The sequence below is a fragment of the Bradyrhizobium sp. WYCCWR 12699 genome (genome assembly GCF_032144035.1).
Classification (GTDB): Bacteria; Pseudomonadota; Alphaproteobacteria; order Rhizobiales; family Xanthobacteraceae; genus Bradyrhizobium.
In genome coordinates, this window is sequence record NZ_JAVTJN010000004.1 from 173,014 (window position 1) to 230,071 (window position 57,058).

51 protein-coding genes and 7 pseudogenes (2 of these 58 running past the window's edge) are annotated in these 57,058 nt (G+C 58.8%); 39 read left to right on the top strand and 19 right to left on the bottom strand.

The genetic code is table 11. The features are described 5' to 3' along the window. The 3 genes from RPS27_RS04270 to RPS27_RS04280 form a co-directional block, all read right to left on the bottom strand. Positions 1–237: the 5' end (the start) of an SAM-dependent methyltransferase gene (locus RPS27_RS04270; RefSeq protein ID WP_194408521.1), read on the bottom strand. It extends 564 nt beyond the left edge of the window; 237 of the gene's 801 nt are visible here — the first part of the coding sequence; its start codon is at positions 235–237; the stop codon falls past the left edge of the window. Positions 238–348: 111 nt separating this feature from the next. Further along, on the bottom strand, positions 349–606 hold the full coding sequence (locus tag RPS27_RS04275) for a hypothetical protein (RefSeq protein WP_128929604.1): 258 nt from the start codon (positions 604–606) through the stop codon (positions 349–351). 240 nt (positions 607–846) lie between these two features. Then, complete coding sequence (locus tag RPS27_RS04280) at positions 847–1,038, bottom strand: hypothetical protein (RefSeq protein WP_128929603.1); 192 nt, start codon at positions 1,036–1,038, stop codon at positions 847–849. A 313-nt stretch (positions 1,039–1,351) separates the two neighbouring features. On the opposite strand from RPS27_RS04280, the pseudogene RPS27_RS04285 reads away from it, so the two are divergent. Further along, positions 1,352–2,074 (top strand): annotated as a pseudogene (locus RPS27_RS04285) (CBASS cGAMP synthase); the annotation flags it as partial. Between the two features lie 52 nt (positions 2,075–2,126). Here RPS27_RS04285 and RPS27_RS04290 read toward each other — a convergent pair. Then, positions 2,127–2,546 (bottom strand): GFA family protein, encoded by a 420-nt coding sequence (locus tag RPS27_RS04290; protein WP_128929601.1) that lies wholly within the window; start codon positions 2,544–2,546, stop codon positions 2,127–2,129. A gap of 56 nt (positions 2,547–2,602) precedes the next feature. Here RPS27_RS04290 and RPS27_RS04295 point away from each other — a divergent pair, with 56 nt between their 5' ends. The 7 genes and pseudogenes from RPS27_RS04295 to RPS27_RS04325 all read left to right on the top strand — a co-directional run bounded on the left by RPS27_RS04295 (position 2,603) and on the right by RPS27_RS04325 (position 8,602). Next, the gene (locus tag RPS27_RS04295; protein WP_128929600.1) at positions 2,603–3,427 is read left to right on the top strand and encodes a hypothetical protein; all 825 of its coding nucleotides are present in this window, start codon (positions 2,603–2,605) and stop codon (positions 3,425–3,427) included. Positions 3,428–3,832: 405 nt separating this feature from the next. Next, a complete protein-coding gene (locus RPS27_RS04300; protein WP_128929599.1) occupies positions 3,833–5,026 on the top strand; it encodes a Fic family protein in 1,194 nt (397 codons plus the stop codon). A gap of 58 nt (positions 5,027–5,084) precedes the next feature. Next, positions 5,085–5,501: a hypothetical protein gene (locus RPS27_RS04305; RefSeq protein WP_128929598.1), complete on the top strand. Its 417-nt coding sequence runs from the start codon at positions 5,085–5,087 to the stop codon at positions 5,499–5,501. Positions 5,502–5,680: 179 nt separating this feature from the next. Continuing rightward, positions 5,681–6,280: a DUF6088 family protein gene (locus RPS27_RS04310; RefSeq protein ID WP_128955174.1), complete on the top strand. Its 600-nt coding sequence runs from the start codon at positions 5,681–5,683 to the stop codon at positions 6,278–6,280. Next, a pseudogene (locus RPS27_RS04315) lies at positions 6,273–7,279 on the top strand (nucleotidyl transferase AbiEii/AbiGii toxin family protein). Before RPS27_RS04310 ends, RPS27_RS04315 begins: the two are co-directional and overlap by 8 nt. Positions 7,280–7,330: 51 nt before the next feature. Next, positions 7,331–8,077, top strand: a complete 747-nt coding sequence (locus RPS27_RS04320) for a restriction endonuclease (RefSeq protein ID WP_128929596.1) — start codon at positions 7,331–7,333, stop codon at positions 8,075–8,077. A gap of 129 nt (positions 8,078–8,206) precedes the next feature. Further along, positions 8,207–8,602, top strand: a complete 396-nt coding sequence (locus tag RPS27_RS04325; protein WP_164935606.1) for an AAA family ATPase — start codon at positions 8,207–8,209, stop codon at positions 8,600–8,602. Here the strand turns inward: RPS27_RS04325 and RPS27_RS04330 are convergent. Next, positions 8,512–8,854: pseudogene (locus RPS27_RS04330) on the bottom strand (transposase); the annotation flags it as partial. The gene RPS27_RS04325 and the pseudogene RPS27_RS04330 overlap by 91 nt on opposite strands. An 80-nt stretch (positions 8,855–8,934) precedes the next feature. Between RPS27_RS04330 and RPS27_RS04335 the strand changes: the two are divergent. Beyond that, a pseudogene (locus RPS27_RS04335) lies at positions 8,935–10,191 on the top strand (AAA family ATPase). 416 nt (positions 10,192–10,607) lie between these two features. On the opposite strand, the pseudogene RPS27_RS04340 reads toward RPS27_RS04335, so the two are convergent. Further along, positions 10,608–11,883, bottom strand: a pseudogene (locus RPS27_RS04340) (DUF2130 domain-containing protein). Between the two features lie 315 nt (positions 11,884–12,198). Between RPS27_RS04340 and RPS27_RS04345 the strand changes: the two are divergent. Continuing rightward, positions 12,199–12,996, top strand: coding sequence for a type IV toxin-antitoxin system AbiEi family antitoxin (locus RPS27_RS04345; RefSeq protein ID WP_128929593.1), 798 nt, complete (start codon positions 12,199–12,201; stop codon positions 12,994–12,996). Further along, a complete protein-coding gene (locus tag RPS27_RS04350) occupies positions 12,983–13,903 on the top strand; it encodes a nucleotidyl transferase AbiEii/AbiGii toxin family protein (RefSeq protein ID WP_128929592.1) in 921 nt (306 codons plus the stop codon). The genes RPS27_RS04345 and RPS27_RS04350 overlap by 14 nt, the downstream gene beginning before the upstream one ends. 1,796 nt (positions 13,904–15,699) lie before the next feature. On the opposite strand, the gene RPS27_RS04355 is transcribed toward RPS27_RS04350, so the two are convergent. Then, positions 15,700–16,764, bottom strand: coding sequence for an XRE family transcriptional regulator (locus RPS27_RS04355; RefSeq protein ID WP_128929591.1), 1,065 nt, complete (start codon positions 16,762–16,764; stop codon positions 15,700–15,702). Positions 16,765–16,976: 212 nt separating this feature from the next. Between RPS27_RS04355 and RPS27_RS04360 the strand changes: the two genes are divergently transcribed. The 10 genes from RPS27_RS04360 to RPS27_RS04405 all read left to right on the top strand — a co-directional run bounded on the left by RPS27_RS04360 (position 16,977) and on the right by RPS27_RS04405 (position 23,966). Beyond that, positions 16,977–17,246 (top strand): hypothetical protein, encoded by a 270-nt coding sequence (locus RPS27_RS04360; protein WP_232995582.1) that lies wholly within the window; start codon positions 16,977–16,979, stop codon positions 17,244–17,246. Next, entirely contained in the window at positions 17,161–17,916 is a 756-nt protein-coding gene (locus RPS27_RS04365; protein WP_276575777.1) for a CBASS oligonucleotide cyclase, read from the top strand. Before RPS27_RS04360 ends, RPS27_RS04365 begins: the two co-directional genes overlap by 86 nt. Positions 17,917–17,918: 2 nt before the next feature. Then, entirely contained in the window at positions 17,919–18,419 is a 501-nt protein-coding gene (locus tag RPS27_RS04370) for a hypothetical protein (RefSeq protein WP_128929590.1), read from the top strand. Next, a complete protein-coding gene (locus tag RPS27_RS04375; protein WP_128929589.1) occupies positions 18,416–19,312 on the top strand; it encodes an AAA family ATPase in 897 nt (298 codons plus the stop codon). Before RPS27_RS04370 ends, RPS27_RS04375 begins: the two co-directional genes overlap by 4 nt. Beyond that, complete coding sequence (locus RPS27_RS04380) at positions 19,312–20,478, top strand: hypothetical protein (protein ID WP_128929588.1); 1,167 nt, start codon at positions 19,312–19,314, stop codon at positions 20,476–20,478. Before RPS27_RS04375 ends, RPS27_RS04380 begins: the two co-directional genes overlap by 1 nt. After that, positions 20,475–21,029, top strand: a complete 555-nt coding sequence (locus RPS27_RS04385) for a 3'-5' exonuclease (protein ID WP_128929587.1) — start codon at positions 20,475–20,477, stop codon at positions 21,027–21,029. Before RPS27_RS04380 ends, RPS27_RS04385 begins: the two co-directional genes overlap by 4 nt. A 123-nt stretch (positions 21,030–21,152) precedes the next feature. After that, positions 21,153–21,827, top strand: coding sequence for a hypothetical protein (locus RPS27_RS04390; RefSeq protein WP_128929586.1), 675 nt, complete (start codon positions 21,153–21,155; stop codon positions 21,825–21,827). Between the two features lie 83 nt (positions 21,828–21,910). Further along, positions 21,911–22,276 (top strand): hypothetical protein, encoded by a 366-nt coding sequence (locus RPS27_RS04395; protein WP_128929585.1) that lies wholly within the window; start codon positions 21,911–21,913, stop codon positions 22,274–22,276. A gap of 35 nt (positions 22,277–22,311) precedes the next feature. After that, on the top strand, positions 22,312–22,737 hold the full coding sequence (locus RPS27_RS04400; RefSeq protein WP_371746380.1) for a WGR domain-containing protein: 426 nt from the start codon (positions 22,312–22,314) through the stop codon (positions 22,735–22,737). Between the two features lie 245 nt (positions 22,738–22,982). After that, complete coding sequence (locus RPS27_RS04405) at positions 22,983–23,966, top strand: hypothetical protein (RefSeq protein ID WP_128929584.1); 984 nt, start codon at positions 22,983–22,985, stop codon at positions 23,964–23,966. Positions 23,967–24,166: 200 nt separating this feature from the next. On the opposite strand, the pseudogene RPS27_RS04410 reads toward RPS27_RS04405, so the two are convergent. After that, positions 24,167–24,387, bottom strand: a pseudogene (locus RPS27_RS04410) (helix-turn-helix transcriptional regulator); the annotation flags it as partial. Between the two features lie 898 nt (positions 24,388–25,285). Between RPS27_RS04410 and RPS27_RS04415 the strand changes: the two are divergent. Then, positions 25,286–26,491: a sulfotransferase family protein gene (locus tag RPS27_RS04415; RefSeq protein WP_276575773.1), complete on the top strand. Its 1,206-nt coding sequence runs from the start codon at positions 25,286–25,288 to the stop codon at positions 26,489–26,491. A 113-nt stretch (positions 26,492–26,604) separates the two neighbouring features. Here RPS27_RS04415 and RPS27_RS04420 read toward each other — a convergent pair. Continuing rightward, positions 26,605–27,300 (bottom strand): annotated as a pseudogene (locus RPS27_RS04420) (transposase); the annotation flags it as partial. A gap of 334 nt (positions 27,301–27,634) precedes the next feature. Between RPS27_RS04420 and RPS27_RS04425 the strand changes: the two are divergent. The 6 genes from RPS27_RS04425 (at position 27,635) to RPS27_RS04450 (ending at position 34,403) form a co-directional block, all read left to right on the top strand. Beyond that, a complete protein-coding gene (locus RPS27_RS04425) occupies positions 27,635–27,796 on the top strand; it encodes a hypothetical protein (protein WP_232995580.1) in 162 nt (53 codons plus the stop codon). Between the two features lie 424 nt (positions 27,797–28,220). Next, complete coding sequence (locus RPS27_RS39620) at positions 28,221–28,739, top strand: plasmid mobilization protein (RefSeq protein ID WP_128929583.1); 519 nt, start codon at positions 28,221–28,223, stop codon at positions 28,737–28,739. Between the two features lie 143 nt (positions 28,740–28,882). Next, positions 28,883–29,812 carry a relaxase/mobilization nuclease domain-containing protein gene (locus RPS27_RS04435; protein WP_232995579.1) on the top strand — a complete coding sequence of 310 codons (930 nt, stop codon included), beginning with the start codon at positions 28,883–28,885 and terminating at the stop codon, positions 29,810–29,812. A gap of 276 nt (positions 29,813–30,088) precedes the next feature. Then, positions 30,089–30,910, top strand: a complete 822-nt coding sequence (locus RPS27_RS04440) for a hypothetical protein (RefSeq protein ID WP_232995578.1) — start codon at positions 30,089–30,091, stop codon at positions 30,908–30,910. 1,150 nt (positions 30,911–32,060) lie between these two features. Next, complete coding sequence (locus tag RPS27_RS04445) at positions 32,061–32,831, top strand: helix-turn-helix domain-containing protein (protein WP_128929582.1); 771 nt, start codon at positions 32,061–32,063, stop codon at positions 32,829–32,831. 15 nt (positions 32,832–32,846) lie between these two features. Continuing rightward, positions 32,847–34,403, top strand: a complete 1,557-nt coding sequence (locus RPS27_RS04450) for a hypothetical protein (protein ID WP_128929581.1) — start codon at positions 32,847–32,849, stop codon at positions 34,401–34,403. Positions 34,404–34,982: 579 nt separating this feature from the next. On the opposite strand, the gene RPS27_RS04455 is transcribed toward RPS27_RS04450, so the two are convergent. The 3 genes from RPS27_RS04455 to RPS27_RS04465 form a co-directional block, all read right to left on the bottom strand. Further along, complete coding sequence (locus RPS27_RS04455) at positions 34,983–37,076, bottom strand: ATP-binding protein (protein WP_128929580.1); 2,094 nt, start codon at positions 37,074–37,076, stop codon at positions 34,983–34,985. Next, positions 37,073–38,086: an SIR2 family protein gene (locus RPS27_RS04460; RefSeq protein ID WP_232995577.1), complete on the bottom strand. Its 1,014-nt coding sequence runs from the start codon at positions 38,084–38,086 to the stop codon at positions 37,073–37,075. The genes RPS27_RS04455 and RPS27_RS04460 overlap by 4 nt, the downstream gene beginning before the upstream one ends. A gap of 606 nt (positions 38,087–38,692) precedes the next feature. Next, complete coding sequence (locus RPS27_RS04465) at positions 38,693–40,006, bottom strand: DUF2130 domain-containing protein (RefSeq protein ID WP_128955173.1); 1,314 nt, start codon at positions 40,004–40,006, stop codon at positions 38,693–38,695. A 586-nt stretch (positions 40,007–40,592) separates the two neighbouring features. On the opposite strand from RPS27_RS04465, the gene RPS27_RS04470 reads away from it, so the two are divergent. The 4 genes from RPS27_RS04470 to RPS27_RS04485 all read left to right on the top strand — a co-directional run bounded on the left by RPS27_RS04470 (position 40,593) and on the right by RPS27_RS04485 (position 44,230). Beyond that, entirely contained in the window at positions 40,593–41,261 is a 669-nt protein-coding gene (locus tag RPS27_RS04470) for a DUF6088 family protein (RefSeq protein WP_128929578.1), read from the top strand. A gap of 9 nt (positions 41,262–41,270) precedes the next feature. After that, positions 41,271–42,302 carry a nucleotidyl transferase AbiEii/AbiGii toxin family protein gene (locus tag RPS27_RS04475; protein WP_232995576.1) on the top strand — a complete coding sequence of 344 codons (1,032 nt, stop codon included), beginning with the start codon at positions 41,271–41,273 and terminating at the stop codon, positions 42,300–42,302. A 294-nt stretch (positions 42,303–42,596) separates the two neighbouring features. Then, positions 42,597–42,803, top strand: coding sequence for a hypothetical protein (locus tag RPS27_RS04480; protein WP_050631493.1), 207 nt, complete (start codon positions 42,597–42,599; stop codon positions 42,801–42,803). A 245-nt stretch (positions 42,804–43,048) separates the two neighbouring features. Continuing rightward, positions 43,049–44,230 carry a radical SAM/SPASM domain-containing protein gene (locus RPS27_RS04485; RefSeq protein ID WP_128929577.1) on the top strand — a complete coding sequence of 394 codons (1,182 nt, stop codon included), beginning with the start codon at positions 43,049–43,051 and terminating at the stop codon, positions 44,228–44,230. On the opposite strand, the gene RPS27_RS04490 is transcribed toward RPS27_RS04485, so the two are convergent. From RPS27_RS04490 to RPS27_RS04500, 3 genes are read right to left on the bottom strand one after another with little or no spacing between them, the layout of a single operon-like run. Next, positions 44,205–45,923, bottom strand: coding sequence for a hypothetical protein (locus RPS27_RS04490; RefSeq protein ID WP_128958738.1), 1,719 nt, complete (start codon positions 45,921–45,923; stop codon positions 44,205–44,207). The genes RPS27_RS04485 and RPS27_RS04490 overlap by 26 nt on opposite strands. Beyond that, positions 45,920–46,408: a hypothetical protein gene (locus RPS27_RS04495; protein ID WP_128929575.1), complete on the bottom strand. Its 489-nt coding sequence runs from the start codon at positions 46,406–46,408 to the stop codon at positions 45,920–45,922. Before RPS27_RS04495 ends, RPS27_RS04490 begins: the two co-directional genes overlap by 4 nt. Continuing rightward, positions 46,402–47,400, bottom strand: coding sequence for a hypothetical protein (locus RPS27_RS04500; RefSeq protein WP_128929574.1), 999 nt, complete (start codon positions 47,398–47,400; stop codon positions 46,402–46,404). The genes RPS27_RS04495 and RPS27_RS04500 overlap by 7 nt, the downstream gene beginning before the upstream one ends. Positions 47,401–47,557: 157 nt before the next feature. Between RPS27_RS04500 and RPS27_RS04505 the strand changes: the two genes are divergently transcribed. Together RPS27_RS04505 and RPS27_RS04510 are read left to right on the top strand one after the other, a co-directional pair. Then, on the top strand, positions 47,558–48,139 hold the full coding sequence (locus RPS27_RS04505) for a hypothetical protein (protein WP_128929573.1): 582 nt from the start codon (positions 47,558–47,560) through the stop codon (positions 48,137–48,139). A 617-nt stretch (positions 48,140–48,756) separates the two neighbouring features. Next, on the top strand, positions 48,757–49,653 hold the full coding sequence (locus tag RPS27_RS04510; RefSeq protein ID WP_128929572.1) for a hypothetical protein: 897 nt from the start codon (positions 48,757–48,759) through the stop codon (positions 49,651–49,653). Between the two features lie 28 nt (positions 49,654–49,681). Here RPS27_RS04510 and RPS27_RS04515 read toward each other — a convergent pair whose 3' ends face one another. The 3 genes from RPS27_RS04515 to RPS27_RS04525 are packed head-to-tail and all read right to left on the bottom strand — an operon-like array spanning position 49,682 to position 52,960. After that, entirely contained in the window at positions 49,682–50,134 is a 453-nt protein-coding gene (locus tag RPS27_RS04515) for a Mov34/MPN/PAD-1 family protein (protein ID WP_128929571.1), read from the bottom strand. Further along, positions 50,131–51,819, bottom strand: a complete 1,689-nt coding sequence (locus RPS27_RS04520; RefSeq protein ID WP_164934235.1) for a ThiF family adenylyltransferase — start codon at positions 51,817–51,819, stop codon at positions 50,131–50,133. The genes RPS27_RS04515 and RPS27_RS04520 overlap by 4 nt, the downstream gene beginning before the upstream one ends. Then, positions 51,812–52,960, bottom strand: a complete 1,149-nt coding sequence (locus tag RPS27_RS04525) for a CBASS cGAMP synthase (RefSeq protein WP_128929569.1) — start codon at positions 52,958–52,960, stop codon at positions 51,812–51,814. The genes RPS27_RS04520 and RPS27_RS04525 overlap by 8 nt, the downstream gene beginning before the upstream one ends. A gap of 192 nt (positions 52,961–53,152) precedes the next feature. Between RPS27_RS04525 and RPS27_RS04530 the strand changes: the two genes are divergently transcribed. From RPS27_RS04530 to RPS27_RS04540, 4 genes are all read left to right on the top strand, one after another. Next, positions 53,153–54,136 carry a CBASS cGAMP-activated phospholipase gene (locus tag RPS27_RS04530; protein WP_164934236.1) on the top strand — a complete coding sequence of 328 codons (984 nt, stop codon included), beginning with the start codon at positions 53,153–53,155 and terminating at the stop codon, positions 54,134–54,136. Positions 54,137–54,300: 164 nt separating this feature from the next. Continuing rightward, positions 54,301–54,732: a hypothetical protein gene (locus RPS27_RS04535; protein WP_210214793.1), complete on the top strand. Its 432-nt coding sequence runs from the start codon at positions 54,301–54,303 to the stop codon at positions 54,730–54,732. Beyond that, a complete protein-coding gene (locus RPS27_RS39625; RefSeq protein WP_210214794.1) occupies positions 54,636–54,944 on the top strand; it encodes a hypothetical protein in 309 nt (102 codons plus the stop codon). Before RPS27_RS04535 ends, RPS27_RS39625 begins: the two co-directional genes overlap by 97 nt. Next, on the top strand, positions 54,925–56,043 hold the full coding sequence (locus RPS27_RS04540) for a hypothetical protein (RefSeq protein WP_128929567.1): 1,119 nt from the start codon (positions 54,925–54,927) through the stop codon (positions 56,041–56,043). Before RPS27_RS39625 ends, RPS27_RS04540 begins: the two co-directional genes overlap by 20 nt. A gap of 12 nt (positions 56,044–56,055) precedes the next feature. Here the strand turns inward: RPS27_RS04540 and RPS27_RS04545 are convergent, their stop codons facing one another. Next, on the bottom strand, positions 56,056–56,508 hold the full coding sequence (locus RPS27_RS04545; RefSeq protein ID WP_128929566.1) for a hypothetical protein: 453 nt from the start codon (positions 56,506–56,508) through the stop codon (positions 56,056–56,058). On the opposite strand from RPS27_RS04545, the gene RPS27_RS04550 reads away from it, so the two are divergent. Beyond that, positions 56,507–57,058 carry the 5' portion of a hypothetical protein gene (locus RPS27_RS04550; RefSeq protein ID WP_128929565.1) on the top strand. The gene runs 42 nt beyond the window's last position, so 552 of the gene's 594 nt are visible here — the first part of the coding sequence; its start codon is at positions 56,507–56,509; its stop codon lies off the right edge, out of view. The genes RPS27_RS04545 and RPS27_RS04550 overlap by 2 nt on opposite strands.

Sequence of the window (57,058 nt, forward strand, 5' to 3'; positions counted from 1 at the left end):
CGCTCGCTCTTTCCCTTTTTCGTAGAGGTGCTCGATGTTGACGAAATCAAGCCCGTTGCTTTCGAGAAACGACCGGAGATTGGGGCTTGGCAGCGTCGTATATGAGACCACCTGACGCAGGATCGAGAGCGCTTCCAAAGTGACGTCTCGCGCAGGCAGGATTCCGCATCCGATGAGGTAGAGATCGGCGGTCTTGATCGGCGGGTACTCCGGCGAAGGTGGACAGCTTTGCGACATCACAGGTCGTTTTTACCCCAGTTCCTTCACTATCCGCTACTCCTGCCCGGAGAAATCCGGAAATTGGGAAGCGAATTCCGCTTGCCCCATCCACCCGCTCTCCTCTGTCGCCTAGCCAGCACCAGAGTTCCGGCTCGCGCGTGCTGCCTTGCGCCCTTCCTTCGCCACCTTCGCGATCGCGACGTCGAAGTTGGTCCGCCCGCGGCGCTTGTGCGGCACCGGGGGATGATCAAGAGCGGCGATGTCGTAGCGCGGGTACTTCTCGATCTCGGCCGCTATCGTCTCGATCCAGCAGTCTCCGTAGTCGTTGCCCGCGTTCGAGTCCTTGGGACGGTGGCCGGTGATGAAGCCTTCGACCTCGCGGTCCATCTTGACGTGCCTCGCCACGCTCTTGAACAGATGGCGCCAGCCGTGGTTGGGCTTCACGTCGTAGGGTATGTTGATTCCGGGACCGTGAACCCATTCGCCGATCCGCTCCGCGAGCTTGTGGAATTGAGGATGCCCTGACCGTTCCGCCGCGACGACGTTCCGGATCGTAGAACAGAGGCTTCTTGAGCTTGGCGCGGGTCGCCACTTACCTCGGTCGAGTTCGCCGCCCGGGCAGCCCCGTCACGCAGGCGGGCCCATTGAGCCTCGATGGCCACGTTGACGGCGCCGATCTTGATGTTGGCCCTGGCGTTCGTCCTTGGTCCCCAGAGTGGCCCAGAGCTCGGTCTTGCCGACCAGGGGCACCTTCTTGCGGATCCAGTAGTTCTCGGAGGTCGGTCGCTTGATCGGCTTGGGCATCTTGAAATTCGACATGGTGGAGCACCTCGGTGTGGGACCGGCCGTACAAGAACCCCTGAAAATGAAGGTTAGGCTTGTAAACAAGGGGTCCGCGACCCCGAAAGGGGGTGAGTCCCACTCTCTCTGCCAGATCGTATTGAAATCACTTATATTTTTTTGAAGTTTTGTTACAAACCACGGCTTGCCCACCGGAAGACCGAATCCTCTCGCATTTTTAACTGGGAAAGAAGGCGCGTTCCGGCGGGACCCTATTTGTTCACGTCACCTCTCGTGTCTGGGCAGCAGCCCACCACATTTTGTTGATATTCCGCTCGATTTGGGGGTGATAATGGCTCTACTCAACTTGCATCGCGCATTCACTGACGCGGCGACCGAGAACGACTATCTCGCCCGGCTCACGGTACCGGAGCCGCGCGAGGGAAAGCTCCGCAAGGCACGTGACGAGATCCGAGAGACGCTTAAGGCTGGATTTTCGGATTGGCAACGCTTCGCGGATCGTAGTTTGGTTATGGAAACGACTGCCGTTCGGAAGGGCGCGACCGAACCTCGATTGCGTCTGAAGTTCCGTATGCAGGGTAGTGCCTCGCCCGCGTATCGCACGCTCAATGATCCGGCACATCCGCCGCAGCAGATTGATTACGACGATGGCGTTTACCTTCCGGTCTCGTTTCTCGCCAAGACGGGAAACCCCGTGATCGCGGCCGCAGGTTACTACCGGTTGGTCGAGACGGTCCTTGCGCCGCTCTGCGAAAAACGAAAATGGACGTTGGATAGACGAGCCAAAAAATGCGTCCGCGTCGTCCTCGACAGCAAAGCTTACATCGACCTTCCGCTGTACGCGATCCCGGATCAGGAGTTCGTTCGGCTGGCCGAGGACGCCGCATTGACCAAGCGGGCTGACAGCGCGCTGTTTCTTGATGCAGAGACGCTCGATGACGAGATATACGAGCGCCTCAATCAGGACGAACTCCGGCTCGCTCTTCGGGAAGGCAAGTGGATCGAATCCGACCCTCGTCTGCTCGAAGATTGGTTTAAGCAGGCGGTGGCCGACCTCGGACCGCAAGTTCGACGCGTCAATCACCTCGTCGGCGCGGGGCGAGATTTCAGCCTGAATTTTCCGGGTGGTAGTTTTCCCGAAAGTGCTTTACGGCACCCTCAATTTGAACCCAGTCGTGTTTCGATTTCTCAAAAACCGATATGCCGGGAGCTGGGTACTTTGGATTTGCCATCGCGCCGACTGCAACACCGATCATCGAAGGCAAGCTGGTGACTTTCCAATAGACCGTTGATCCGCACTGCGGACAAAAATAGTTATGCATTTCCCCGCCGCTTGCAGCGGCATGTGCGAACTCTTTTGAAGTTCCTGAGACGGTAACAACCTCCGCGGGGTAATATGCTCCCACGCCGAACGGCGCACCTGTTCGACGTTGACAGTCGATGCAGTGACAAGCAACGACTATCTTGGACGGTTCTTCCGGGAGCGAGAGCATGACTGCACCACAGTTGCACCTTGCGTAGACCATAGTAATTCCCCATCGTCGTCCGAGACTCACTGCAAAGCACTAGGCTAGCAGATTAGTTGCGCGAGGAGAGTGCGAAAGCGACGGCCCAGGCCGCGCGCGTTCTCGATGAGACCGCCGACAAGATAACTTTGTCCGGCGACTACGTCCGATCGGACAGCGGTTCGCCGGTGCTGGATTCGGATGGCCGGGTGATCGGACTTATGATCGAAGCGACCAACCAGCCGGGCAGCGCGACGCAAGGCATCGCAATTCCGGTGACGCGCTTCGCATCGATCCTCAGCGGTCCGACCGCGTCACCGATCGCGCGAAAAGCCATTCCGAGCATGGCCGAGCTCGGCGGAACCAGGCCGACGAGCACGGCCGTAGATGCTATCGAAATCGCGGTTTCAGGGTGCGTCTTTCTCGGAAAACGTTCGGCTCGGCTCGCCAAAAATACGCCCGACATGCCTTTCGGATTGAGTACTCTGCAGATACTCCTCGACGCAGATAAGCGTGGATTCTTGATGGGCACGAGGCTTTCCCCGGATATCGCAGTCAACCTCCGATCCGATTGTCCGGTCGTCGAGTCTGGATCCGCCTACTACTCGCCCGCGCGCGTCCAATTGAAGCCCGGAGACCGGGTGACACTCTCCGAGATATTGCCGTTGAACTACCTCGACGACGTGTTCTTCTGGGCGCGAGTAACCGCTCGGGGGAGCAACAGTGGTTCGAACGACAGTAACGCGGGCATCGACCCAAGTGCGGCCCCAGCGGACGCCGGCTCGCTTCAAATCGGCGAACGTGATGTCTGCGGCAGCGCTTTACTTGGCCTCCTTACCGTCATCGGTCAGCGCCACGCAGGCGTTTGCCCAAGACCGTGGCCGATGCACGAACTCGGGTAGGAACGCCGCAGCGCAGCACTCGCCGTCATGGCCGCTATCCGCACGTCACGGCGCGCGAGTTTGCCGAATATGTCGCGCGAAGATTATAAACATCCCAGTACGTCGGGACTGGTATTTTTCGTAGTGGGCGGCGAGGCATATGTATGTACCGGCCAGCGAGGAGGGCCGTTGGGTGAGAGGACTGCCTATGAAGAACCTTTCATGTAGAGATCGCAGGACCGGCCAAAATACCGGCCAATCGAAACGTTAAAGGTCTAAAATATGCTTTAAAGTCAATGCCTTGAATGAAAGTTCCAGCGGTCACGAAAGCGCAATCGGAGATCGGCCAATAAATGGGCCAAATTCGGTTGTAATTTGGAAATTCATGCGTAAAATCAGCTAGTTAATTTGCGATAAGATCGGCCAATGGCGATAGAAACACCCCAGCGCATTGAGCCGGCGCGGCTTGAGGAAACGTCCGAGGCCATCGCGGATGTGGTTGCCGACCTGTCGGCAGCCTCGGCCAGGCTCGGTGTCGGGCTTCATCAGCGCACAGCTGCGAACCTTGCCAACTTGGTGCGGCTGATGAACACCTACTACAGCAACCTCATCGAGGGCCATAACACGCGGCCAAAGGACATTGCTCGCGCGCTCGAGGGGGAGCTTGACCAAGACGAGGGCCGTCGCAACCTTCAGCTGGAGGCCGCGGCACATGTACGCGTGCAGACGGAGATCGATCGCCTTACCGCCGACAGCGAGCTCGGTGAGCCGGCCTCAGTGGAGTTTATCAAGTGGTTGCATCGTGAATTCTATCGAGGGGCGCCGGGCGATATGCTCCAAATCCGCGGCAACGACACGACCTTTATGATGGTGCCCGGCGAATGGCGGTCGAAGCCTGAGCATGATGTTGCGATAGGCCGTCACGTTCCGCCATCTAGCGAGCGTGTTGACGACTTTATGCGCTATTTCGAGCAACGCTACGCCTTCAGGCCGCTGAAAACAGCCGGCCGAATCATGGCGATCCCTGCGGCGCATCACCGCTTCAACTACATCCATCCGTTTCCTGACGGAAACGGCCGCGTTAGCCGCTTGATGAGCCACGCTATGGCCCAGCTGGCCGGCATCGGTTCACACGGGTTATGGTCGATTTCGCGCGGCCTCGCCCGAGGCCTCAAATCGCCGAGCGAGTACAAGCGCATGATGGATATGGCGGACTCGTCACGACAGGGAGACCTCGACGGACGGGGCAATCTTTCGCTGAAGGCGCTCAACGAGTTTGTTCTATGGTTTCTCCAGGTCTGTCTTGATCAGGTGAAGTTCATGGACGGGCTGTTTGAGCTTGATAACCTAGGCTCGCGCTTAAACACCTATGTCGAACGCAGCGACACGCTCAAGCCAGAAGCAAAGCGCCTCCTCGAAGAGGCGCTGGTTCGCGGGCAGTTCGAGCGTGGTGACGTCGCCCGGATAACGGGTTTGCCTGAGCGCACCGCGCGTCGCGTGCTTGCTGACGTGCTTGCCGACGGCGTGCTCGGATCAGACACGCCCAAGGGCGCGGTATCGCTCCGCTTTCCGGTTGAGGCCTTGGATGTGCTGTTTCCGCGATTGTTCCCGGAAACGTGATTGCGGGAGTGAGTGGTAGGAGACTCGTTACGCCCCTGAGCGCGCCCAGACACCCGTAATGCCGCGGGAGCGCAGGAAACATGTCGCGCGCCATGGAAAACTGCCCCCTCACAGCGACATCGACATTCCGGTTCGGGTGGATCAGCCAGCAAGGGCGAGAGTCGTCGTCACGTATCGTTATCAGGTGCTCCTGCTTTCCAAATTGCTGAAATCCCAGATTGAACAAGACGCGCAACCTGTTCGGCCGCGCGCCTTGGCTATGCAAGTTTTCGCCAGTCGGAAATCGCCGGCATGTGATGACGTGCCAATTCGTGACCAAATAGAAACGTCCGTTTCGGCTCCAAATAAAACCCATGGCAATGTCCAGGCTCTCTTCATTGAAGAGCTGTTCGAGCGGCACGACAGCCAGCGAGTAACGATCAATTCGGGTCATCGGAACCTCGGTGAATTAGCTTGCGTGACGGATTCCTCATGACACTATCTTAGGGTGCGGGCGTGCGATCCATCAGCCCGCTCGGGAACAAAATCCAGCGTGTTTCGACCTACCTGCTTGATGAATTTAGCAGCTAACCTGCTGATTTTGCTTGGCAAGCATGCTAAGTATTGCAGGCTGTCAGAAATCACTATCTATTTCTGACAGATAGGAGGAGGGGCATGCAGACCGTAGCTGAGCGCATTCTGGAATATGCCCGAACATTGCCCGAAGGCGCCTTGATTGGTGCTAAGGATGCTTTGCATTTGGGGAGCCGTGCAGCGGTCGATCAAGCTCTGAAAAGGCTTTCTGAGCGCAACGAGCTGATGCGCCTTGCTCATGGGTTCTACGTCCTGCCGGTCAAAACCCGGTTCGGTGTACGCGCACCGCAAGCGGAGAAAGTCGTCCAAGCGCTCGCTGCCACGCGTGCCGAAACAATCGTCCCGCACGGGGCAGCAGCTGCAAACGCACTTGGTCTTACGACCCAGGTGCCAACGAAACTCGTCTATCTGACGTCTGGTCCTGACCGGGAGCTTAAGCTCGGCGCACAAACCGTTGAGGTGAAGCATGCGCCAGAATGGATGCTGTTTCCGGCAAAGCCGGCTGCCGGGCAAGCCATTCGCGCCTTGGAATGGCTCGGCAAACGGCAAGCGAACGATGCGCTGCGGGTCCTTAAGCAGAAATTGTCGGCGGAAACGTTGCAAGACCTCATCGCCGTGCGCCCCGCTCTGCCTGCGTGGATGTCAAAATCGATCAGCCAATCGCTGCTAAGCTATGGCTGAATCCTTTCTGACGTTTTCTGCCGAAGATCGGCTTGAGGCACTTGGCGTTGCTGCCACCGCCTCAGCCGACCCATTCATTTGCTTGAAAAAGATAGTTGGGTCGTATGGGCCTTGCAGGGCCTGTTTGAAACGAAGCTCGGCGAACATCTCGTTTTCAAGGGCGGCACCTCGCTCTCAAAAGGTTATGGCATCATCCAGCGCTTCTCCGAAGATATCGATCTCACCTACGACGTTCGTCAGATCATTCCCGAACTCGCCAAAGGCGATCACCCGATACCCGAGACACGCGCCCAAGCCGACAAATGGACGAAGGCTGCGCGCGAAAAGTTAGTCGTGTGGGTCAAAGATGAAGCCCTGCCGGTTCTACAGCAACATGCCGCGGCGACGGGTGTGAATGTAAAATTCCGCGTCGATGCGGATGTGATCTATATCGACTATCACCAAGTCTCCGAAGGTTCCGAATATGTAGCGCCGTCCGTCAAACTCGAATTCGGTGCTCGATCAACCGGCGAGCCGGCCGAGATACGCCAGGTCACATGCGACGCAGCATCTTATCTGCCGGAATTATCGTTTTCGGCAGCGGCGCCCAAGATCATGCTGCCTCAGCGCACCTTCTGGGAGAAAGCCACCGCCGTCCACGTCCTTTGCGCCCAAGGCATCAAAGGCGATCGCATCTCCCGCCATTGGCATGACCTTGTGAAGCTTGATGATGCTGGCTATGCCAAGGCTGCATTCGACGATCAGGATCTCGCAAACGAAGTCGCCGACTGGAAAAGCAAATTCTTTCGCACAAAAGATCGGGACGGCAACGTGATTGACTATCATGCCGCCGTTTCCGGCAAACTCCAGCTCGTCCCTGACGGTGAAATGCGCAAAGAACTTGAGGCCGACTATCAGAAGATGGTCGATGCCGGTTTGCTTCTCGGCGACGCCATGCCTTTTGCCGGTCTGATGATGCGCTGCGCAGATTTGCAGAAGCGTGCCAACGAGCGACATTGATGCGCCGCCGCCCTGTCCATCGTCGGCTATGTTCATTCAATCGCCTTTCGCATGATCACATCGAGAACCCCCTCAAGCTGGCAAGATCTTCAGGAACAGTCCGCACGCATCTTGGCGGAATGCGGGTTTGCCGTCGAAATCGAAAAAAAGGTGAAGCTTGTTCGTGGCCAAGCGGAAATCGACGTCTATGCCGAGGAAACTCTGAAAGGACGAAAATACATCATCCTTTGTGGGTGCAAGCATTGGAGGGCCGCCGTTCCCCAAACCGTGGTTCATTCCTTTCGCAGCGTGATGACGGATGTCGGCGCCCACAAGGGCTACATCATCTCGAGTTCGGGCTTTCAGTCGGGAGCCCGCGATGCCGCGCAGATGACAAATGTCGAGTTGGTCACCTGGGATCAGTTTCAGAACGCGTTCGAGCCGAGTTGGCTCGAAAATTGTTTCACTCCGGTGATCACAGCGAAGCTCGATCCGCTGATGGGCTTTTCCGAGCCGTTCCTGCCGCCCTCGTTTCCCCATTGGCCTGAGGCCGATCAAAACGAATATCTTCAATTGAAGGATGAGCTCGATCCCCTCGGCTGGTTCGCGATGTCGATGGCTACTTATTCGAGGATTCTCCGCCATAGCAGTTATCCACCGCTGCCGCTCAAGAATATTCCCGATCCCACCGAGAAGTATAAGGGGCTTCCCACGGATATCATGAGCGCCGTGGGTTATCGCGATCTTCTCGACGCCACACTTCACCATGGAGAAGCGGCGATTGCGAAATTCCGCGCGGTCAGAGATCGCAACAAGTAAGCCAGCATTGAACCATCTGTCGAACAGTTGAAGCAGTGTCGGTCTCCGACTGATCAGACCGACTTCAGCTTAGCGACACGCATGTAGCGGGTATAGCTGCGGGTACCCGCTGGTTGCGAGTTCGAGTTTGTGACAAGCGAAGGAACGACGGTAAAGGCGGGTGCGGGCAATAGCTTGAGCAATCGCCTTGCAGTCTTCAATGAAGATTTCATCGACCTGAATCTGCAATGGTCGGCTGGTCGGGCCAAACCCGTCTTCTACATCGGCCGAGAACAGGCCGAGTTAGCCGCCGAGCTTGCAAAGAAGGAGGCAGCGCTACCGGTTGCCAACGAACGCAAGATCGCGGCAGAAGCGCTCTTTCGCGCAAAGGAGCAACAGCTAGCAAACTTCAAGCGTGCGCATGCTCGTACAGTCTCAACAGAGCTGCGGCAGGGAAGCCGATCGCGGTTCTTGCAGAACACGGTCGCGTCCCACACCGAATCGTCCGCAGACAAGCCGACGAACCAGCGAAACAGCAGGTTGTAGTCAAGCTGCTCCATCATGCCGTTCCGACCGCACCGTGTAGAACGCCTGCAGCAACAGCGCTCGCAACAGCCGCTCCGGAGGGATCGATGGCCGTCCTTCGCGGGCATACAGCCGATCAAACGACCGCGACAAATCCTTCAGCGCCGCATCAACGAGTTCCCGGATCGCTCGCAGCGGATGGTCCGCCGGGATCCGGGTCTCCAGCCGCACGTAGCTAAAAAGGCGTTCCGCATGCTCATCTTCGCCGCGCATCCCGTTCCTCAATCGAAAGGAATCAACCGCATGCACAGAATCACACTCCAGCCGCCTCACGAAACGACTTTTTCAGCAGCCTGCTAGAAGCGGTCGAGACAGTTCTCAGTCCGGCGGTTGCCGCCATCGACGCAAAGTTAGCCCGACCGACAATTGCGCTACGGGAGGAACTGGCGTGGAACGACGACGAGACGATCGCCGTGACGTTGGGCTTGGTAAACGCCTGGGTGGGCACGCTCAACGCTGCCATCAAGCAGCACAACGAGACCTTCGCGCAATTCACCCAACGGCAGGATGAAGCCCGTCTTGCTCTGAGGCGCCACCATTTGGCTGACAAATCCCAGGAGTTTCAGAACGCGTGCGACGCGGTGAGCGAAGCCAAAACGGACGTTGATGCTAGGACGCTCAGTTACAATCAACTTCAAGAGCAAGCCACGGACTTGCGATCTCGGATCAAAGAGCACGGTCAGGCTGCGGAGAAAATCAATCGCTTGATCGAGGCCTACCTTGGCCACAAGGAACTTTCTATTGCAAGCGTAGAAAAAGGCTATGAAATCCACCGTCGCGGTAGGCCGATAGACAGCAGTCCTAGCGAAGGGGAGAAGACGGCGATCGCACTCTGCTATTTCCTTTCAAGGCTTGAGGCTGAAGGGCGTTCGATCAAGGACCGTATCCTCGTCGTGGATGATCCGATTTCTAGCCTGGACAGCAGAGCGTTGAACTAAGCGTGTTCCCTTCTTTTAAGTCGGCTTGGGAATGCAGCTCAGGTGTTCGTTTTGACACACAACCAAAACTGCATGAACGAGTTCAAGAAAGCCTGGAAGGGTTTCCACAAACCTCGCAACGAAGCGACCCCGCCTACGGCAAGCCTCCTGTTTTTAGATGTCAAAATTCCAAAAGGGCTGGACGGACGCTCAACAGCTATTGTTGAGATGTCAAAGCTGCTCCGTGAGGATGAGTCTGAATACCACTACTTGGTGGATCACGTCCTGAAGTTCAACGCCAGCGCAGATCCAGACTACGAATACGCCTACATGATGCCGAATGTACTTCGGCGAGTGCTCGACGTTTTCTTAGCGTTCCGGTGCCCGGGAAGTGCAGGTTTCGCTTCGAAGATGGGCCAGTTGCGAAAAGATCATGCTACGCTCGACGGCGAGCGCCTGGCCGCGCTGGAACGTCTCGTGCAACTGGAATCGCACTCCGATAACATCGATGACCTAATCGGGTTTTCCTCTATGACGCTGGAGGAGAGTAAGGCTGCCACGGCGGCCTTGATCGCGATGATGGAGGCCGTAGACCCTACCCATCTGGCTGGGCTGCAACGACTATGCCGATGAACCCTTGTCGCAGTTCCAACCCGGCGCAAAGAACACAGCTATGCTAAAGTGGTCCAGTTCGGAGGCAAGGACCTTGTTGCCTGGCCGACTAGACCACGACGGCTGGTGAGCAGATCGTGCTGACGGCGAACGAAGTAAGGGCACGCGCAGAATCCACTGCACGACTGCGTGCTGTTTGTCCTTCACGGTATCACCTTGGGCCGACGCAAGAAATCAGGGGGAAAGATCGACTTGCAGCGTCCGTGGAAGCCAGAGAACGACCGTTTGAAGCCGGTCACCTTTATCTATCGTCGCAACAGCTGATCGTTTTCCGCTTTAGTATTCGCCATCAATGGCGATCGAGCCCAATCGCTGGATGCAGCGCAAAGAGGGTAGGGGACGGATCACCCAGTTTTCCGTTCGGCCTCGACAGCGTTCTACAACAGCGGAGCATCTAGGCTGGGAATCTCCGGCATGGCCTTGCCGGCAATTGCCTGCAGGTCGCCGACCATGCCCACGGTCGAATCGATGACGGCCAGGATTTGGGTTTCCCGCTTGGCCCATTGGCCGGCCCATAAACTTGCGCTCCTTGTCGAGATCCTCGCGCATATCGTTGAATTTCTCAACGACAGCTTCGACCCGCTGTCGAAACTTCGTGCCTGTCAGGTAGTGATAGACCTGCTCCATCTTGGTCTGCTGGCCCTGCTGAACGAGGCGTGAGCTGCTCACGTCGATCAGACCCTGGCGGAGCGCCACGGCGACCGGCAATGCGCAACGCGGATGAGCCACCCATACGCCGTCGACGAGGTCAAATTGCTCGATTTGTTTCGGCAGCGCGTGGGAGATGATCAGAGCGACGTCGGCGCCGGAACGGCGCTGGTCGTCACGTAATTTGGCGAGCCACACGTCACTCCATGCCTTGGTGCGTTTAGTTTCCCAAAGGATGATGCCGGCAGATTGGCCGATAGCACCATTTACTTGCTGAATTACGTCCGCCCCGAGCTCACCTTTTCCCACCGGCTCAATCGAATCTGTCGGAAAGCGTCCGCGCAGAAGATCTTCGAGCTCGAGTTCGAGCACTTCCCCTTGGGATTGCTGTGATCCCTGCTCGGCCTTTCGCTTAAGTTCCTCGATCGTGCGCGTCATCGACTCGATGGTCTGGTCTTTCTCGGCAACGCGCAAGCGCGCAGCCTCGTCGGCTTCGTGCCTGGCCTTGATCTGGATTTCGCTGATTGAGGCCTGCACGCGCTTCTCTATTGTCAGGTCGAGTTCGCGCTTTTCCTCTTCGAGTGCGCGCTGCTGTCGCATCAGTTCGGCTTGCTGTTTTTGGGCCTCGGCAAGCTTTGCGTTGTTGGTAAGCAGGTTGGCTCGCAGCTCCGCAGCTTCCGCTTCCTTCGCCTGCAGCTCGGCGGCGGCCGCCTCTCGCGCCTTCTTGCTTTCGGCCGCGACCAACTGGGCACGTTCGGCGGTCAATCGCTTCGCAACGTGATCCTCGATTTGCTCGCGGTCCTTAGCGACCTGCTCGCGTTCCAGCCGCAGTGCCTCTGTCTTACGCTCCATCTCTGCATCTTTGCTGGCCAGCTGCTGTTGAAAGCGCTGACGGGTTTCAGCGAGGAGGGGAGCGGCCAATGACTCCGTCAGACGGATCTCGTGATTGCAGTTGGGGCAATGTAGGGTCGCCTCGTGCGAAGCGCCGGTTGCTTTGAAACTCATGAATTCCCCATCATCGTTGCAACCGGATTCAACATGATCTGTGCGTGATTGCGATGTCGCTCGACTTCATGTCCACATACGCGTCGTCGATTTCGACCTTGGCCGGCGGGTTTTCCACCGACACGTCGATCTACCCGAACGCGTGCACGAGCAGCCTCGCACGAATGTAGTCCAGAATAGAACAAAATAGGAACGCGCGTCAACTTTGGATCCCGAGGTGAGTTTGTATGACGACGATTTTACTTAGTCTGGCCATGGGAAATGGATAGAACTTAAACCTTGGATATAGTTTGAATATGCGCTAGTTTACTTAGTATGGCTGAGCAAAAGGACAGAAAGCTAAACAGGCTCGAAAGGACCCTTCCGCAGGGACTTCTGGTCGATGCCGCCTGGATGGAACGACATGGATATTCCACCAGCTTGCGCAGCCAATACGTATCGGCCGGCTGGCTCGTTCAGCCGGCGCGGGGAACCTTCAAGCGCCCGCTCGGTGAACTCTCCTGGCAGGGCGCCGTCGTGTCACTCCAGCGATTGCTCGGCTCCGACTTCGTCGTTGGCGGACGCACCGCCATCGAAGTGCAAGGCTTCGGCCACTACCTGAGCCAGACGGGTCCTTCGACCATACATCTATACGGAACGCGGTCTGCTCCCGGCTGGCTCGGCAAACTTCCGCTCAAACAGAAATTCCGCGTTCACCGCACGCAAAGCCTGTTCAAAACGCACGGGAGCCTGCCCACATCAGAGTCGGGGACAACGCGGGAAATACCGGGACCATTCGACTGGCCTCTCACGGTATCGACGCCCGAACGCGCGTTTCTCGAACTGCTCGACGAATTGCCCCGCCACGAAAGCTTCCATCACGTCGATGCACTGGCGGAAGGCTTGAGGAGCCTGAGCCCCCGGCGGCTGCAAATGCTTCTGAACGACTGCAAAAGCGTCAAGGTCAAACGATTGTTTTTCTGGTTCGCGGAGCGACATCAGCACGCTTGGCTCAAACAGATCGACAAGTCGAAAGTCAATCTCGGCACGGGAAAGCGCATGCTCGTCAAGGGCGGCAAACTCGACACCAAATACCTCATAACCATCCCAGACGACCTCAATGCCCCTGTCTGAAAAATATCGGCATCAAGTGGCCTTGTTGATCGAGACGATCCCGTTCGTCGCGGCGGAGCCCGATTTTGCGCTCAAGGGTGGCACCGCCATCAATCTCTTCCACCGAGATATGCCGCGCCTATCGGTCGATATCGACCTGACATATCTGCCGGTGGCTCCGCGTCCCGAATCTCTTGCGGCGATAGATGCGGCGATGAAGCGCATGACAGAGGCCATAAGGAAAGGATTGCCGGGCGCGCGGCTGACGGAAGTCGTCAATCCCCGTGAAAAGATCGTCACCAAGCTGACCGTCCAGAAAGGCGACGCGCAGATCAAGATCGAGATCACGCCGGTGATCAGGGGCTGCGTCTTCGAGCCGGAGCTGCGCGACGTGTCGCCGAGCGTCGAAGAGACGTTCGGCTTCGCGCAGATGAAAGTCGTTTCGTTCGCCGATCTATACGCCGGCAAGCTTGTCGCGGCGCTCGACCGGCAGCATCCGCGCGACCTCTTCGATGTCCGCGATCTGCTCGCCAACGAAGGCATCACGGACGATCTCCGCAAAGCGTTCATTGTCTACCTCATCAGCCATGACCGGCCGATCTCCGAGGTCGTGGTTCCTCGTCGCAAGGACATCCAGCACGAATTCACGCACGGCTTTGAGGGCATGACCGCCGATGAAGTGACCCTGGACGAGTTGCTCAAAACCCGGGAAACGCTGATCGCCGAAATCGCGGGAAAAATGCGGCAAGCTCGCAAGGACTTCCTCATGGGATTCAAGCGCGGCGAGCCGGATTGGAACCTGCTAGGCGTCCCTGACGCAGCGGACCTGCCGGCGGTGCGCTGGAAGCAGATCAATCTGGACAAGCTTCCTGCCGAGCACAGGGCGACGCTCGTCGCGCAGCTCGAGAAGGTCTTGCGCAATGCCTGAGGTCGGAGGAGGGGATCTCAGTCGAGCACGCTCGTAGCAACTTGTTGAGAGAATTTTTGGGGTACGCCCGCCACCCAGCGAGCCCAGAGCTTGCGGGCTTCAGCTCAGCCGCCTATCGAACAGTGGACGCGCCTACCTATGCGTGCCGTACACGTTTCCGGTGCTTGGATTTCGGTAGGAGCCGCCTTTATGAGAAGAGCCCGAGCCGCCGATGTAAGTCCCGCCGTGGCTAGAGGTATGATGGTCTCCACCATACGACACGCGGCCGCCAAAATGGCTACCACCTATTCCAACAGCAGACGCTCAGAAATGCTCGCTGTTGTGTTTGTCGGATTTGCGCATTGAGGGCATGAACCGCAATATCGTTCTCGTCTTTATCACCGCCTCTGGCGGCAAGAAGATGCGCGAGGCAGGCTTGGCGAGATTTGCCCACATCGTCTTTGCCGATCGTAGCTTGCTCGAGAAAAGGCGCGCGATGCGCCTATCCGCTGAACGCGCGTCGATGTTGCAAGCCGGATTCGCCACCTCGGGTGAGAAGCCTGATCATGGCGACCCGGGTCGGCGCCGAGTATGCCGAAATAGATTATTCAAGGTAGACGGAGGGGAGGGTGAAAGCCTGACTCGGTATTGGTGCGCTCCTTCTAGCGCTCATCATTGGCGCGCAGTTCATCACCATCTTTGTTGTCCAGCCTATTGGCGCGTTACCCGAGGGGCGGACCGTCGTCATAGCTCGCCTTACAAAGCTGAACTTTATCGACAGCGCGGACGCCTTTTGCGACCGAACAATGGGTGGTGTCAGCCTCCTGTGCCAGGCTGCCGTCCTCGGCAAGGTCACGAAGGAAGGTCCCATTCTCCTGCGTCTTCCTTATTCGGCGACCCTTTATCAAATCAGCACCGGCGGCAAACACTACGACCGATAGAAAGCGGCGAGCCGCCTATGAGGTTCGCGTTCGCCAGGAACGATGTTGCCCTTCGTTAGCATTGAAGTGCGAGAGTCTATCGCGCCATCGACCTAAAACTCCCTCGTCGACAGCTGGCGCGCCAGGGCGACAGCAGCCCTTGGTCTGAGTTGCATGTCGGGCTTGATGGCAAAATGAAACTTCTTCCTCTTGATGAAGGAGAATGGTCCAACCTCCTCGGGACCTAGGCCGAGCGTCGAGGGATTTTGCGCCTATTGACTTTGCGCCGCCGGTTTCGATGGTCCAGAGACCGTCCCGGCGGGCAGGGGGTATGGATACGACCTCTGGCGTGAGCTCGGCGCTTTCGCGGTCGTCTTCGGGGGGGGGGCGTGGTGGATCGTTCACGCGCCGAACCGGGTCAGTCGTCGCCGAACTTCCGTCGTTGGAAGCCGGCAGCGAGGATGCCTGGAAATGGCAGTTAAACCCGCGTGCAGTCGGCTCAGTTCGCAGTGGTTGCCGTCGGCGAGCTGGTCGAAAATCCATAGCACGCCGTGCATTTGCAGCCCGACCGAGGTCGCCAACTCGCGCAGCCCTCCGTCGCCGGTCAGAAGCGTCCATTGGCGGGCCTCCGCGATGGCAAACGCGAACGTGTCCGGCGTGGAGAGATGAGCGCGTTGCCGCGGACTGTCGTCGCGCGGGTCAATTCTGCCGGGGACAGCTCTTCGACCCGTAGGCCGAGCGCAGTAAGGCGATCGCCCAGGTCCCCGGCCAGCTCTCGAACAAAGAGCAGGTCGGGGACCGCAAACTCAAAAGGGAGACGAAACAGGTCCTCGAGCAAGGCGCCTCGCTCCAGATCGATCAAAACCGAGGTATCGGAAACGAGGACCGCCAAGGTGCTTACGCCGCAACTTGATCCAGACGAGCGTCCAGTTCGCGAACCGTTATTCCCAGCAGTTCAGCGGCCCGGGCTTCGCCGATGACTCGTTCGGCCAGCGCACGATAGCAAAGCCTCTCGAAGCGCTTCGGCTCCTCGAGTTCAGGCTTCATCCGGCCTGGCTCTTCATAGGGCGCCGTCCGCCATCCCCGTTCCGCGAAGATCTTGAACAGCCGGCCAAAAGCGGACTGGCTGATGATGCCGAGATCCTTGCAGCGATAGGCGATGGCCTGGATGCTGACGCCAAAACGCTTCTTGAGCGCGACCAGCTCGCCAAGACTGATCGACGATCGGCTGACCCCAACTTCGGCCCGAAGGACGTCGGCCGGCATCAGGAAGGCGCCGGCAAACCGATGCGCCGCCTTTTCCTCATCGACGCCGGGGGATGGGGCCAGCACCATATGACCGAGCTCATGGGCGAGATTGAAGCGCTTCCGCTCCGACCACGTGCTTTGCTTGATGACGATTACTCGCGCAGCGTTGCGGTCCTTGCGTCGCACCTTGGCGGCAAGCCCGTCGATATCGTCGAGATCGAGCGACAGGATCTTGATCCCGCGCTCCTCCAGAAGCTCGGCGAGCTGCGGGATGGGATCGTTTCCCAAACCCCAGTCTTCGCGGACAGAGCGAGCCGCATCTTCGGCGTCCCGGACATCGGCCACCGGATGTGGTGCGCTGCGTGGCTGCTCCCAATCGATGCTGCGCATCTGGAGCAGGTCCTCGATCGCGAGATAGCGCTCCAGCATGTGAATCGCGCGGGCTTCGAGGGCGGCTTCTTCCCGGAACGACGTGCCCGCCTTCTTGCGGAACTCGACGCCCTCAAGGGCAAGTTCGTCCTCGCTGAGCAGGTAATCCTCCGTCACGTGGAGCGTCGCCGCCAAGGCGATCAGCACCCGCGAGCTCGGCATATCCTCGTTTCTCTCATATTTGCCAATGGCTTGGGCCGATACGATGCCATCCATGGCGTCAGCGAGGCCACGCAACGACAGGCCCGAGGCCGACCGTGCGACCTTAAGCTTGTGTCCGATCATCTGGGCCTCCTTTGCGTCTCAGTTTACAGAAGTACGATATGGGCACAAATTTGTAAACCAAAAACCCTTGATGCGCGGAAAATTGAGCCTATATGGCCCGCATACCGCTCCATTGTCCCGGATTTGTAAACCGGTCTGGGTCGGACAAGTTCCACTGTGGCGTACTTTTGCGCCAGCCGCCGGCGAAACCGACCAGCAGGAATCGAGCAGCGATGTTGAACAATACTCAACTGCGGTACTACGACAGCAACGTGCTGCGCCTGCCTGCCGACAAGCGCAAGGAATACCACGAGCAGGTCGATCGCTTGATCGATGAACTCCGCAAGACCGTTCGCGACAAGACCGAGATCAAGATCACTAAGGTCGTGAAGGCCGGCCTTCGCCAAATACACGATTCTGCGGAAGACCGCTGTCGATCCGGTCGATGTCGATGTCGTTTTTTACATTTCTGGCCGAGACGTCAGCAAGGAGACGCTGGATAGCCTGAACGACACGATCTACGCGCTGCTGATCAAGCAGTATCCGAACAAGTCGGTCGAGGATTTTGAGATCCAGCGCAAGGCGGCGACCGTCACCTTCGTGGGCACGGGCCTCAGCGTTGATATCGTGCCGGTCATCGAAGACGAGAACCGCGCCGGCTACGGTTGGCAGTTCGACATTCACGACGGCACGAAGACGCAGACCTGCGCGCCTTGCCAGATCAAGTTCGTCCGCGATCGCAAGGACCAGGACGCGGATTTCCGCACCTTGGTGCGCATGGCCAAGAAGTGGCGCAACCAGGCGGAACTGAAGCCGCTGAAGTCCTTCGCCATCGAGCTGATCATGGCGCATGTCCTCGCCAAGCAGGGCAACGGTGCAAGCATCGAACAGCGCTTTCGCAATTTCCTCCTCTACGTCGCGCAGTCGCAGTTGAAGGAAGAGATCAAGTTTCCCGAGAATGTCGCGCCATTCACGACGTTCTGCGATCCGGTGGTCATTCTCGATCCGGTCTACAGCCTCAACAACGTGACCAGCCGGATTTCCGAGGACGAGCGGAAACAGATCGTCGCCGCCGCCCAGGAGGCCTGGGAGACGTCCAATTTTGCATCGGCCGAGAACGACAATGAGGTCTGGAAGGAGATCTTCGGCCCTCGATTCAAGACGGAGGACTGAAGATGAGCATGACCCAGGTCAGAAGCGCGAGCGCGACCTACACCTACGTCGACATCGAGAACGTCGTTCGGCGCGTCAACGCCGATCTCGTGATGATCGCGGACAGCACCGGCTGCTGGACTCCGGAGGAGGCTCGCAACTACGCCCATGACATCGAGGTCCTGGCCAAGGACGGCTACCTCAAATGGGTCGACGTCACGCTGATCAGCAGTGGGGTCGAGATCAAGGCCGTCAGGTTCGAAGTCGATACCGACGCCGGCTCGCTGTCTACGAGCCGGCCCGGCGGCGTTCTTTGGCCGAAGGTCGCAGGGGCCAAGCTTCGTGTCGTGCTGAGCTACACCGACGACTACACCAGTGCCGCACGCGAAGCCACGAAAGGTAAGCTTAAGATCGGTTGGGTGACCTGCTACGACGATACCAGCCATGCCGCTCTCTCGTCGGCTGGCGGCCGCAACTATGTCAGCAATGCCTATGGCATGCAGCGCAAGGATTGGGCCTCGTGAGTCAACCCAGCATCTTCGACAGCGAGACGCCGCTGCCCAGCGATACGCTGGCCAAACGCGAGAAGACCCTTCTGGGGTTCGATACCCGATATGCGCGGGTCCACGATCAGCTTCGTCTGCTGCTGAATGTCCGCGAGCTGGCGGGCTGGAGCCACAAGAATCACGGCAAGAGCCTTCCGATCTGCGATCTCGTCGCCGAGCAGTATCCGCTGGTGATCTTTCACGGCGATGTCGGCACCGGCAAGACCGCAACAGCGGAGTGCATCGCCAACAAGTTGGTAATCGAGGCCAGAAGCGAAGATTCGATCCTGTTCAAGCTGAGTAACCGCGTCCGCGGCAGCGGCATGGTCGGCGAGATGGGAACATTGATCGCGGAAGCCTTCAAGAAGGTCATTCAATCGGCCGGCAAGCACCGCCGCGCGGTCCTGATCATCGACGAAGGCGACAGCCTCGCCGCCTCGCGCGCCCAGGAGCACAGCCACCACGAAGACAAGGTAGCGGTGAACACGCTCATTCAGGGCGTCGATGACCTGCGCCAGTACGGCGGCCGGATCGTGGTGATCCTGTGCACCAACCGGCTGTCGGTCCTGGATCCTGCCTTGTGCCGCCGCGCCGCCATCATCGAGGAGTTCCGCCGTCCAACGGACGACGAGCGCCGCCAATTGCTCACGATGGATCTGGCCGGGTTGTCTCTGACGCCCATTCAGCTATCGCAGCTCGTCGAAGCCACCGGAGCGCGGGCAGGCAAGCCGTCCTGGACCTATTCGGATATCAGGACGAGGCTCTATCCGGCCGCGCTGGCAAAGGCCTTCCCGAGCGGGCCACTGCGCTTCGATCAACTCAAGCTCGCCGCCGCGGCGATCACCGCGTCGCCGGTGATGGAGGATCGCTGATGGCGCGCTCCCCTCTGTTCGGCCGGCGCATCCACATTGCCGGCAGCATCGTCGAAGACCTTGCCATCGCCTCGACCGCCGACGTCAATCAGGCCCGCGAGCTCGTTGCTGCGCTGGTCAAGGAATTGGCCCGTCGCGGTGCGAATTTCGTCGTGCCTGTCGACGCTGAACCTCTGCGCAAATCCGACGGGCTTCCGATCTGCTTCGACTGGCTGATCTGGAAGACGCTCAGGGAGAGCCTCGCGTCACGCCCGGCGAATGTTCCGGGCCCGCTCGCGGTCGCCGTGCAGCACCACAAGAGCGAAGATCAGGTCCCGGCTGAGTATGCCGACCTATGGGACGAGCTGCGCAGCTCGCCAATGGTCAAGATCGAGAACGCCGCGCACTGGAACATGGCCAGCAAGCGCATGGAAGCCCAGGCCCGCTTCGGCGATATTCTTGTCGCGCTCGGGGGGACGGAAGGGGTCCTCTACCTCGCAAATCTCTACCACGATGCCGGAAAGCCGATCATTCCCCTCAATCTTCCCGTGTCGCCGGAAACGGCGGGCGCTCGCCGGCTCTACAGCTTCGGATTGACTAGCAGCCAAACCCGCCGCCTGTTCCAGGTTGCGGATGACGGCGACGCCCATGACTGGCTCAACAAGATCCGGTTTCCGCCGCGCCAGTCCATCCCCGATCGCGTCGCGGTCCTCGTCGACCTGCTCGAGTCCCTGGAAAGACCAAAGGCCTTCGCGGTGCGGCTGCTGAATCCGGCGCTGCCGGACTATGCCGACGTGCAGGACTTTTTCGACACCGTCGTGCAGCCGGTGATCGAGAACGAGCTTGGCTACCGGCTCGTCGTCATCGACGGCCGGCAAGCCCACGACCATGCCCGTATCGATCAGGAAATCTTCGCCAAGTTGCACCGCAGCGCCGTCGTGATCGCCGACATTACCGGCGGACGATCGAATTGTTTCCTCGAGCTGGGATATGCTCTGGGTCGCGGGCTGCCTACTATGGTGACGGCGCGTGAGGGCTCGGACCTGCCGTTTGACATCACCACGCTCTCTGGCCTGCATTGGAAGAACAGCGGCGCGGCCGAGGATCGCCGGCGCGCCTTCCGCGAACATTGGCAGGCGATCCGCACGCGACCCTCGCTCGTGCCGGCGGAGCCATTGATCTCATGAGGCGTAAAACCGAAGTGTTCGTCTCAGTCGACGTTGAAACCGCCGGGCCGATCCCCGGTGAGTACAGCCTTCTGTCGATCGGCGCCTGCGTTGTCAACGATCCGGCAAAGACCTTCTCCTGCGAATTGAAGCCGATCAATCGCAATGCCGATCCGAAAGCCCTGCAGGTTTCCGGCCTGTCGCTGGATGAGCTTGCCAAGAACGGGCTCGAACCGGCGGAGGCGATGCGGGCCTTCGCGCAGTGGCTCGACGCGCTTGTTGAAAAAGACGGCTCGGTCGTCTTCGTCGGGCTCAACGCGCCGTTCGATTGGTCATTCGTAAATTATTATTTCCATCGGTTCACGGGCGATAATCCATTCGGGTTCACGGCTTTGGACATCAAGGCGCTTTTCATGGGTGCGACGGGGTGCGATTGGGCCGATACGCGATCGAGCAAAATGACGGAGCGCCTGTCGCCTCGGTTGAAGGGCGATCATCAGGCCCTGCATGATGCGCAGTATCAGGCCGAGTTATTCAGTCTCATTCGAACCAAGCTCTTGGGAAATCGGTAGAGCATGGCGGGAGACATGAAGCGACGCTCGCTCATTGTCGAAGGACCACTCGCATTCGCGATGCAACTTTTTGCAAAGCAACTACGTTTGATCGGTCGCTTTTCTATTAAAGGGGAACAATAGGTGGCATCAGTCGCGCGATATGTCGTTGAGCGGTCGCCGGACCAGGTCCGGCTCGCTTTCAAGAGCGTCCTCGAAATTTGCAAGGAAAGGAATATCTCCAGCGTGACGTTGGTGGTGCCGCAGAAGGGCGGCTTCGATCGGACCATCGTGGCCGAATTCCTCGGACCGAACGTCGTAAAGGCGCTCGTCAAGGGGCAACCCGTTCTGGTGGCGCAGGGCGTTCAGATGAAGTTGGAAAGTGCGCAGACCTCCCGGGGGAGTTGGTCAGATGGGCTGCTGATCGGCGGCCACATCTCGGACAAAGACATGAACAAGCTGGACGATGCGATCGGCGCGCAAGCGATCGTCTACCTTCCTTGGAACGATACCGACGGCAAAAACTGGCGAGCGACATGGGGAGCTCAGATCGTAGGAGCCACTACTGCACCGGCACCGACCGTTAGTTTGCCCGAGCCCGTGGAGGAGGCGCTGCAGAGCCTGACCCAAGCCGTCAATTTGGGTACGGGTCTCAATCATCCCTCAGACAAGAAACACGCAGAGCGCACAATCGCGCAGCTGCGTCAGGAAGGGCATTCGTTTGATCCAGTTGAGGTCCGCCGATGGGCTCAGCGGAACGGCTGGTCGTCAAGTGCGGCCGCAGACCTTGAAAAGGTAGCTCGCAAAGCATTCCGATAAGGTCAGTGTTGGATTCTAGTTTGGGATCCAGAGAAGGCAGCCGTTGAGAAGAATATATCGATGTCTCCTGCGCATTCGCCGTGATGGCGGACCTCAAGCGCGGCGAGCCGGATTGGAGCCTGCTGGGCGTCCCTGGCGCGGCGGACCTGCCGGCTATACGCTGGAAGCAGATCAATCTGGACAAACTGCCTGCCGAGCACAGGGCGAAGCTCGTCGCGCAAGTCGAGAAAGTCTTGCGCAACGCATGGGGTCGGAGGAGGAAACCCTCCATTTACCTGGCGGCCATGCGATGGCAACTTGTTCAGACGGCTTCTCCAGGGGAGACGCTGCCACCCAGCGAGGCCGGAGCGCGCCTCAGCTCAGTCGCCCATCGCGAGCCTCGCCGCGACCTGTCTCGTTGTCAGCATGAAATTTTTGAATCGTTGGCGCTGATCGATTCATTTATTTAATTGGACGGTCGATTCGGCGGCTGCGATTCTGGCGCATGTCCGAACTCACCGTGCAATATCTCGTGCTCGAGCGTCGCGATCCGGCCCGTAACATGGCGCGGTTCTATGTGCTCACGATTGAGCCGACGCTCTTTGGCGATACGGCATTGGTGCGCGAATGGGGCCGTCTCGGTGGGCGCGGTCGACGGCGACTCGATCTGTTCAAGCCGTCGAGGCTCTTGAGTCCTGGCTCAGGCGCAACGCCCGTCGCGGTTACGTCCAGCGGCACTTTCCGGGCTCGGAGCCGGCGTGCGACACGCCACAAGTCGGCTGATCTGGACAAAATGTCAGTGGAAGTATATCAAAGTAATCCGAGATCATACTCGACCATATTCCAAGAATTGCGAAAGTATTCCATAATTAATTATGCGAATTTAAATAGTGTCATGGTTTCAGTAGGAGAGATCAACCGAACTCCATAATAGAAATGCTCCATCAGTTGCTATTCAAGCGAGGCGTGGATCCGTGCGGCGCCAGATCGCCGGGAATGAGTGAAACAGATCGAGTCGACCGCGCTGTTGCCCACAAGCAGAGCATGTGTCATTCGACATGGTCACCGGCTCCCGCCATCCGGAACTGACCCCCCGCATTGCCTCACTAAAAATGTTACCGGACAACTTCTCTGCCGTGTCTGGGGCGGAGCTGCCGAATCAGTTCGGTGGCAGGTATGGCAGGGAAGATCAGCATGCGCGCAAAGCGCGAGATCAGATCAGCGGGTGGACCGAATGCTTTCCGCTTGTTGTGCGTGAAGCAGCTCTTGTGGTCGAAGCTCTCGAGCGCGCAGAACCTATTTCCCTGGCCCGTTCGGGGGCTCGATTTTGACAACGACAGCGCCTTCATGAACGACACGGTCGTGTCGTGGTGCCGTTCTCACGATGTCGAAGTCACTCGTTCCAGGGCCTACAAGAAGAACGATCAGGCATTCGTTGAACAAAAGAACGGAGCTATCGTTCGCCGCCTGGTGGGCTACGGGCGGTTTGAAGGCATTGATGCCGCCCGTTCATTGGTTCGCCTGTTTGCGGCGGCCCGGCTATACATCAATTTCTTCCAGCCCTCGTTTAAGCTGAAGGAGAAGCACCGCGAAGGTGCCAAGATGATCAAGTGCTATCTTCCTCCCGCTACGCCGTACGAAAAAGCATTGGTCCACCCGAGGCTCAATGAGGCATTCAAAGGTCGGCTGCGGGAGATTTACCGGACGCTTGATCCTGTGGCATTGCTGGCACAGATGCGGGACGCTCAGAATGAGTTGGGTAAGCGTGTCGATCAACGGGCTGGAAAGTCAGCGATGACTGTCGCGCAGGGGCACAGTGATTTGGCGGCCTTTGCCCGAGAGCTCGGCGATGGTTGGAAACAGGGTGAGCAGCGAGGCATTCATCGGCGTCGCTATGTGCGGCGCAAGCCTGTGCCACGTCGGCCATCGATGCTCGACCCATACATTCCCATCATCGAGGAATGGCTCGCCGCAGCTCCGCACTTGTCTGCGGTCGATCTTCTCTCCCTGCTGGAAGCGCATGCGCCCGGTCGGTTCAGCGGCCATCAGCGGCGCACGGTGCAGCGATTGGTGAAGAATTGGCGATCAAAGGCCGCTCGACAGCTCATCAGCAACACAGAGATCACACTATCGGTCCAAGCTTCGCGCCTTCGTATTTAATCCTGACAGGTTCTTTCGCTGAAGCACCGCAAGCCGCTCGCTCGCTACGGCGCTCTGGGGGGCGAGCTTCGCGAGCGGCTTGCTCCGACTCGCGGCAGTCGATCCAGAAGACACCAGGGTGACTTCGGTAACATTGTCATCTGAGGCAATATGGGGGGCAGTTTTCCATGGCGCGCGACACATAAGGAATGCGGTATTTGCCGCTTTGCGAGCAAGACCGTTCCTGTGCCGGGATCGCTGGTCGATTTCTTGGCTCCGCGGTCCACCAAGGCTTCGAGGTTTTCGAGCCCACCGAGCTTGCGATAAGTCGGCCCCGTACCGTATGTGCGATGCTTTTCCAAAGTTCGGCGGACAGGCCGAGAAAGCGTGCCGCTTCGGGGCTCCGCAAGTATCGCGGCGGCAGCCGGCGGTGGTCTGGCATTTGAGATGCTCCCTGCTCTTCTGGAGGGCTCGCGCGGCTGATCGCGTGCCGACGAGCATGATGGTGTGGAGTAGAAGAGCGCTTAAGGGGATGCCGAAGATGCGGGAATGATTTCGGCACCCCTGCTCTGTTCCTTGCGAGATGACAGGCAGAGCACGGCCGTGTCTCTTTGGATGCAGAGGCCGTTGGCCGGTTAAGCCATCAATCCACGGTATGGATGTGCTCCATCAAAACTATTGAGTTTTGCCGATCCTACGAATGGCGGATATTGGGTTCAGATGGCGCACTTAGACATCGAGATGAGCTACCGTCTTCTTTGGCTGGCGAGGGAATGGCATCGTGGCGGCTCGAAGCGACGGGCTTCCGCGGTCGCTTTGCCGCTTATTTCCGATAAACCACGGTATAGCTTTTCTGATGGTCTCAATATGGCTTAGCTCCGCGCGGCGGGGCGATGCTTGGAGGCTCCGGCCCCGAAAGGAGCTGGGCGCAGCCGATCTCAGGTGCGGTGCTGTGGCTGGCTAAATGGATTGAATTCATGGCACCCAGATCATGCGAAACAGGGATAGGGTCGTCTTCCATTTCCGCTACGAATGGGATCGATGAGAGTTACGGTCTATCTGCAACAAACCTGAACAACGGGCAATCTACGTACGCATTGCCAATCGGAGATGGCGCGCGTCCATCCGAAGCGCGCAGTAGGCGCTCATGCAGCGAACAAGCCAAAGCTGCCACAAGGGCCATCGAATGTTGTCGCGGCATGATGTCATCCTCGCGGATGTCACGTCATCTGAGGATAGGGATGGTTGACCCTATCTGGATTGCCATTGCTGGTGTTGTCTCTTTCTACCGGACGAAGGTTTTAAGACGGACGCTCGGTCTGTCCAAGATAGGCTGTTGAATGATGAACCGCGATGTAAGCCATGCGCCTGCGGTGTGCTTTTTGCTCGGTCTTCCCCGCTCGGGGACGACGCTGCTAGCGCATTTGCTGCAGCGGCACCCGGATATTTTGGCTCCGCCTGAACCGTGGCTCATGTTGGCACTTGAGGCCTTCGGTAAAGTCGACCACCGCCACCCAGCCGGCGCATCATTGGTTCAAAGCGCAACCTCGCAGTTCTTGGGGCGAATAGATCGGATGATCGTTACCCGCGCTTTTTCCGATGCAGCTTATTGCCAGTATTTAGCTGCTGCAGGCAAACGCACTCTCATAGACAAGACGCCGCGCTATTGGACGGTGCTCGACTTTTTGGATTCCCTTTATCCGGAAGCACCGCGTCTCGTTCTCATGCGTAACCCCTACGCCATCGCCGCATCACTGAAGACGACATGGGGCGTCCCTCTGCTGGCCGCAAGTTCCCCGCCCGCCATCGCATCGTGTCTCGCCGATATCGCGTTGGGCCAGCCCACGCCCGCGATCGCATCTTCTCTCGCAGATCTTGTCCTGGGCCTGCCTGCGCTAGCAGCATACCGCAGTCGACCTCAGACGCAGGTGGTCCACTATGAGACCCTTGTGGCGCACCCCGATGACGAAATTCGGCGCGTGCTTGCCGGCCTCGGTTACACTCCGACCGAGACGGGATCGGCGCCGGGGGGGCAGACGGACTATCTCCGCTCCAGCACTTTCGGAGATCGCAAGATCCTGGAGCGAAAGGCCGTCGATGACCGCTCAGTGGAGGCTTGGCAAACTGACTTGAGCATCGAAGAGATGCAAGTCGTGACCGACCTGGTTGGGGCGAAGCTCTTGACAGAGCTCGGTTATGAGCGGGATTTTCAGTACGCAAAGCAAGCCGGCGTCGTCGATAGGGGGCCGGAAGCAACCCAAGGCTATCGCCACTTATTTCGGACCTGCTGGGATTTTCTGGACGGCAAGACGGGAGGATCGTTCGAGCTCCCCGCCGAACTCAATAATAGTGGTGGGCAAGCGGAGGAACACGCCGCGGTTGCTTTCGCAGCCTCAGTGTTTCAGCAAGCGCAACGTCTGGCCGCCACTAAGAAGGAAGAGAATCTGCGGGTGGCAAATTCAATCGCGGCGCAGTTGAACGAGGAGCTCACGGCGGTCGTGTCCTCGGAGGTGAGGCGACAGCTTGCGCCGGCGGGCCGACGATAGGACAAACGCGTGACCACCGCGCGCCCGATCGCCCCACCGGCCCACAGGTCCCTCCCGCGCGCGCTGCTGCGTCGCTTGACGTGCAGTGGGAGCGAATAAGTCGAGGTAGTCGGTCATGATGTATCGCAGCGAGGTGCGCGTCGCGGCGGCGCACGCGGCGCAGGCCCAATCTCGACCATGCGGCCTCCGCAGATGGGGCACACGTCGAGGCGGTGACCAAGGAGGATGGCGCAGCGCTCACGATAGTCGACAGCTTCGGCAGGCGGAGGTGGCTGCGGGGCTTCAAGTGCCGCTCGGATGCGCGCGAGTTTGGCGGCGCGGCAGGCGTTCGCCAGGAAACCAAAATGACGGATGCGGCGGAACCCCTTCGGCAATATGTGAAGCAGAAAGTGACGAAGGAACTCCTCAGTGTCGAGCGTCATTACTTTGGATTTGTTCCCGGCGCGATAATCTTTCCACCGGAAGCGGACGTGGCCCTGCTCACAGGTAAGAAGCCGGCCGTTGGCGATCGCAACGCGATGAGTGTAGCGCCCGAGATAAGTCAGAACCTGTTCTGGTCCGCCGAAGGGACGCTTGGCGTAGACGACCCACTCGACCTTGCGGAGGGCGTTTAGATGGCGGGCGAATGCCGCTGGCTCGACGAGGTGCGCGAGATGGCCGAACAACTGGAGCTTGGTGCCATCGAACGCCGCCTGCAGGCGCTCCAGGAATAGCCGACGATGCAATCGTGATAGCACGCGAACGGGAAGGAAGAAGCCGGGGCGACAATGAACCCAGCTTCCATCAGGAGCGATCCCGCCGCCTGGTATGCCGGAATTTCTCCGGTCGAAGCTTGCGGGCTCGTCAATCCGTGCAGTGTATGAACTCTACCAGGCTTGGCGTGAGCAGCCCAACGCCGTCGAGACCATATGTGCAGCACAGGAGAGCTTCACCGACGCCCACGCCCGCCAGCTGGCTCGCAAAATTCGTAGCGGAGTTGGGGGCTCCCATGCTGATAGCGAAGGTGCCGCTGGAGCTCAATCGGCGCGAGGCCCGATCGCACCGCAAGTAGCATTGCGACCCATAGAGAGAGACCGTGTAACGGCGGCCGCGGAGAAGAGCTCCAGGTCTTCCGTCCATCGAAATGAGCGAATGAGTTCGTCAGTGACGATCAGAGTGCGCCACCAAGATCGCGCGGGCTGTCTTCTCGTCGATCGGCTCGCGTCTCAAGGCTCACGCCATGCCGTGCTGTTGGTCGATGGCGCAGAAGAAGTGGAAGAGGTGCCGGCATCGACCATCACCATCGAAGAGATCATTTTCGCATGAAGCTGGCCTTCGACTGTCTCCTCAGAAAGACCGCTGCGCTTGGCATGCCGGCGGAGCGGATTTCCCATCCGAAGGATGGCGCGTTAGCGCAGCAGCCGGAGGCCGAACGCGCCCCCCACAGCGCCGTAGAGAGGCCGGAGGCTGCTGGTAAGCCGCGGTCCACATACCCGGTGCCAATGTTGCCGGTCTCCACGCGCGGCGTTCGTGGAATAAGAGCACCGGGGCTGACGGCGGCGCCATTCCCGGAGGAATTCTGCGCATCGATCGTCGGCTGGGTTGGATCTCACCTGCAGCAAATCCCGAGCTTTGAATGCCGAGCCTGTTGGTTCGAACCAACACGGAGGGAGTGGAAGGATTCGCTTTTTCTAGTGCAGGATAGGCTTCGCGCCAGCGATGTATTAGATCGCGATTGGGATTGGAGTGCATGGCTCTGATCTCGCTTCGCGTCTCTGACGAAGTCGCTGCGGAGTTCTCAGCTTTGGCAGCGACCCAGGGCGGCAAATCCGCGCTCTTGCGGCGTCTCATTGCTGAGGCACTTGCTGAACCAGTGCCGCGCATCTCCGTGCTGCCTGTCGGGCGACCGGAGAAGGTGACGGTGCGATTTCGCGAGAGCGAGATGCGGCAGCTCGCGGAAGTGTCACATCAGCGCGGCATGACCCGAACCGGCTGGATCGTTGCATTGGTGCGCTCGCGGTTGGGATCACCGGTGCAGCATTCTCCAGGCGAGCACGAGGCGCTCCGCGCGATTGTTCGCGAGCTCAACCAGATCGGCGGCAACATCAATCAGATCGCGCGCGCAGCGAACGCCAGTGTGCTGCAGGGCAGGGCGGTCGAGCCCGATCTGTCCGCAATTCAAGAGGCCCAGTTGGTCATCGAAAAAGAGCTCGCGCAACTACGCAATGCGCTGCACGGCAACGCGGATTATTGGGATGGGCGGCGATGAGTCGGCGCCATAAGCCGCGGCCGGCAGACCTGGCCTCCGAGCTTCCGCCGATCTCATATGTTTGGGAAACGCCCAATCGGCGCCCGCGGCGGGCCGAGTGGGATATCCCCGATCCGGCGGTTCCTAGTCGCCTGACGCCGGCTATGCGCGCGAAGCTCGAACGGATCGTGCGCCGAGCGCCAGAGGTGATGGTCAAGATCACCGGCCGCACCAAGGACGTGGCGCATCTCAAGTCGCACCTTGCGTATATCACGCGAAACGGCGAGCTCGATGCGGAAACAGAGCAGGGCGCGAGTCTGGCCGGTCGTTCCGGATTGAAAGACCTACAGCAACGCTGGGAGGATGATGCCGGCCTTGACGACAAGCGCCGCCGTGATGGGTCGCTTTCGATCAACATCATTCTGTCGATGCCGGCTGGCACCGATGCCGTCGCCGTCAAGGATTCAGCCCGGGCATTTGCCATCGAAACGTTCGGGGACAATCATGACTATGTCTTCGTCCAGCACCTCGACGACAAACATCCCCACGTGCACTTGACCGTCCGGTCCCTGGGCCACGACGGCAAGCGTCTCAACCCTCGGAAGGCAGATCTGCAGGCTTGGCGGGAGCGATTTGCTGGCGAACTCCGGCTTCGCGGGATAGCGGCCGAGGCAACGCCGCGGCGAACCCGCGGGCGAGTTCAAAAGGCCGATCGCGGGGCGGTGCTCGCTATGCGCAAGCGAAAAATCGTACCTGATGTCGACCGGCTCGCCCGGAAAGAGGTGCTTTCGGAGGTGAGGGGCGGCACGACTGCAAAACGTCCTTGGGACGAGCAGATCAAGTCACGTCAGGATGCGATCCGGCGGCGATATCTCGATTACGCAGCCGAGCTGCAGCATTCTGGAGCGGCGGCAGATCACGCGCTCGCGCGCCAGGTTAGGCAATTCGTGAACGACATGCCCGCCGTTGAAACCCGGCGGCATGCACTAAAGAATGAGCTTTCGGAGCTCACCAATAGCCGTCGCCGCAAGGCAGAGCAGGGAATCGATGCCGAGTTGCGCGGTCACAAGCGAGACGATGAGCGGACGAGGTAAGGCGCCCGCGCGCTCCGCCAACCGTTTCATCGGTTGGCACGTAGATGTGCACTGGCGGCTTGTCATGTTCCTCGAGCGCGCGAACAGCATTGGAGCCGTCAACGGGAAGTTACACCCCTATGGAGCGGCTGCCCTGAGGCGCCTAGGTCCTTGAAAGCTGGCTGATAGATCGTGCATTCTTCGAATCGGCCGTCTCGCCGGACCTGCCACAGGGTCAAAGTGGGCACTATTTCAAATCCTTGGATCGACCGTCATATCCAGGTCGGTGCGTAATCTGTGGACATCGGCCGCCGATATGAACAGGTGGATCCTTTGACCGCTATCCCTTTGACTGAATCTGCGCTCACGTCCGTGAAGCGTGCGGTTAGGCAGGGCTATCCGAACTACAAATCATCCCATCTGACCGAGGCGATCGCAGCCGCATGCGGCTTTGCAAGTCATGCAGCGCTGCGAGCCCGCATGTTGGAGCGTGCACCGGTGCATCCGGACTTTGCATTGCTCGAGGAATTGCCGTTCCTGAGCCGGCTCGCGGCGATGACGGGTGTTCCGACATCGGACGAAGACCTCCGCGGATTCTCCTTCGATCGCCTCAACTACGAGGGTGCGGACGTGATTCCGACCGCGTCCAAGGGGGTAACCAAGGTGAAATACGACGGGTCCCGCAGGCGGCGGGCCTGGCGCAATGTGATGGTCGCCGGGATCAATGCTGGCATCGACCAGGGATTGTTTACGCCGCGTGCAGGAGAAAACAGCTGGCCGCTGCTGGATCCGAGGTACGGGGACGATGGTCGAACGTACCGATTCATGATCGAGGATATTGCGGCGATTGCCAGCGTTCACGACGCGGATTGGGACGAGCTATCAATCCACGTTGCTCTGTGGCCTGCGATCGACGGCGAACGCTGGGTCCGAACGGCAAATGGCGGTTTCCTGGCGGGCGAGGTGTTTGCATCCGGATGGCTTGAGCGCCGTGACGGAGCGTGGCTCCAGGTGGGAGATCACCCCGAGTTTGGTTGTCGGAAGCAGCGCCTGGACCTGATCGCCGCGCTGGATATTCGGCCCAAAGGTTATGCGGATCGCGGCAGCTTTAGGCTTTGATTACGAACGAGGTGCGGGCTGCACGACAGTGCCAAGAAGGAGACGCTTCGCTCTCTCTACGCCTTTGCGTGCTGCGCGCCCCGACTGCGGGATGCCTGTGAAGGCGGCTGTCGGGATCAGACTGATGATGCCGGCGAAAAGTGAGTTTCCTCGGTGGCGATGATGTGCCAGTACGGAGAGCGACATAGTAGGCGCCGGGCAGGAGATGTGTGCTACCGGTGTCGAGGACCAAACGGCTGCCTGGATGGATGATCTGCAGGCGATCGGCAGGCAAGTCTCGCCACCGTGGCGACACGATCAGCACGACGGCGGTCGCCGGCTGACAGCCTAGCGTCTCAACAAGATAGACTTCGGGAAGCCGCGTCTCGTGGGCTCGATAGGGGCCAGATGCCACCAAAGCGGGCAGCGGCCTCTCAACTGGACTCGAAGCCGGCCGCTTTTCGGGCGGCGTGAAGTCGTTAGCCCGATCCGTGTCCCGCTTGTTAAGGCTCCTTCATCCCCGATCTTTTCCGACGACCTACCCCTTCGGGTTGGCCCTGCCCGTCGATTTCAAGGAGTCGTTTGCCCAGCTCCTTCTTTAGAGCGTTGCGATCGCCACCGGACAGGGGTGTTGGATGGTGGTTAAGCGCCATTGAGTAACAAACCGATCGCGAGCGGATCCTTTAGGAGCTCTTGAAAGATAGCCAGCAGCCATCCTCCTCGTAGCGCGCGCTACGATTCTGACATGTCCGATCGGCCGACTTCTGCCCGACGTCCTTCCAGACTGCATGCTGATCGAAAGACCCGACCGCATCTGCCTTTTCGGATCTCAACGATTCGACTGCAGCGCTGGCAGGTCACCCGCAAAACGTGACGAGGGATCTCCGATAGCCGTCGCTGCTGAATTGGCACGCCTGGACTCGTTCCGACGCTCGCGTCAGCCAGGATTGAATCCCAATACTCTTGCGGTAAATCTGCGTCTGAACCGACGGAATGCGATGACGACGACCGAGTAGCGGCGGTCCATTTTTCAATCTGTTTTGGTGACGGCATTCGCCAACTCGCGCGTCGGGACGACACTCCCGCGGAAGGGGAGGGGGACAAAGCAGGTTCTTTTTTCTGACATATTGTCAAAATACGAAGGACAAATTATCAAAACGGATTTTACATAATGACAAGTATTGAGCTGACTGAAATTTTGACATTTCTGGGCCTCGACCTGGCCGAGGCTGCGCAACTGTTGGGAGTTTCGACGCGAACGCTTCGAAGATGGATGGAAGGCGAGGAAATTCCCGGTCCGGCCCAAGCCGCTCTGCGTGCCTGGCACCAACTCCACGCGCGGCACTTGGCTTGGAAGCCGGACGCCATTTCCATATTCGAGAACGACCAAGCTCAGCTCGAGCGTGCGCGACTTCATGCGCGAGAGGTGAGCGGGCTGATCAAAGCGGTCGAAGCTCGCGGCGGGCCGCAAAATCCATGGTCGGTCAATATCGCTAAAGGCGTTGCGACGTTCGGTCCTTTTGAGATCGGGTTTTACAACCTGCAAAACGGAAGCTTCTCTCTCAGCGGGTACCGCCGCAAAGACAGCTCGCCGGACCTCGTGCGGGACAGGCCGTACCTTGAAGATGCCGCGTACAGCATCAGCATGGCTTTTTCAAAGGCCGGCGAAAGCGAAATTGCGCTGGACAACGTCGCGGAGTACGTCCGAAAACATTCGGCCGCGTTTGTTGTCGATGGCCCGCAGCGGCTGTCGCCTGCGGACTCCAAACGCCGCCAGCGGGACATCGAATTACTCGCCGGCAAAATCGATGAACTGGCGAAGCTTGCCGCCAAGGGCAGCGCCAATCACCTTCAATTTGAGGAATTACTGCATCAACTCCACGAACTCGGGTTCTTCCCGACTATCGATCTGGTTTCAGCAGTAGCTAAGGCTATGGTCTAAAATATGAAGAATTCAGTGAGCGTTCCAGATCTTGGCGCGCGAGGTGAGAATGTGTTCATCGGTTGGTGTGAACCGGAAGGGTTTCGTGCCCAGAAATCACAGGCAGACCGTCTCGGCTGGGACTACCTCCTTGAAGGCGAGCCTTTGCGGATGAAAGAGCGTCCGCTTGATTCCCAGAACGATCTTCCGAAATTCTTGATCCAAGTGAAAGCGACAGAAGGATCTCAGCCGCCGAGGATCAAGCTGTCGGCGCTCAAGCATCTCGTTGATGCTGACCTGCCGGCGGCGATCGTCGTCATGTTTTTCGTCAAAGACGGGCGGACGCCGATTCGCACTCTCCTCGTCCCGGTCGATCAAAAAATGATCTACGACACCCTCAAGCGGGTTCGCAGCGAGGAAGCCAAAGGAAAGCGGAACATTCACAGAATCACGATTCTTGTGCCACTCGATCGTGCGGTAGAATTGTCTCCAGCAGGAGAAGGGCTGGCAAAGGCTTTAAACGGAATGCTCGGAGGGGCACCTGCCGATTATATTGCAGGGAAGGTCGACTACCGCAAGACTTGCGGTTTTGATAACAGATCCATTGTCGGTCGATTTTTCGTTCCAGGAGAAAATGCGGGCGAAAAGATCGGTCAGCTCTTTTTGGGTGGCCCTCGCACGCTTAAGGTGACGGACCTGACGATTGAGCGACGCCGGTTCGGAATTCCGCTCGACAATGATCGCGATGAGTTTCGGGAAGCGGTGCTGGAGCTAAACGTATCGTCATCGATGTCAACCACGGTTGAACTTTCTTCGGAAGCAGGCGAGTGGACCTCGGTAGAGCTCGAGATGTTCGTCACTCCGATATTCGATGGAAAGCTCGGGCCGGTGCGACTTGCAAACAACTTCCTTGAATTTTTGATCGACTTTCCGAAGGCGGAGGCGAACCTAACGCTCAACTATGACGGTGAACGAATTGTCGACCTGGAGGAGGCGGTCGCCATCATCGAGATTGGCGTCATACTGGCCAGGCCGCAGAAATCGATAACGCTCCGTTTCAAGGGAAAAGAGCTCAAGTTGGAAATGGCACCAGGCGAAGGGCCATTTGCGCATTGGATTCCGGCCGCGCCAGTTCTTCGTAGGATTGTATCGGCGATGGTTCGGGCAGGTCGGCAGACAGCGCGCCGCTTTAAATTTGCCGACTTCGTCGATTGGGTTGATACTCACATCGAATTTCTTGCCGTAGCATCAACGCCAGGCGTCAATATCATCTTCAACCATTGGCCTGACGAAATTCAACTGACTTCTGACGATGCTTTGTTGACGCCTTTTTCGCTCGAATGTTTTGGGTCGTGCTATACGGCGCTTATCGAACTTCCGATTGTATCATCGAGCCGCTCGGAGCCGGAGGTCACGCTCATCGGTGGTCGGCCCCATATTGTATCAGAGGTGGTGCGGGCATTGAATGCCGATACGTCTGACTTTGTCGAGAGCGCAGTTGAACGATCGAATAAGGATCGGGGGTCGAAAAGACCGGCCTTTTTCGCGGAGGGATTCTCTAACTGGGATAAGGTCATGCTCTCCATCTCGTAGAGAAGTGCTTATCAGTCACAACGGTGGAAGTACGACCGTAAAAAGCAAGGCCAGCGCAGCCGGCAAAGTCGGCTGAGCTCTCTAAGGCTGGAGACGAGCTTGCGGGGAAAGCAGTCTGCTATTGGGAAGGCAGGTGCTATTCTTTCGATTTCGTCGACACCCTCATCCTCAAAAACTTGGCGCCAGTTGATTGCAATGGTGTCGATCCGATCGATCTCGGCCCTAGCCTCGTCTGTGCTCAGCACGAAGTCCCCGCAACACGAAACGCAGTTAGCAATGCTCGGGCACTTGCTGCCGGATCAGTGTTTCCGTCGAAGCGATCTCATCGCCTGCTGACGCCGGCCGACTTACGCCACTCAACTTAGCGGGCAAGCTGTCATTCGGCATGCAAAATTGGATGCTGAAGGGATCAATTGTGACGCCGAATGACAATAGCGGATTCGACGAACTCGACCTCGCTCTCCGTCTCGTCCTGCAAGCCATTGAGCAATGAGATCACCAGCTCACCTTGTTTTCTCCCGTCGGACTCATAAGGCGTGCGGCAGTCATGGAAACGTCTGATCGAGGAGCGCAGTCTGTTCAATTCTGCGCACTGCCGGTCCAATCGCCGACGAGGGTGGGCCAATCGATCGGACGTGGGTTCTTGCCGATCCAAACGTCCCAGAAATCTGGGTCTGACGATTGCGGCCGATGTGCCTCGGCAAGTTCATCCATCTCCACGAGCAAAGGAATCGGCGTGGCCCATCCCAGCAAAATTGCCTGACGGGATGGTAGGCTAGGTAGCTCCTTTAGCAAGCCCGCCACATTGTCGGGAACGAGACGTCCAACTAGCGCCTGATCGAGGTCGTTTACGATCCGGTGCAGTAGGAAAGTATTGCACTGTGCAAGGATCGTGGGCGAGAGCTCCGATGGGCGTTGTGACGATAGCATCAATCCAAGACCAAACTTGCGACCTTCGCGCGCGATCTTTTCGAACGTCTCGCGACAGAGCTGGGTCGGGTTTTCTGCCGGCCCATCTTCGTTGGCGCCTCGCCGAACAAAGTTGTGTGCTTCCTCTAGAACCAAGGTCGTGGGCAGAGGTTTGCCATCAGGATGAAGCCGTCGGTAGCGCTGCAATGCCTCAAACGTCAGCCGTCCCAGAACCGCAACGACTACGTGGATTATTTCTGAAGGCACCAACGAAAGGTCAACGATTGCGACCTGTCCGTTGGCCGAGGCGTTGCTGCCCACGAACGCGTCAAGCCAGGCATCGAAGGTGATCGCCGGGTCACTTCCAATCACTTGACCGAGTCTCGGGTCCGACATCATGCCGCGGATGCGCATGCCGAGCGTGCTGATGAATCCGGCCAACGCACCTCCCTCCGTCGCTGCTATCCTCTCAAGGTGCTCTGGCAGCATGTGTACGTCGAATGGTATCGGTGCATCTTCCGTAAGATGCGCGATGGCGAAAGCATCCTCTACCAGATCTACGAAGCTCTGCAGTGACCTCCGCACCGCTTCCATGTCCTGTACTGAGAAGGAGTTGAACCAGTCTCCTGACCGACGGGAATTAGCGATAGTTTCGATAATGCTGCTTATCTCTTCCAGAGCTGTCTTGTGCTCACCATCAACGGATTCCGTCATATTGCTGCAGTCTGATGCAATGTTGTCTAGCAGTTCGCCGCAGCGCCGCCGATTGCTTGCGCTGCCAGCGTAGGTCGCGGCACCTTCGGCCAACATAGCGGCGATCATGATGCGATAGGAATACAAATGCCGCCTGACGATAGTTTGGCGAGGCGTCCCCGCCAGCTGCCCGTTCTTTAGTTCACGAAGCGCTTGGAGCAGCAGGGGCCGCTGCGCTCCGGGTCGTGCGAACGATACCGCGGTCCACTCGTGACCGTTCCAGAGCCAGGCCGGCAGACGGAGCGCGCGTTCACCCCTGTTGAGGTCGATGGGCGGGACACGAAACAGGCGGATATTTCCGCCCCTATCTGCAAATGCTTTGGCGTACTCCCCATTAGGATCAAGAATAATAAACCGCGCATTCGGCTGTTCTGTGCCATTCTCAAGAGCGGCCTGCGCCGCATCGAGTGACCAGCGGATCAGCCCAGCGACGGAGCAGGATTTTCCACTACCGGTGTTGCCGAGTACGGCGACGTGCCGCCCGAAGATCTTATCGGGATCGACCATAATTGAGGTATCTGCAGCCAGCGGTGACGAGCCGATGCGAACGCGGCGGTCCTTGTCCTTTGCTCCGACGATAGCTGTGATTTGTTCCGGCGTTGGGATTGGTATCTGATCGCCTACCGAAGGGAACGCAACGATTCCTCGACTCAATTCGAACATACTGCTTCCCTCGCGTCGGTTTCGAGCGACAGACAGGGTGCCGATCGGAGTGAGCGACATCTTCCGCAGAGGGAATGGCAGATCGATCAGGCCGAAATCCTTAAGCCCCGACCGTTTGGGGTACGGCGATCGTTCAATCCCGATCCACGTGACGTAGGCGACGGTAGCACCAGCCTCATTCGGTATCAGCACGTAACTATTGAGCCTTGGGAAGCTCATCGGTGTGCCGGTGTTGAGCGCAGTAGCCTGTGGCGCATCGAGATCGAGCAGCACACGGATCTCATCCGAGGAGATCGACTCGACCGTGCCGATGACCAGTTCAGCGAGCCGTTCGATCGGGGAGCTCACGTTCCTCCTCCAGAGCCCGCTGGCGGCTGACTCGGTTCGGCTGGCGCCAGGCCCGCAGCGGCATCTGCGAAAGCGCGGTTCTTCAGCAAGTCAGACATACGCCCGGTGATGTAATCGAGCGCGGGCTTTGGCAGATAATCGTCGACGAGGTGCTGGAGGCTTCCGAAATGGTTGCCGGCGAGGAGGCTGACTTGTGCAGGACGAGTTTGATTGAGAAATCCCTTGATGCGATCGTCTAGTTCAAAGGCGATGATCACGAGGTGTGCGGACGGAACCGACAGCATATCGAGCAGAACACGGTTGATGTGGTCATCACCGAACCCGTAGCCGTAGGTCACCACCACCGAGTTGGGTCTGCAAGTTGCCGAGGCGAAATCACGGAATAGCTCCGCATAAGGATATTGGGTGGTCTCCACGTCCTTAGCCGGATTAGGATAGATCATCACGGTATCAACTGGAGAATCTGGTAAGCTCGGATGATCGTCGTCGGCACCAAATGGTGTCTCTGACCGATAGATCCGATGCGCGATGGGGTCGAAGCGCCAATCAAGGCTGCCGTGGAGCTTGGTCAGACGGACGACGCCTTCCATAAAGCGCGGCTCACCGCGGATCCCGGGTGGGTTGTAATGATAATCGAGCTCGATCCGAGTGTTGCGGAACAGTGGACGCAAGCTCCCCACAAAGCGATCAATGATCCGTAGCCCCGCTTGATCGCAGCCATGTTCGATCAACCGGTCGTAGTTGGTCGTGAAGATATGTAAACGCTCGCGTGAAGCGGCGCGGCTGACGAAGCTGAGCAGAAATGACTGCACCGTCGCCAGTGCTGATGCACTGTTTGCTTCGAAAATACCTCGCTCGGTAGCAAGCAGTGAGGTTAGGAATGTCGCGATTGCGGAGTTAATGTCGTCGCGAACACCTTGCGCCGACCCCTTATCGATGATGTCAAGACCATCGAGCACAGCAATGGCGCTACGCAACTGATCTTCGATGTTAGCTTGACCGCGACCCATCTTTTTGGCGCTTGCGGTCGCGTGACGAGGATTGCCTTGGCATGTTTCGACTTCCCCGTCGCAATCGCCATACCCGTCGCCTTGACGCCGGCAGCGAAGCCCACAGCAATGGTAAAGCCGCTGCCAAGCAGGAGGTTCAGATGCTCAGCTTGGAATACCGCCGAGAGCCACGGCTCGATCTTTCGGCGGTGTAGCGCGATGAACCGATCAAGTTCGTCTGCGCTTTCTGGGATGCTATCGAAGGTCTCGCTCGATGCACCAACCCGGTAACCGTGCGCCTTCCACTCCATGGACCCTCGCGACGAGTTGCAGGACCGACCTGAGTCCCCGCTAGTAAGTCTTAAAGCAACATAATCAGAGGTTGCAAGGCGGGCAGGTAGTCAAAGTGAAAAAGGTAAGCAGCGAAGCGGCGAGGGGATGAAGGGCATCGAGATTAGCTTCCTCGACTAATCGCTTGAACCGGTGAGGAGACGAGATCTGACGAGGAGTGCCGCTATCCTGGCTCCCTCACGCCTCCAGCTTCAGTCGATCCCGTCCGCCGGCTCGGGTGGAGGCGGCGGGAGCGAGGTATGCTCTCCGACTCGAGCTCGCCATCAGCTTCCGCCATCATCCCACCTTTCGTTCAGGAGCGGCGTGGCTCTCAAGCAGTGGCATATCCAGGCTCGGAATCTCTGGCATGGCTTTGCCGGCGATCGCCTGCAAATCGCCCACCATGCCAACGGTCGACTCCACCACGGCGAGGATCTGAGTTTCGCGCTTGGCCCATTGCCGGCCCATGAACTTGCGTTCCTTGTCCAGGTCGTCGCGCATATCGTTGAATTTCTCAACCACAGCTTCTACCCGCTGCCGAAACTTCGTGCCGGTCAGGTAGTGATAAACCTGCTCCATCTTGGTCTGCTGACCCTGCTGAACGAGGCGCGATCCGCTTACGTCGATCAGCCCCTGGCGCAGCGCCACGGCGACCGGCAATGCGCAACGCGGATGGGCCACCCATACGCCGTCGACTAGGTCAAATTGCTCGACGTGCTTCGGCAGCGCATGAGAGATGATCAGAGCGACGTCGGCGGCGGAACGACGCTGGTCGTCACGCAGTTTGGCAAGCCATCCGTCACTCCATGCCTTGGTTCGCTTGGTTTCCCAAAGGATGATGCCGGCAGGTTTGCCAATGGCGCCATTTATCTGTTGAATAACGTCCGCCCCAAGCTCACCTTTTCCAACCGGCTCAATCGAATCGGTCGGAAAACGTCCGCGCAGAAGCTCTTCGAGCTCGAGCTCGAGTACTTCCCCTTGGGATTGCTGTGATCCCTGCTCGGCCTTGCGCTTGAGCTCCTCGATCGTTCGAGACATCGACTCGATAGTCTGGTCCTTCTCTGCAACGCGTAAGCGCGCAGCCTCGTCGGCTTCCTGCCTGGCCTTGATCTGGATTTCGCTGATTGAGGCCTGCACGCGCTTCTCTATTGTCAGGTCGAGCTCGCGCTTTTCCCCCTCGAGTGCGCGCTGCTGTCGCATCAGTTCGGCTTGCTGCTTTTGGGCCTCGGCAAGCTTTGCGTTGTTGGTAAGCAGGTTGGCTCGCAGCTCCGCGGCTTCCGCTTCCTTCGCCTGCAGCTCGGCCGCGGCCGCCTCTCGCGCCTTCTTGCTTTCGGCCGCGACCAGCTGGGCACGTTCGGCGATCAATCGTTTCGCAACGTGGTCCTCGATTTGCTCGCGGTCCTTAGCGACCTGCTCGCGTTCCAGCCGCAGTGCCTCGGTCTTACGCTCCATCTCTGCATCTTTGCTGGCCAGCTGCTGTTGAAAGCGCTGACGAATTTCAGCGAGGAGGGGAGCGGCCAATGATTCCGTCAACCGGATCTCGTGATTGCAGTTGGGACAATGCAGGGTAGGTTCGTGTGAAGCGCCGGCTGCGGTTACTTTGAAACTCATGAATTCCCCCGTCATCGTAGAGCAGGATTGAACACCATCCGCGCGCGATTGCGATGTCGCCGCTCTCGATGTCCACATCCGCGTCGCCGATATCGACCTGGCCGGGGGATTTTCCACGGAAGGCATCACGACATGTCGACGTAAGGCCACGCCTCAGGGCGAGCCGTTCTATTGGGAATATATTCTAGATGAGAACAAAACAGGATCAAGCGCCAATTGGCTGCGCAGGCTGGTGGAATAACCCTGTCGTTCCATCCAGGCAGCATCGACCAGAAGCCCCTGAGGGAGAGTCCTTTCGAGCTTGTTTAGCTTTCTGTCCTTTTGCTCAGCCATACTAAGTAAATTAGCACTTTTCCAAACCAACCCGAGGGAATCCTCTATTTTACGTAATCTGACTGGGCAAAGACGCCGAAACAGCCGGAAATCTCGCGATGGCTCCTGGAAGAGGCCCATCGCGTGGTGCTTCGCTGCTCCGATATGTTCCGGCGCCGAAATTAGACGGCCGTAAGGAATATGAGTCATATTTCTTACGCGGTCTTGACTTTGTAAGATTTAAGGCGCAAATTTCTTACAAGGGAACCGTAAAATGGCTAGCACAGCGAACCAGATATACGATCGGATGAGCCATGACCCTCAGCCGAGCAAGGTATGGACCGCACGCGATTTTGCGGACACCGGCACTCGATCGGCTGTCGACGTCGCCCTCCACCGCCTCCGGAGTGACAACCGCATCAGGCGCATCGACCAAGGTCTCTACGATCTTGCTCGCACCAACCAACTGACGAAGAAGATTTCGCCACCGGACTACAAGTCGGTGATTCAGGCGGTCGCGAGACGGGACGGCGCCAAAGTACTGGTCGACGGAATAACCGCCGCCAACAACTTGGGACTTACCAACGCCGTCCCGGCGAAGGTGGTCGTGTGGACGGACGCCCGCGTGAAGCCGATCCAACTCGACCAAATGGTCATCGACTTCAAGAAAGTCGCGCCAAGTCGACTTCTGTGGGCTGACCGCCCGGCCGCGCAGTTGGTGCAAGCTCTGATTTGGCTGCGCGACGTTCTTCCTTCGGATGGCGACAAGATCGCAAAGCGCCTCAAGTCCATCCTGAACGACGGCGACGACGGGCACCGCATGCGAAAGGATTTGCAGGACCACTTGGGTGATCTCCCCGACTGGCTCGTTCCTATCGTAAAAGATATCCTCAAGTCCGACGCAACGGCGCCAGATCCGCTCCCGCCGATCCGCGGCCAATGAGATGCGATCATGACCGACCTGCCGCAGATCATTCGAGCAAGCGCTGAAGACCGGCGGGGACTGTTCCAACAAACCGGACAGCGTCTCTCGTGCCCCCCGGAGAACATCGAAAAGGACTTTTGGGTCTGTTGGATCCTCGACGCGCTCTACAACAAGGCGGGCATCGAGCAGCGTCTGCTTTTCAAGGGCGGCACGTCACTCTCGAAGGCCTTCGATCTGATCCAGCGGTTCTCGGAAGACATCGACATCACCGTATTCCGCGACGACCTGCCCGGCGAAAACTTCCCGTCAGATGACGATCTCCGCGCGATGGGATCGAACGAACGCAAGCGAAAGCTTGACGAAATAAAGGAGCGGTGCAGCAGTTTCATTAACGGCGAATTCCAGAACGCGCTGACGAACTTCGCCGCTGGTGAGCTCGAAGGACTGACGTTCAAGATCGAGCCCGATCCGGACGACCCCGACGCTCAATCCCTGCTCTTCCACTATCCAAGCGCATTCGCGGATTCCGACGAGCGGTACGTCCGACGCGTCGTGAAGATCGAATCCGGCGCTAAGTCGGCGCTCGATCCGCATGAGACGAAAACGATCAGTCCATATTCTGCCACCGACACCGACGGCCTGGACCTCACCGTGCCAAACGTGCTGACGATCAAGCCCGAGAGGACGTTCTGGGACAAGATCATCATCCTACACGGACAGCGACACTGGTTCCAGAACAGAGGGGAGCTCTACAAGGACGGGCAGCGATTGTCGCGCCATTACTACGACATATTCCGGCTTCTGACCTCCGAACACGGCGAAGCCGCACTTAAAGATCTGGAGCTCGCGGAAAGCTGCGTTCGCCATGCCCGCCTCTACTTCAACCGGAAGCCTCTCGATCTCGACCAGGCGACTCCCGGAACGTTCGGTATCGTACCGGTCGACGGCATGCTCGAACCTTTGAAGGCGGACTACCAGAAGATGGCCGGCATGATCTTCGGAGGATCCCTTCTTTCGAGGATATCCTCGGCAAGATTAAAGCAGCCGAAGCGACCTTGAACGCCACCTGACCAAAGTCTCAATCGGTCCTCCACCGGCTACAACCCTGCCGATGGACTTGCCGACGTGCCTGCCGTCGGCGGCCGTCGCGAAGTCGGGTACCCACATCATCGGCGAAACCCGGTGGAGCGATTGAAAACGAGTTCGCTGGACGCTTAGCCTCGATACGGCTTCGATGCCAGGCGCACGCCGCCGTCAGGGATTCCTAAGTTCGGACGGGCAAAAGGCTGCACTTGACGATTGCGAAGAATGTGCGACCATAGGTTGTTCACGGAAACGGGGCGGGAGGAAGCCATGGCGCGAAAGCCGACCAAGAAGCCGAAGGTGAGCTTGATCGTCTCCGACGACAAGGACGTAAAGTTGAAGGTCCGACCCGGCAAGCTGCACGTCGTTCAGGTCGAAACTATCACTCCGGATCTGAAGAAGGCCGGTCGCGTCGGTGCTCGGCTTTGCGGGTACGGCACGAATATCTGCCTCGCCATCGTCGATATCGACAAGTGACTGCAGCGCGGCATCGTCTGCGATCATCGCGCTACAACTTCTGCGTCCCGCTAGGCGACGACAACGTCCTGTACAACGCGGGTACGGGCGCTTCGGTTCGGCTGTCGGGCCAGGACGCGCGCGAGCTTGCGCAGCTGCTTTGCGGTCCTCCGCGGAGGGTCGCCGCCAAGACGATCCCGCGTACGCTCCTCGCCACACTACGGCGAGGGGGCTTTCTCGTCGACCACGAATTCGACGAGCTAGACATGATCCGCGAGCGCTATTGGCATGCGCGTGGACGGACGCCTATGGTCATCACCCTCACGACGACGCAGGACTGCAACCTGGGTTGCTACTACTGCTACGAAGAGAGATCCCGCGATGCTCTCGCAGAAGGCGATGTTCCGGCGATAGTCGATTGGACCCGACAGCGCCTTGTCGCGTCGGGTAAGGACAGCCTTCACGTCGACTGGTACGGCGGAGAGCCGCTCCTCAACGTCGATTTCATCGATGCAGCGTCCGCTGCGCTTCAATCGTTATGCAAGGAGATCGGGGTAAGTTACTCCGCTTCCGTAATTTCGAACGGGACATGCTGGCCGGACGACATCGCCGGCTTCGTGAGGCGACACCGCCTCCGGCAGGTGCAGATTTCCTTTGACGGCCTCAAACCGAACCACGACAAGAGACGCCGATATAGAAGGGGCAGGGCGCCCGATCCGTCTGTCTCCTCGTTCGATCAGGCGACCGCGGTGGTCGACGGATTGCTCGAGGTGGTACGCGTCGACGTAAGGTTCAATGCCGATCACGGAAACCAATGCGATTTGGACGGCTTCATCGCCTTCTGCAAGGACCGCGGCTGGTTCGACAGAGCGTTTCCGTGCGTTTTTCAACTCGCACGGATATCCGACTTTTCCGAGCGCGCCGGATTTCTTAGCCGCACGAAGCTTTCTGAGGAAGAGTTTGAGAGACTTCGCGAACGGTCCCGGCAGATGGTCCCCGACGAAGCAACTCTCGACGAAACCACAACCCGCTCGCTCTATCCTTTGCCAAGGACCTCCGTTTGTGCAGCGCTGGCCAACGATTCGATCGTGATCGGAGCGGACGGCAATCACTATCGGTGCGGGCTTCAAGTGGGCGAGAAGGACCGCCCCGTCGCCATCCGCCGTGCCGGAGGCGACATGGTGCCCGGCCGCGATGCGGCCTGGTGGACCGGCTTCGACCCAACGCGGCAGCCCAATTGCAGCCGCTGCTCGTTCCTTCCGGTCTGTTGGGGCGGCTGTCCGAAGAAGCACTTGGAAGGCGACTCGCATTCCTTGCACGAGCAGAGCTTGTACTGGCGCAAAGCTTTGCCGCAGAAGATCGCCTGGCAATTCGGAGTGGCCCTCCAGGAAAGCGAATTCACATTCGCCGAGTCCGACCAGTTTAGGCCGGCTTCTCTCGACCCTTGATGTCCACCTGGTTCGGTACCGACAGCTGGACCTCGAATGGATGTCGAGTCCAAAGCTTTGGCAGAGACAAATGGTCCCTCCCGCAACTGCATCGCGTCGACAGCCGCAGAGCAGAAGTGCGCCTGCGACCGCAGTCCAGACATCGACAAACTAATGCAAACAATATTGCATAAGCGAAGATCAGAGGCGCGCAGAATGCCAGCACGCCGATAGCGAACTGAAGGCTCGATAGGCTTGCGATGGTGAACGCTCCGACCACCAGAATGGCGGCAACCGCGTCACCTATAGCGCTCCATTTGCCCGGCCTTGTTTCGCCGGTTGCGGCGATGCGGACGCCGTTCAGGAAGGCGAGCAGGCCGAGGATGGCGGCCGTCATGAGCGCGATGCGAGCACCCCCGATCAGCGTTCCGCTCCAAATCCGATCGGCGATCTGGTCGAGCGAAAATTCATGACGCCAGCCGTATAGGACTTCCAGCACGATGCGCGGGATCTGTGTGGCTAGACCCGCGACCAGAGCGTAGATCGGAACGAACAGGGCGTACCGACGTGGGTCCAAAAGCAGACCCAAACCCAACCTTGCAAGATCAGCGCGCAGAACGGCATACAGGAAGAGGCCGGAGGCGACAGTCAGGCCGAAATTCCAAGCCTCTCTCGCCACGCCGAAAAAGTCGCGCCAGCCCGCCGTCAGCAACAATGTCAACGGCTGCAAGCCCGACATGACCAACGGATACAGGATCACCGAAATCAGGATCAGGTCACGATTTCTGATCACGCGGGTTCGTGCGGCCGGATCAGGATGCAGATTGAAGAAATCTTTGAAGGCGTCGAACGGCCGGAACGCCGGCGGCTGCTGGGCGGCGAAGACGTCGGCCAAGGCGTCCGTTCCGGCAAGTTGGGAGCCGCGGAAATCGTGGATGTGCTCGCGGCGAACGACGAAGAAGTATGAATAGACGAAAACGATCGCGCTCGAGAGGATCAGAACCGCGAACTGGGAGGACAGGCCGGCAAAGATAGCGCCATCGAAGACCGGAATGAAGCCTCCGAAAGGGGGATGGCTGCCGATGCCTCTGCGATCGATGAAACCGAGCACCAGGCAGAATATCGCGACCGCCCAGCCGAGCGTTCGAAAATGCAGGAGGATGCCGCGTCTTGCCCAAATTTCAAGCCAGGTTTCGCCAAGTTCGAGGTGCGATACTTCATGCCCAATCATGGCTTCGAAGGCACGTGGTTGATCGCGTTGTCTAGCACGCTGATTGAGACCGACGACGACCGCATCGCCGGACGGCGTCACGCGTTCTCTGGCTTCCAACGCGTCACCGTTCTTCGGAGTGTACAGGAGGCGAGGCTGCGAACGCAGGGTCGAACGTGCCGCGATCTGCTCCAGCGTTGATCGGATGGGATCGAAGGACGGGTTCACGGCAAGTCGTTCTAGTTTCGACGCGGCATTCGTTCCGTTTCGCCATCGGTACAGCGATGCAGCTGCGATGACGATCGCGCCAAGCACGGTCAGGCCGATCATCGAAAGCACGACGTTCTGATGGATGACGTCGCCCATGTACCGTATCGGGTAGCCCTCCCATAATTTTGCGAGAAAAAGATACTGCAGACAAACCGAGATGATGATCGCCGCCGCGGCGGGGCCGTCGGAAATGCCGAGGCGGCGCAGCAAACTCCTGGGATGGGTCCCCTTCATTTCTTCGGGCCAACCTTGGCAAACAGCTTGGCGAAACCGGCCTCGAGTTTAGCCTTCTCGGCCGCGGAGAAGCGGCTCTTATTGATCGCCGACGACACTTCCTTGCGAAGCTTCTCCACGTCGTCCTTCCTGGCACGACGATCCAGCACCCGATCGAGCAGGGACCCTATGGCCGTCTTTACTCTGTCCTTCACGACGTCCTTGGCGACGTCCCCGAAGAACGCCAGAAGAAACGGAGCGACCATGGCGGCGAAAGTCGCGACTTCGGCCCCGCCGATGAAGCGGCCCTCATCCTGTGCGTCCGCGCGATGCCATTCTTCCACCAGCGCATCGAAGCCGTCTTCCACGACGAACGTGTCGTCAGGCTCGACCTCGGCGACGATAGCAAGGGCCCATTTCTTGAGGTTTTCACTATTCACTTCCGTCATGATCTCTCTCCAAGGAAAGGCAGTGCAGGTGCCGCCATCGACATGGTCCGTCAGCAATTGTTGCCGGAATGCTGCGGCGCGGCAATGCACAGCCGAGCAATAGGTCTGTCGGCCAGAGGATCGTTGAGAACAAGGCCGGGTGGGCGGCCCCATTCGACCTGCTGAAGGAAGGGCAGGTTCACCTCCGCCTTGGAGTTGCAGGCTTTGAGGGGAGCCACTAAGGCCGAGTTCGAGTGGCTCCAGCCGGCGAAGTCGACCGAAAAGCAATATTCTCGTGGCATCTGCTCCGTACTGTCGTCGATTGTAGCCAAAAGAGTATTTATCGACCGGCTTCCCTGCGGAGTGATCAGCTTCCCACCGACCATCAGCCTGTATTTGATTCCAACGAGGATATCCGCGATGTCCGAATGTACGGTTTGTCCACTCCATTCGATGACCGTGCGTACCCGGTTCTTACCGCGATAATTCCGGTTGCTCGCGACGTCGTGGAGATCGTCGGCACTGAAAGTCACGCTCCGGACGTCCGCCAATACCGCCTTCTTGCTCGTTCTCGCATTCGTGTCGACGTTCTCTAGGAAAACGCTGACGCTTTCGGTCAGCCCCTTCGCATCCCATTCGACCTTCACCAGATCGAGAACGGTCAGCGCGAGGTCGGCGTTCGCACGTGCGGCAACGGGCGGTCTGGCCACGATTGACAGGGGCTCAGGCCTTGCGATGAGCCAAATGCCGAGGCCGACGAGTGCGGCGCAGACTAGAAGCACTATCAAGGTCAAGACGTTATGGAGAATGACGATGAGGCGGATCAGTTTCACGTCCTGATCGTTCACCACACTGCGGACGGCCGTGTCCCGTTCGATCAATTGACCGATGCGCGTCGGCGTGAGCGATGCGTAATCCTTGATGTCGACATTTGGAGCGGCGCGCAGCTTATCGACGACGCCCTTCATGAGGTCACCGCCGATGCGGTACTGGCCGGCCCAGAGATAGACGAAGAAGCCCACGATGCCGAGAACGGCTGGCAATCCCTTCAGAAAAACGAATGCATCCACGTCGATTGTCTCCGCACGGTAGAATTTTGCTCAATTTTCGCTTGCAGGACAAGTCCGGCGCAATCTAAGTGAATCCATGGTCGCGCGGGAGGAAAGGCTGCGACATTCGTGCATGGTATTAGATTTTAACGGAGATTTGTGAGGGGCGTGGGGACAGATGAGCGTTCACAAGATTCGCTATGTAGTCCGGCCGCCCAGCGCCTGCCCAAAGGAGTTGCTTTCCGGCATAAGTCCCGGCGGCCAATGCGAGGTGGATACCGATTTCGTGGCCGCATGTGCCATCGGAGAGCTCCTTCAGACCGGTGGCGGATCGAGCAGGCCATTGGCCCTGCTGTTCGAAGAGCTCCTCGTCCCCGGCGGAGACGGACTCATTTGGAAGGGCAAGGGGCCTGGCCGCGGCAAGGAGATGCGGCGCGCGTTTTCGGGGTTGTTCGGGCGATTTTTCGCCCGGGCTTACCTCGCCCGATACCACGGTTTCGATTGGTTCACACCGATCGACGGAGATCCAACGAACGTCTCGAAGCGTCTGCGTGTCACCAGACTAGCCGGAAAGGGGACCGAGCTTCCGGATTGGATCTGCGGCTCCGGATCGGGTCGAGTTGCGGTCGCCGAGGCAAAGGGTACCAGTCAGGCATCGAACGGCACCGGCACCGGGTTGCCTGGTCCTATAAAAACTGCCGACGGCCAACTCAAGGGAGTCGTGGTCGAGAGATTGCGGAACGTGGCCGGGAAGGAATAGCTGGACCGCGGTTCGCGCAAAGGGCTGGGCGGTCATGTCGCGTTGGGGGGTCGAAATCCCACCACGAGGTGCTTTCCTCTACGTGCTGGATCCGGACACGCACGGCGAACCCCCGTCGGCCCACGAACGGGACGATATAGTTCAGGACATTGCCCGGGCTCATGTCGGCTACCTTCTGGCCGGCATGGGGTTCAGCGAGATGGCATCGCAGCTCTTGGCGGAGCACGTTGCCGGCGGCAACAGGCCTCTGGAGGGAGCGTTCCTCGGGTCTGACGGTGAGGACTCCGCCACCTATCTAGGCGTACCCGTTGGGCCGCTTGGCGTGCTGCCGTTTCCCCTCGGTCAAGCTCAGACCCTCGCCCAAGCGATGCCGAACTCGATCCGGTTCGTAGGGGTCGATGCGGATGTCATCCGGAGAGCTCTCGCAGGCCAACGCCTCGACGCGAGGGCGCGCCGCAGCGACGGACCGGTTCAGATCGGCGGAGACGGTCTGCTCTATGCTCCGATAGATCGCGTTGCGCCGCGTTCCTTGGCGATCTGACGGAAGGACGATCCCTCTCGTTCGATAGATAGGGCAGGTTCCGACACTTGGAGCTCGAAGACAACCGAGGACTGAAATGCCCCAGCCAGAATGGGAGCGATACAAGATTGCCGACAAGTACGCCGAACTCACTACCGTGCGGCATATCGTGCACCTGCCTGTCGCCCGCCGGATCATCGAGGACGGACGGATAAAGTCCGGGCTTGTCTTCGACAAGAGCCGGCTCAACAAATCACGCATCAGCGTCACCTGGCTGTCGGCCAATAATTGGTCGCTGGGGTCACTCTATGGGACCGTCGAATTTCAGTTCGATTGGGAGAAACTCGTCAAACACAAGAAGATCTACTGGGTCGAGGCGATGCCGAACTACCACCCGCCGGCCTTCCGTTTTCTCATGGCGTTCGAGGATATCGCTTCGCCGTTGGTGACGAAGTACGATCCGGAGAAGGATGACGGCCCATTGAGGCGTGTCGACGGGAAGTGGCGGTGGCATCCGGATTTCTGTTCAGAGTTTATGGTTGCGGATGATTTTCCGTTGTCGGACATCTCGGGATTGGACTTCGTCCGGCATCACCAGAATTACTGTCGAACCAAGCCGGATTGCTTCGAGAAAATCGCAGACCCCTCGCCTCAGACGACGTCAGGCAAGCTTTTGTCCTACGTTCTGGCGCATGGAGTCCACGCCTTGGACAAACACATGCAACCGGATGGCAGCGGAAGGAATCGGCTCCTCGACATGGCCAGCGCCTGGTTGTCGATCGGTTTCAATCAGGTGGAATATGCTGGATCGGTCGCCTCGAACGAGGATTGCGATTCCGTCATGAAGGGCGCATTGGCGCTCTTCGCAGTCGATAAAATGGATGACGGCAAGAGGCTTTTGAAGCTGATCGCAGGAAGCGCGCAATCTGTTTCCGCACTCACTAGGCTGATCCGAATTCATTTCGGCTCGCCTACCTGGGACTTCGGCTTGTGATTTGCGGGAGATCAGCGCTTGCGCCGGCTCAACCGATCTTGCCCATGGCGACGAGGTGCCCGTCGGAGCCGATCTCACAGTACGTCGCGGCTGTACCGACTATGATGAATACCAAAGGGTCGGACTTGTGCCTTCGCAACTGCTTGCGCCACGACCGCCGGTCGACCCAGGACGGCGTTGGATGCCGCTCGGGATGGGTGTGCCACTCGCCCACGAAGTTCACGGCCCCTCCACTTTCGAACCACTCTCTGCTCGCGATTTCCTGATGGCCCTTGTCCTGCCGCACGAATCCGAAGCGGGTGCGGCGGTCTTCCGGCATCGGAGTCGTGCACTTCAATACTTCGACGTGCGGGCCTCGGTAGCGTCCCAAAAGTATGCCGCCGGCCTCGCGATCCGACTCCGGCGGAGCCGCGAAGCGCGCGAGCTCTTGCGCGACGGCGTCGGCGAGGGTCACCAGACGGCCCTTCGCGAGAAAGATCATGCGCTTCCGCCGCAGGCGGGACACTTGACGACCCGCTTGGGATTGCCGTCCTTCACCTCGTTGGCGGTCCGATGATCCATCGTGAGAGACCGCCAGCGATGACGCTCGCCGTTGTTCGCCCAATCGAGAACCATGTCGCACGCGAGGCCGGCCGCGCTAGCCGCCCGCGACACGGGGAAGGGGATGTAGTGGGCGTCTCCGCACGCGAGATTCCGGGCGGTCTCGATTTCCACTCCCTCGCGTAGCAGCCGGAATCTCTTCTCGCCTGCGAGCTCAACCTTCAGACACTTGAAGCAGGCGAGATCGGGATCGTGCGACATGAAGCCGACGGCGGCGGCACCGTTTCCTTCGAGCCAAGTATAGAGGATCGGCGGGAAGTCAGGACGCTTTCTTACGGCGTAGTCGTTCAGCGCGATCGACAGCGCTTCTTCGCCTGTGGCATCGATGCACAGGTCGTACCGCTGCAGGATTGCCAGCTGCTTCATGATCGAATCGCAGCTGAACCCGATGTCCAGGTGCGGCAGCTGCTGGCCCAGAAAATCGGCGCAGGCTTCGGCCTTGTTCCACGTGAGATACGGCGCGCCGAGGAGGTGCCGGCCGAGATTCGCGCCCTGGAGTTCGTCGTCGTCGACGAGCATCAATCTTCCGCCGCCGGCGCCGGCACCGCTTTGAGCCAGGTGCTGCGCAAGAAATCCGCCGACCGTTCCGCATCCGATCAGCAGGATGCGCTTTCCTGCGAGGTTCTTCATGTGACCGAGATTCCTCGAAAAGACATAGCCTTCATCGGCGGGGACTCCCACATAGCCCGAAATTTCGACAGCGGCCGGTATCCGATCGAGCGTTCGCGCGATGCTGGCTCGCCTGTTCTTCAGGAATTCCGGCGTCCGATAGGGTTTGGCGATCTCCGCCGATACGAAGAACCTTCCGTTCGGCGCGGACAGGCAGATCCATTGGATGTGGAGATCTTTCGTCCTGGCGAACGCCGCTTCGATCGATCCGAGCGCATTGGGGGCCATTTTCTTCAGCCAGCCGTTGAGCTGCGCCAGATCCTTGGGCGGCCACGGCAGCTTCGGATCGAACGAAAGCGGCGGCACCAGAATTATCGGGCAAAGGATACCTGGACCAGGATCCTTCACGGTGTTCCTCCGGTGCAGCTTCGCGAAACTTGTTTTGTCGTGGGAGACGACGATGGTTTTGTGCTCCGGATCGCGGTCCAGCCTGAGGATGTGGACCTTCGCGTCGCCTTCGAAAGAAGGGGGCAGATCGACCAAGACCTCGCCGTCCGACCAGTAGCCGCCGAACTCCTCGGCGAGGTCGTCGACCAGGCGGCCCCTTACGGCGTCACGCAGCACCTGGTCCGCACGCTCGAGGCACTGGATGATGGTCTCGGCGGGCTTGTAGCGGTCGAGCACGACGCTCTTGCGGTCGAGATAGCAGAACGTGCCGTCCGAGCGGAGCACATGCGGGACCTGCCCCTTCGATCCCGCTTCCGGGTCGGTCAGGCAAATGACCGGAGGCCTGATGAAGTCGAGGTCGTCGACGGATACGACCGCCGGGACCTTGAGTCCGGTCTCGTCGAGAAGGCCGATGTAGTGAAGGCCACGACGCGAAAAGTCGCGCCGGAAGTTGCGCTGACTGAAGGCGTCGTGAATGCGCCGGACAGAATCGTCGTCCCGCTCAGGCACTGGTCGATTTGCCGACCGTGGGGGCGGCGGCGATCCTCGGAGCATGCGAGCGTATCTCGGCATGCGCGGCCTTGGTGACGTCGACGAGATCGATCTGATCCGGAATGCGGTCACCGAACAATGCGGTCAGCCTTTCAATGGCTTCTTCGGGATCGAAGCACTTCTCGACGATCTCTGTGAGCTCCGCATCGAACTTCTTGGCCATGTCGATCGCGATACGGCGGCTGGCCGCACTCAGTCTGCCGTCGACGCGCTCGTCGCGGTCGGTGGGATTGTAGACCGGGCCTTCCAGCAGGCGCGGAAGACGTTCGGCGATCCGCAGCAGCGCCAGGTCGTCACGGCCGGGAACGTTCGGACGGCCGAGGTCCTCGCACGCTTCGAAGGCGCACACCATCAGAAGGATCGACGATACGTCGTCGAGATGGGGGCGGTGGTGGTCGCGCCAGGCCTTCAGGTACCGGCAGACGCGGCGAAGCACCGGACCATAGATCTTGATGGCCTCGACGAACCAGTCCCGGATCTTGCGCGGATCCGACGAGATCCAGTCGTGCTCGCGATGGGCGAGCAGGACGCAGTCCGACGGCAGCGCGTCCCAACGATCATCGCTGTCGACGCGCGCATCGCGGGCCATAGCGTCGAACGACTTCATCTGCTTCTCGAGCTTCTCGAATTCCGCATCTGGAATCGCGTACAGCGGCACGTCGATGTGCGAGTTCGACGAGATCACCAGCCGCGAGCAGGTCGGCTTCTTCCCGAACTGCCAGCCTTCTTCCTTCGCGAGCTTCTCGAGCGCGGCGTCAACCACCTTGAAGAAGGCGGTAGCGGCGACGGAAGGCCGCTGTACGCCCTGGATAAACGTCATCGGGAGGTAGGCGCCGTCGTCGAGGTCCATCTGCTGCGGCGGGGTCCAGCACGGATCGTTGATGGTCCGATATGCGAAGCTGCCCTGCGTGAAAAACCGGGGATGGACTGTCACGCCGAGCTCCTGCTTGGTCAAAGCCGCGAACGTCTTGCGCAGGCAATCTCGAACCTTCTCGCGCGCTTCCATGAGGCACGCGCGGTCGGTATCGGCGATGTTCAGGTTCTTCAGGAAACACGCCGCGTCGCCAGACGCGTGCAGCACTTTCGAGACGTTGGCCATGGCCGATCTCCATCTGGAAAAGCGAGGGAGATCTAGACGGTGGACAATGCCCTCCAGTCGCACAACCGCGCGAATCAGACTCTATCTTGAGAGTCCACTAGATTGTAGAACAGAAAATGAACATTTCATACGGGATTCCCGAGCCTCGGTGGATCTCCGATGCCACAGCGTGCTCCGAAACTAGAGATTGCAATGACTTTTCAGATACTTGCTCTCAGCGGCGGTGGCTTTCGAGGCCTGTTCACAAGTTCGGTCCTGGCGCGCCTGGAGGAGCAGGCAAAGCGCCCCCTTCACGAATGCTTTGACCTGATCTCGGGGACATCGGCAGGCGGCATTATCGCCCTCGGTCTGGCGATGGGAAAGAAGGCCGAGACGATTCAGGAGATGTTTCTCAAGCACGGGGAAGAGATATTCCCCCGCGGGGAGACGCCGAAAAGCCGGCTGGCGCAAATGCAGGCCCGGTGGTTCGAGTGGCGACATCCCAAGTACGACGGTACGGTGCTCCGGAGCAAGATCGAGGGCGTGCTCGGCGCCGACGCCAAGCTCGGCGACGCGAAGACGCGCGTGCTTGTTCCGACGGTCAACATGACCAAGGGAAGCGTCCAGATGTTCAAGACCGCGCATAATCCGAGGTTCATGACCGATTACAAGGTGAAGGCCGCGGACATCGCCATGGCGACGGCGGCCGCGCCGCTGTACTTCCCGATGGCCGAGATCGGGAACAGCTATTTCATTGACGGCGGCGTGGTCGCGAACGCACCTGACCTTTGTGCGCTGCACGAAGCTGTCCAGTTCCTGGATCAAAAGATCGAGGACGTATCGGTGATGAGCATTGGCACGACCACCAGCAAATTCTCGCTGCCGACGTCGGCGGGACGCAATTTCGGCCAAAGGGACTGGCTCGAGAACAACCGGCTTCCATCGACCATCATTTCCTCGCAGCAACAGCTGGTCGATTTCATGCTCAAGCATCAGCTCGGCGATCGCTACATCAGGTTCGACGAGCAGCCCTCCGCCGAGCAGATTTCCGATCTCGGGATGGACCTCGCGACCGAGAGCCGGCGGAAGACCCTGCTAGGGATGGCGGACGGTTGCTATCAAGCGCTGTGCAACGATAGGCGCGTCATCGATATGTTGGCACATCGGCCTACCAAGCCGACGTTCTATCACGTGTGAACTACGCAAGAGGGATCCAACGCGTAACATCGGCAGATTGCCTGAAGGCCGCGAGCAGGTTGAGATGCGAGCTACTCGTGGGGCCGGAAAGCTAGTGCGGGATCATCGAGGTTAAAGTTTCGGTCAATGTGTCGCAATCGAGATTTGCCAAATGGAACGTTGAAGTGAAACAACACGACTATTCGTTGCACGGTGGACTGAACCGAGCCAAGGTCGGACGCTACCTAACGTTGATCGCCGCGTCGGTATCGGCTGCGATCGTTTTCACGCTGCTTTCCGTGGTCGACGTGGCGAACCGCTTCGGGCTCAATGTCAACCTGCCACCATCGGTCCTTTCCCTCGTCGGTGCGGGCATGGTCTTTGCGGCGCTCTATTGGACGCTCGATCGGTACGCGTGGCGATGGCCCTTTCTGAATGCGGCGCTGAAGGTCCCGGATCTCGCTGGGAGCTGGTCCTGCGAAGGACGAAGCCTCAAGCCCGACGGGAGCCTCGGCTACGCATGGAGGGCGACCCTCACGATCTTTCAGACCTGGGACAAGATCCGAGTGAGGCTGAAGACGGATCAATCGGGCTCCGACAGCATTGGGCAGCCCTGATCTGCGACGACGCAGAGGGATATAGGCTTCTGTACAACTATCGGAACGACCCGGCTATCGGAGAGGTGGACTTAAGAAGCCATCTCGGTTCCTGCATGCTTATTTTCTCGAAAGATCTGGAATCAGCAGAGGGCGAGTATTTCAACGGTCACGGCCGCTTCACATTTGGCACGATTAGTTTGAAGAGGGACCATGGTAAGGGACATCAATAGTCGACTGAACAAACTGCGCCTGCGTCGCAGGGGCGTCGACCGTCTTGGAAAACTCAACGAGGCTTCCCGCAAGGAAGTGTTGTCGAAGAGCTTGGCTGCGGAAAGCTGGCAGAATAGGGCTCCGTCGCATGCTTACACGCGATATGCGCTTGGCGCGATGCAGGAGGTGGGACCTGAGTACACCAGAATCAGTGTCGAAACGGCCGAGCGCGTGGGCAACCAAATCCAGAAATCCATCGATTCGGTCGAATTTCGGCTTCAGGGGTCGGTGCCCCTCAACGTCCATATCCGGGGAGTCAGCGACGTCGATCTGCTCGTGCTGGAGACCGGTTTCCTCATATTCCACTCGTCGGGGCCCGCGGCAGGCACCTATGTTCCCACGGCGCGCAACTCGCTTGGAGTGCTAGGCGAACTACGTTCCTCGATCGAGAAGATCCTGCCATTGAACTTTCCAGCCGCCGACGTCGATACGTCCGGTGGGAAGGCGGTCGCCGTTTCTGGAGGGTCTCTGGCGCGACCGGTGGATGTTGTTCCGTCCCACTGGTACGATACCGTCGTCTACCAGCAGTCTAGACAGATTCACGACCGAGGAGTTGTTATTCTCGATCGCAAAGTGCCGAAGACAATCGAGAACTTCCCATTCAAACACATAAAGCTGATCGAAGATCGTTGCAGTTCGTGTCTCGGCGGCCTGAGGAAGGCCATACGGCTCTGCAAGAACGTCAAGGCTGATGCGGTCGAGGAGGGTACCAAGATCAATTTCCCCAGCTTCGACATAGCCGCTACCATGTATCACGCGGATCAGACGGCCTTGAAAATCGGATATCTCTACGAGTTACGGGTCCTCGCGGAGGTGCAGCGACATTTGGATTACCTGTATCACAACCCTGAAGAAGCAAAGAAGTTGCGCGTCCCGGACAGCTCCCGGTTCATTTTCGACACACAGGAGAAGTACGAAGGCATGAAGGCGCTCTCACATGAAATCGATGATCTCGTGAAGAACGTCGCCAAGGAGCAGAAGCCGCAACTGACGTTCGATCTGGGCATACCCTGGGGGGTGGCGCGAGGCGCCATCGAGTCGATCGAGATACCGAGTTAAGTCGTCGGGCCGCTAAAGCCTATTGACGCTGCCGCGTTCGAATCTCCACGTCGTGCCCTTGGAGACCAGGTAGAGAGCCAGGATCCCGGGAACGAGGGACATCGCCACGCAACTGTTGAACGCCGATCCTTTGTTGACAGGTGGGGGTATCTCTGAGGGGGGAGGGAAGAGGCGGTAGGACCACCCCGTGATGGTACAGCGCGAATGATGATCTACGGCAGCCATGATCGCTCCATCGTGAATCGCCTCGTTAAAAGCGATTGCTGCTCGCACGGTCTCCGCAAAATTCTGGTCGAGGAATTGGCCCACCTCGGGGGAAGGATCGCGCGGCATTGGCTCGGCGAAACGTGGTAGGTTATTCTGATGGTAGAGACAGCAAATCAGCGGATCGAAAGCTGCTGGACGTCCAGCCAGAATCCTGAAGATTTCGTCTATTCCAGTCATCGCGGCTTCGGTCTTCGACATGATCAACTTTCTTCAGACCCGGCTTCTATTTACGATAGTCGTCTGTCTGGCGATAGCGATATTCGCAGGGTTGAAGTTTGCCGATGTATTCACCGGCAACACCTACGAAGACGTCTGGATATTCTCCAGGTATGTCTTTGGCATACCTGCTGCTCTTGCTGTCGTCATCTACGGGGCATGGCGTGCTATCCCGATACTTCAGCGTATGACATTCCCCTATTTGGGTGGCCGGTGGACCGGTGTGCTGCGCTATGGTCCACCCGACAGGCAGGAGCTCAGGGATGCCACGCTGACGATCCGACATCACTTGAGCGGGATGTCTCTTGTCCTCGAAACCAGGGAATCGACCTCGACTACGCTGGCGGTTGTAGCCACACGCGATCCTACCGGCACGCAATACCATGTGTACTACGTCTTCGAGAATCGACGGAAGGCTGAGTACACTAAGCCTGGGCTTCCTACGATTTATCGAGGCGTGGCTATAATGAGTGTTGGGATGTCGGGGACGAAGACTTTAAGCGGTGAATATTTTACGGACCAGCCGACAAAT

Bases quoted from the DNA above. Each gene is read 5' to 3' on its own strand.
- RPS27_RS04480 (WP_050631493.1), top strand. From the start codon at position 42,597: ATGGCGCGAAAGCCGACCAAGAAGCCGAAGGTGAGCTTGATCGTCTCC.
- RPS27_RS04305 (WP_128929598.1), top strand. From the start codon at position 5,085: ATGCCGCGGGAGCGCAGGAAACATGTCGCGCGCCATGGAAAACTGCCC.
- RPS27_RS04355 (WP_128929591.1), bottom strand. From the start codon at position 16,764: ATGATCGGACACAAGCTTAAGGTCGCACGGTCGGCCTCGGGCCTGTCG.
- RPS27_RS04445 (WP_128929582.1), top strand. From the start codon at position 32,061: ATGACAAGTATTGAGCTGACTGAAATTTTGACATTTCTGGGCCTCGAC.
- RPS27_RS04300 (WP_128929599.1), top strand. From the start codon at position 3,833: ATGGCGATAGAAACACCCCAGCGCATTGAGCCGGCGCGGCTTGAGGAA.
- RPS27_RS04465 (WP_128955173.1), bottom strand. From the start codon at position 40,006: ATGAGTTTCAAAGTAACCGCAGCCGGCGCTTCACACGAACCTACCCTG.
- RPS27_RS04485 (WP_128929577.1), top strand. From the start codon at position 43,049: ATGATCCGCGAGCGCTATTGGCATGCGCGTGGACGGACGCCTATGGTC.
- RPS27_RS04280 (WP_128929603.1), bottom strand. From the start codon at position 1,038: ATGTCGAATTTCAAGATGCCCAAGCCGATCAAGCGACCGACCTCCGAG.
- RPS27_RS39625 (WP_210214794.1), top strand. From the start codon at position 54,636: ATGGAGGGCGACCCTCACGATCTTTCAGACCTGGGACAAGATCCGAGT.
- RPS27_RS04490 (WP_128958738.1), bottom strand. From the start codon at position 45,923: ATGAAGGGGACCCATCCCAGGAGTTTGCTGCGCCGCCTCGGCATTTCC.
- RPS27_RS04290 (WP_128929601.1), bottom strand. From the start codon at position 2,546: ATGGTCTACGCAAGGTGCAACTGTGGTGCAGTCATGCTCTCGCTCCCG.
- RPS27_RS04400 (WP_371746380.1), top strand. From the start codon at position 22,312: ATGTCCGAACTCACCGTGCAATATCTCGTGCTCGAGCGTCGCGATCCG.
- RPS27_RS04515 (WP_128929571.1), bottom strand. From the start codon at position 50,134: ATGATCTTTCTCGCGAAGGGCCGTCTGGTGACCCTCGCCGACGCCGTC.
- RPS27_RS04470 (WP_128929578.1), top strand. From the start codon at position 40,593: ATGGCTAGCACAGCGAACCAGATATACGATCGGATGAGCCATGACCCT.
- RPS27_RS04435 (WP_232995579.1), top strand. From the start codon at position 28,883: ATGCGCGCGAAGCTCGAACGGATCGTGCGCCGAGCGCCAGAGGTGATG.
- RPS27_RS04360 (WP_232995582.1), top strand. From the start codon at position 16,977: ATGTTGAACAATACTCAACTGCGGTACTACGACAGCAACGTGCTGCGC.
- RPS27_RS04415 (WP_276575773.1), top strand. From the start codon at position 25,286: ATGATGAACCGCGATGTAAGCCATGCGCCTGCGGTGTGCTTTTTGCTC.
- RPS27_RS04530 (WP_164934236.1), top strand. From the start codon at position 53,153: ATGACTTTTCAGATACTTGCTCTCAGCGGCGGTGGCTTTCGAGGCCTG.
- RPS27_RS04370 (WP_128929590.1), top strand. From the start codon at position 17,919: ATGAGCATGACCCAGGTCAGAAGCGCGAGCGCGACCTACACCTACGTC.
- RPS27_RS04345 (WP_128929593.1), top strand. From the start codon at position 12,199: ATGGCTGAGCAAAAGGACAGAAAGCTAAACAGGCTCGAAAGGACCCTT.
- RPS27_RS04540 (WP_128929567.1), top strand. From the start codon at position 54,925: ATGGTAAGGGACATCAATAGTCGACTGAACAAACTGCGCCTGCGTCGC.
- RPS27_RS04310 (WP_128955174.1), top strand. From the start codon at position 5,681: ATGCAGACCGTAGCTGAGCGCATTCTGGAATATGCCCGAACATTGCCC.
- RPS27_RS04525 (WP_128929569.1), bottom strand. From the start codon at position 52,960: ATGGCCAACGTCTCGAAAGTGCTGCACGCGTCTGGCGACGCGGCGTGT.
- RPS27_RS39620 (WP_128929583.1), top strand. From the start codon at position 28,221: ATGGCTCTGATCTCGCTTCGCGTCTCTGACGAAGTCGCTGCGGAGTTC.
- RPS27_RS04350 (WP_128929592.1), top strand. From the start codon at position 12,983: ATGCCCCTGTCTGAAAAATATCGGCATCAAGTGGCCTTGTTGATCGAG.
- RPS27_RS04460 (WP_232995577.1), bottom strand. From the start codon at position 38,086: ATGGGTCGCGGTCAAGCTAACATCGAAGATCAGTTGCGTAGCGCCATT.
- RPS27_RS04475 (WP_232995576.1), top strand. From the start codon at position 41,271: ATGACCGACCTGCCGCAGATCATTCGAGCAAGCGCTGAAGACCGGCGG.
- RPS27_RS04510 (WP_128929572.1), top strand. From the start codon at position 48,757: ATGCCCCAGCCAGAATGGGAGCGATACAAGATTGCCGACAAGTACGCC.
- RPS27_RS04385 (WP_128929587.1), top strand. From the start codon at position 20,475: ATGAGGCGTAAAACCGAAGTGTTCGTCTCAGTCGACGTTGAAACCGCC.
- RPS27_RS04320 (WP_128929596.1), top strand. From the start codon at position 7,331: ATGATCACATCGAGAACCCCCTCAAGCTGGCAAGATCTTCAGGAACAG.
- RPS27_RS04545 (WP_128929566.1), bottom strand. From the start codon at position 56,508: ATGTCGAAGACCGAAGCCGCGATGACTGGAATAGACGAAATCTTCAGG.
- RPS27_RS04275 (WP_128929604.1), bottom strand. From the start codon at position 606: ATGGACCGCGAGGTCGAAGGCTTCATCACCGGCCACCGTCCCAAGGAC.
- RPS27_RS04395 (WP_128929585.1), top strand. From the start codon at position 21,911: ATGGCGGACCTCAAGCGCGGCGAGCCGGATTGGAGCCTGCTGGGCGTC.
- RPS27_RS04505 (WP_128929573.1), top strand. From the start codon at position 47,558: ATGAGCGTTCACAAGATTCGCTATGTAGTCCGGCCGCCCAGCGCCTGC.
- RPS27_RS04380 (WP_128929588.1), top strand. From the start codon at position 19,312: ATGGCGCGCTCCCCTCTGTTCGGCCGGCGCATCCACATTGCCGGCAGC.
- RPS27_RS04405 (WP_128929584.1), top strand. From the start codon at position 22,983: ATGGCAGGGAAGATCAGCATGCGCGCAAAGCGCGAGATCAGATCAGCG.